The sequence below is a fragment of the Acinetobacter bohemicus ANC 3994 genome, from assembly GCF_000367925.1.
Lineage (GTDB): Bacteria > Pseudomonadota > Gammaproteobacteria > Pseudomonadales > Moraxellaceae > Acinetobacter > Acinetobacter bohemicus.
The window spans coordinates 1-57,671 of record NZ_KB849165.1 but is presented as its reverse complement, the minus strand read 5'-3'; the positions used below and the strand labels follow the sequence as shown (position 1 = coordinate 57,671).

The 57,671-nt window shown below is 38.6% G+C and carries 37 protein-coding genes and 7 pseudogenes (1 of these 44 running past the window's edge); 15 read left to right on the top strand and 29 right to left on the bottom strand.

Annotated elements, in window-relative coordinates:
* The 7 genes from F994_RS05840 to F994_RS05810 all read right to left on the bottom strand — a co-directional run.
* A protein-coding gene (locus tag F994_RS05840) for a sensor domain-containing protein (RefSeq protein WP_004649263.1) crosses the window boundary here: on the bottom strand, positions 1–2,404 show its 5' portion. The gene continues 182 nt to the left of window position 1, outside the view; only the first 2,404 of its 2,586 coding nucleotides appear in the window; its start codon is at positions 2,402–2,404; its stop codon lies off the left edge, out of view.
* Between the two features lie 497 nt (positions 2,405–2,901).
* Positions 2,902–3,237, bottom strand: a complete 336-nt coding sequence (locus F994_RS05835) for a carboxymuconolactone decarboxylase family protein (RefSeq protein ID WP_004649261.1) — start codon at positions 3,235–3,237, stop codon at positions 2,902–2,904.
* A gap of 56 nt (positions 3,238–3,293) precedes the next feature.
* Positions 3,294–3,689: a rhodanese-like domain-containing protein gene (locus F994_RS05830; RefSeq protein ID WP_004649260.1), complete on the bottom strand. Its 396-nt coding sequence runs from the start codon at positions 3,687–3,689 to the stop codon at positions 3,294–3,296.
* Between the two features lie 110 nt (positions 3,690–3,799).
* Positions 3,800–4,582, bottom strand: a complete 783-nt coding sequence (locus tag F994_RS05825) for a sulfite exporter TauE/SafE family protein (protein WP_004649259.1) — start codon at positions 4,580–4,582, stop codon at positions 3,800–3,802.
* A gap of 70 nt (positions 4,583–4,652) precedes the next feature.
* On the bottom strand, positions 4,653–5,525 hold the full coding sequence (locus tag F994_RS05820; RefSeq protein ID WP_004649258.1) for an MBL fold metallo-hydrolase: 873 nt from the start codon (positions 5,523–5,525) through the stop codon (positions 4,653–4,655).
* A 2-nt stretch (positions 5,526–5,527) separates the two neighbouring features.
* The gene (locus tag F994_RS05815) at positions 5,528–5,944 is read right to left on the bottom strand and encodes a DUF6691 family protein (RefSeq protein WP_004649257.1); all 417 of its coding nucleotides are present in this window, start codon (positions 5,942–5,944) and stop codon (positions 5,528–5,530) included.
* On the bottom strand, positions 5,945–6,361 hold the full coding sequence (locus F994_RS05810) for a YeeE/YedE family protein (protein ID WP_004649256.1): 417 nt from the start codon (positions 6,359–6,361) through the stop codon (positions 5,945–5,947).
* A gap of 110 nt (positions 6,362–6,471) precedes the next feature.
* Here F994_RS05810 and F994_RS05805 point away from each other — a divergent pair, with 110 nt between their 5' ends.
* Complete coding sequence (locus F994_RS05805) at positions 6,472–6,786, top strand: ArsR/SmtB family transcription factor (protein ID WP_004649254.1); 315 nt, start codon at positions 6,472–6,474, stop codon at positions 6,784–6,786.
* 153 nt (positions 6,787–6,939) lie between these two features.
* Here the strand turns inward: F994_RS05805 and F994_RS05800 are convergent, their stop codons facing one another.
* The gene (locus F994_RS05800; RefSeq protein WP_004649253.1) at positions 6,940–7,218 is read right to left on the bottom strand and encodes a helix-turn-helix transcriptional regulator; all 279 of its coding nucleotides are present in this window, start codon (positions 7,216–7,218) and stop codon (positions 6,940–6,942) included.
* Positions 7,211–8,503: a type II toxin-antitoxin system HipA family toxin gene (locus tag F994_RS05795; RefSeq protein ID WP_004649252.1), complete on the bottom strand. Its 1,293-nt coding sequence runs from the start codon at positions 8,501–8,503 to the stop codon at positions 7,211–7,213. The genes F994_RS05800 and F994_RS05795 overlap by 8 nt, the downstream gene beginning before the upstream one ends.
* Before the next feature lie 497 nt (positions 8,504–9,000).
* On the opposite strand from F994_RS05795, the gene F994_RS05790 reads away from it, so the two are divergent.
* Positions 9,001–9,261 carry a helix-turn-helix domain-containing protein gene (locus tag F994_RS05790; RefSeq protein WP_004649251.1) on the top strand — a complete coding sequence of 87 codons (261 nt, stop codon included), beginning with the start codon at positions 9,001–9,003 and terminating at the stop codon, positions 9,259–9,261.
* Positions 9,258–10,445 (top strand): type II toxin-antitoxin system HipA family toxin, encoded by a 1,188-nt coding sequence (locus F994_RS05785; protein ID WP_004649250.1) that lies wholly within the window; start codon positions 9,258–9,260, stop codon positions 10,443–10,445. The genes F994_RS05790 and F994_RS05785 overlap by 4 nt, the downstream gene beginning before the upstream one ends.
* Before the next feature lie 502 nt (positions 10,446–10,947).
* On the opposite strand, the gene F994_RS05780 is transcribed toward F994_RS05785, so the two are convergent.
* Positions 10,948–11,169: a helix-turn-helix domain-containing protein gene (locus tag F994_RS05780; RefSeq protein ID WP_034696742.1), complete on the bottom strand. Its 222-nt coding sequence runs from the start codon at positions 11,167–11,169 to the stop codon at positions 10,948–10,950.
* A gap of 195 nt (positions 11,170–11,364) precedes the next feature.
* Here F994_RS05780 and F994_RS05775 point away from each other — a divergent pair, with 195 nt between their 5' ends.
* The gene (locus tag F994_RS05775) at positions 11,365–11,616 is read left to right on the top strand and encodes a hypothetical protein (protein WP_004649248.1); all 252 of its coding nucleotides are present in this window, start codon (positions 11,365–11,367) and stop codon (positions 11,614–11,616) included.
* 204 nt (positions 11,617–11,820) lie between these two features.
* On the opposite strand, the gene tnpA is transcribed toward F994_RS05775, so the two are convergent.
* A complete protein-coding gene (gene tnpA, locus F994_RS05770) occupies positions 11,821–12,216 on the bottom strand; it encodes an IS200/IS605 family transposase (protein WP_228128038.1) in 396 nt (131 codons plus the stop codon).
* A gap of 39 nt (positions 12,217–12,255) precedes the next feature.
* Between tnpA and F994_RS05765 the strand changes: the two genes are divergently transcribed.
* Positions 12,256–13,323: an RNA-guided endonuclease InsQ/TnpB family protein gene (locus F994_RS05765; protein WP_004649246.1), complete on the top strand. Its 1,068-nt coding sequence runs from the start codon at positions 12,256–12,258 to the stop codon at positions 13,321–13,323.
* Positions 13,324–13,346: 23 nt separating this feature from the next.
* Here F994_RS05765 and F994_RS18055 read toward each other — a convergent pair whose 3' ends face one another.
* From F994_RS18055 to F994_RS05755, 3 genes are all read right to left on the bottom strand, one after another.
* Positions 13,347–13,574 (bottom strand): hypothetical protein, encoded by a 228-nt coding sequence (locus F994_RS18055; RefSeq protein WP_456049060.1) that lies wholly within the window; start codon positions 13,572–13,574, stop codon positions 13,347–13,349.
* A gap of 54 nt (positions 13,575–13,628) precedes the next feature.
* Entirely contained in the window at positions 13,629–14,576 is a 948-nt protein-coding gene (locus F994_RS05760; RefSeq protein WP_004649245.1) for a transposase, read from the bottom strand.
* Between the two features lie 140 nt (positions 14,577–14,716).
* Positions 14,717–15,919, bottom strand: a complete 1,203-nt coding sequence (locus tag F994_RS05755; RefSeq protein ID WP_004649244.1) for a tyrosine-type recombinase/integrase — start codon at positions 15,917–15,919, stop codon at positions 14,717–14,719.
* Positions 15,920–16,169: 250 nt separating this feature from the next.
* On the opposite strand from F994_RS05755, the gene F994_RS05750 reads away from it, so the two are divergent.
* On the top strand, positions 16,170–16,520 hold the full coding sequence (locus tag F994_RS05750) for a helix-turn-helix domain-containing protein (RefSeq protein WP_004649243.1): 351 nt from the start codon (positions 16,170–16,172) through the stop codon (positions 16,518–16,520).
* Positions 16,521–16,552: 32 nt separating this feature from the next.
* Positions 16,553–16,800: pseudogene (locus tag F994_RS17140) on the top strand (IS6 family transposase); the annotation flags it as partial.
* A gap of 25 nt (positions 16,801–16,825) precedes the next feature.
* Here F994_RS17140 and F994_RS05745 read toward each other — a convergent pair.
* From F994_RS05745 to F994_RS05735, 4 genes and pseudogenes are all read right to left on the bottom strand, one after another.
* Positions 16,826–17,527 carry an IS1 family transposase gene (locus F994_RS05745; protein WP_004649235.1) on the bottom strand — a complete coding sequence of 234 codons (702 nt, stop codon included), beginning with the start codon at positions 17,525–17,527 and terminating at the stop codon, positions 16,826–16,828.
* The gene (locus F994_RS17790; protein WP_228128037.1) at positions 17,518–17,769 is read right to left on the bottom strand and encodes an HINT domain-containing protein; all 252 of its coding nucleotides are present in this window, start codon (positions 17,767–17,769) and stop codon (positions 17,518–17,520) included. The genes F994_RS05745 and F994_RS17790 overlap by 10 nt, the downstream gene beginning before the upstream one ends.
* Before the next feature lie 1,047 nt (positions 17,770–18,816).
* Positions 18,817–19,761 (bottom strand): annotated as a pseudogene (locus F994_RS05740) (IS481 family transposase); the annotation flags it as partial.
* A gap of 36 nt (positions 19,762–19,797) precedes the next feature.
* Positions 19,798–20,031 (bottom strand): hypothetical protein, encoded by a 234-nt coding sequence (locus F994_RS05735; RefSeq protein WP_004649240.1) that lies wholly within the window; start codon positions 20,029–20,031, stop codon positions 19,798–19,800.
* Between the two features lie 135 nt (positions 20,032–20,166).
* Here F994_RS05735 and F994_RS05730 point away from each other — a divergent pair, with 135 nt between their 5' ends.
* Positions 20,167–20,916, top strand: a complete 750-nt coding sequence (locus tag F994_RS05730) for a metallophosphoesterase family protein (protein WP_004649239.1) — start codon at positions 20,167–20,169, stop codon at positions 20,914–20,916.
* 108 nt (positions 20,917–21,024) lie between these two features.
* The gene (locus F994_RS05725; RefSeq protein WP_004649237.1) at positions 21,025–21,207 is read left to right on the top strand and encodes a hypothetical protein; all 183 of its coding nucleotides are present in this window, start codon (positions 21,025–21,027) and stop codon (positions 21,205–21,207) included.
* A 147-nt stretch (positions 21,208–21,354) separates the two neighbouring features.
* Here the strand turns inward: F994_RS05725 and F994_RS05720 are convergent, their stop codons facing one another.
* A complete protein-coding gene (locus F994_RS05720) occupies positions 21,355–22,641 on the bottom strand; it encodes a hypothetical protein (RefSeq protein WP_004649236.1) in 1,287 nt (428 codons plus the stop codon).
* A gap of 173 nt (positions 22,642–22,814) precedes the next feature.
* On the opposite strand from F994_RS05720, the gene F994_RS05715 reads away from it, so the two are divergent.
* The 3 genes from F994_RS05715 to F994_RS05705 all read left to right on the top strand — a co-directional run bounded on the left by F994_RS05715 (position 22,815) and on the right by F994_RS05705 (position 24,734).
* Entirely contained in the window at positions 22,815–23,516 is a 702-nt protein-coding gene (locus tag F994_RS05715) for an IS1 family transposase (protein ID WP_004649235.1), read from the top strand.
* Between the two features lie 355 nt (positions 23,517–23,871).
* A complete protein-coding gene (locus F994_RS05710) occupies positions 23,872–24,297 on the top strand; it encodes an organic hydroperoxide resistance protein (protein WP_004649234.1) in 426 nt (141 codons plus the stop codon).
* A gap of 5 nt (positions 24,298–24,302) precedes the next feature.
* Positions 24,303–24,734, top strand: coding sequence for a MarR family winged helix-turn-helix transcriptional regulator (locus tag F994_RS05705; protein ID WP_004649233.1), 432 nt, complete (start codon positions 24,303–24,305; stop codon positions 24,732–24,734).
* 621 nt (positions 24,735–25,355) lie between these two features.
* Here F994_RS05705 and F994_RS05700 read toward each other — a convergent pair.
* From F994_RS05700 to F994_RS17940, 8 genes and pseudogenes are all read right to left on the bottom strand, one after another.
* Positions 25,356–30,407, bottom strand: coding sequence for a tyrosine-type recombinase/integrase (locus tag F994_RS05700; RefSeq protein ID WP_004649232.1), 5,052 nt, complete (start codon positions 30,405–30,407; stop codon positions 25,356–25,358).
* The gene (locus F994_RS05695; protein WP_004649231.1) at positions 30,404–31,072 is read right to left on the bottom strand and encodes a hypothetical protein; all 669 of its coding nucleotides are present in this window, start codon (positions 31,070–31,072) and stop codon (positions 30,404–30,406) included. Before F994_RS05695 ends, F994_RS05700 begins: the two co-directional genes overlap by 4 nt.
* Before the next feature lie 148 nt (positions 31,073–31,220).
* Positions 31,221–31,634, bottom strand: a pseudogene (locus tag F994_RS05690) (VENN motif pre-toxin domain-containing protein); the annotation flags it as partial.
* Positions 31,635–31,992: 358 nt separating this feature from the next.
* A complete protein-coding gene (locus F994_RS05685; protein ID WP_004649229.1) occupies positions 31,993–32,367 on the bottom strand; it encodes a hypothetical protein in 375 nt (124 codons plus the stop codon).
* A 21-nt stretch (positions 32,368–32,388) separates the two neighbouring features.
* On the bottom strand, positions 32,389–42,021 hold the full coding sequence (locus F994_RS05680; protein WP_004649228.1) for a hemagglutinin repeat-containing protein: 9,633 nt from the start codon (positions 42,019–42,021) through the stop codon (positions 32,389–32,391).
* A 68-nt stretch (positions 42,022–42,089) separates the two neighbouring features.
* Entirely contained in the window at positions 42,090–43,847 is a 1,758-nt protein-coding gene (locus F994_RS05675) for a ShlB/FhaC/HecB family hemolysin secretion/activation protein (protein WP_004649227.1), read from the bottom strand.
* A gap of 270 nt (positions 43,848–44,117) precedes the next feature.
* Positions 44,118–44,600, bottom strand: a pseudogene (locus F994_RS17945) (recombination directionality factor); the annotation flags it as partial.
* A pseudogene (locus F994_RS17940) lies at positions 44,598–45,005 on the bottom strand (site-specific integrase); the annotation flags it as partial. The pseudogenes F994_RS17940 and F994_RS17945, both read right to left, overlap by 3 nt.
* A 41-nt stretch (positions 45,006–45,046) precedes the next feature.
* Between F994_RS17940 and F994_RS05665 the strand changes: the two are divergent.
* The 3 genes and pseudogenes from F994_RS05665 to F994_RS18050 form a co-directional block, all read left to right on the top strand.
* The gene (locus tag F994_RS05665; protein ID WP_034696737.1) at positions 45,047–45,349 is read left to right on the top strand and encodes a helix-turn-helix domain-containing protein; all 303 of its coding nucleotides are present in this window, start codon (positions 45,047–45,049) and stop codon (positions 45,347–45,349) included.
* A pseudogene (locus tag F994_RS05660) lies at positions 45,349–45,882 on the top strand (HipA N-terminal domain-containing protein); the annotation flags it as partial. The gene F994_RS05665 and the pseudogene F994_RS05660, both read left to right, overlap by 1 nt.
* Before the next feature lie 122 nt (positions 45,883–46,004).
* Positions 46,005–46,165, top strand: a pseudogene (locus F994_RS18050) (IS30 family transposase); the annotation flags it as partial.
* Between the two features lie 20 nt (positions 46,166–46,185).
* Here the strand turns inward: F994_RS18050 and F994_RS05655 are convergent.
* Together F994_RS05655 and F994_RS05650 are read right to left on the bottom strand one after the other, a co-directional pair.
* Positions 46,186–55,155: a two-partner secretion domain-containing protein gene (locus F994_RS05655; protein WP_004649223.1), complete on the bottom strand. Its 8,970-nt coding sequence runs from the start codon at positions 55,153–55,155 to the stop codon at positions 46,186–46,188.
* Between the two features lie 12 nt (positions 55,156–55,167).
* Positions 55,168–56,874, bottom strand: a complete 1,707-nt coding sequence (locus F994_RS05650; protein WP_004649222.1) for a ShlB/FhaC/HecB family hemolysin secretion/activation protein — start codon at positions 56,872–56,874, stop codon at positions 55,168–55,170.
* Positions 56,875–57,671 lie beyond the last annotated feature (797 nt).

Here is a 57,671-nt window from a genome sequence, read left to right as displayed (position 1 = left end):
GATGGATAATAGACTGAACAATAGCTGCATCTTGATGATTTATAGTAAGGTTTTCAATAAAACTACGGTCTAATTTTATTTGATTAATAGGTAAACGGCGTAAGTAGCTGAGACTCGAATAACCAGTTCCAAAATCATCTATTGCGACTTGTACACCTAAAGCGCGTACCGATTCCAAAATTTTTATTGCTCTATCGGTTCCATTAATAATTACTCCTTCCGTAATTTCAATTTTGAGTAATTTCGCAGGTAAATTACTGACTTCAAGTACATATTTAAGCCCTTCTAGAAAGCCCGTTCTACAAAACTGTAAAGGAGAGATATTAACCGACACGGTAAGATCGCTATTATGTTTCCTATTCCATTCAGAAATATCTGTACATGCTTTTTCTAACACCCATTGGCCAATAACTACAATTTGTCCCGTTCTTTCTGCTAAAGGAATAAAAACATCGGGGAAGATGTAGCCCCGCTGTGGATGATACCAGCGAATAAGAGCTTCCACCCCCTTAACCTTTCCAGTTAATGGTTGAATAAGCGGTTGATAAAATAGATTGAACTGTTTCTCTTTCACTGCTTCCATAAGTTCAAGGCGAAGATGCGCATAATCTATTTTTTGGACAACCTTGTTATTATTTTCTTCATACCAGCTCCAAGTATTGCGCCCTTGTCTTTTGGCCTCCTGCATAGCTAAAACAGACTGAGATAAAAGTTCTGAAGAGTGCTGTATGGAATTGTTATTTGTTACGATGCCAATACTAGCACTCAGATGTATAGTGTGACCCTCGACTTGAAAAATTTGTGAAATAAGATCAAGAATTTTTTCAGCAGTTGCGATTACTTTCTTTGGGTCATGGGGATCTGCCATCAACACTACAAACTCATCTTCGGCATAGCGGCTGAGAAGATCATCTGGGTTTAAAAATTCTTGAAGGCGGCTTCCAACATTCTTGAGAACTTTATCACCAATTACATAACCTAAACTGTCATTCATTGATCTAAAGTCATCCAGATCTATGTAAAACAAGACTAAAGGTTGTGGATTGTACTGTTGTTTTTTAAAAGCATCTTCTAAAAAGTTTTCAAAAATTATTTGATTGGGTAAGCCAGTTAAATGATCATGATTATGTAGATATTCCAAATATTCTTCATGAATACGTTGCTGGGTAATATCTTCCTGAATCCCTAAGAAATGAGTGCAATTATCATCTTGATCAAAAACAGGTCCCAGCATTAAGCGACTCCAGAACCAGCTTCCATCTTTACAATAATTTTTTACAGTAACAAAAACCTCTTTTTGTTCTTCTACTGCTTGTTTGAGTAATGTAATCTGATCAAAATCTGTATCTGCACCTTGTAAAAAAGAACAGTCTCGCCCCATGACTTCTTGTTCTGTATAACCGGTTAACTTGAGAAAAGCTGGGTTAACATAGACAATTAACATTTTTTCAGATGCGTCAGTAATAAATATACCATTCGGACTTGCATCTACTCCACGTTTTAAGAGGCGTAAAGTTTCCTTATTTTTGCGGCGTAGGGTAATGTCACGTGCGATTGCAAATATACCAGTAACTTTTTGGTTTTGAATAATAGGTAAATTAGTCAGGTCAAGCCACAAGATCCCACCAGAAGCATGGTAAGCAGGAGTTTCATAGTGTTTAGCCCTGCCTTGTAGCGTTTCTTCAAATGCTGTATCAACTAGATCATGATATTCATCAGGTATAAATGTCAAATAATGTTTGCCTTGAATTTGTTCTTCAGAAAAACCTGTAATTTCACGACAAGCGATATTAGTATTTATTACATAGCCTTCTGTATCAAATTCAAAAATCACATCAGGATGATAAGTATAAAAAGAGCTGTATTTTTCATTGATTGCTAATTTTTGCTGGCGTTCATTATCAAGTTCAATAGCTAAAGCAACTAAGGCCGCGGCTTGCAACAACAGATTAATATTTTGTTCAGTAGGTTCTCTTTTAATGCGGTAGTAGGTTCCAAAAGTTCCGTATAAAATACCTTTTGCACTAATAATCGGTGTAGACCAACAGCTAGAAAGCTTTTCTGTCTGAATTAATGCTCGGTAAGCTTCCCAATTGGGATCTTCCATTAAGTTAGGACTAATCACTAGCTTATGCAGAAATGCAGCCGTGCCACAGGAACCCTGATGCGGACCAATTTTTAAATTATCAATAGCTTTACAATACTGCTTAGAAAAGTGTTGATTGCCACTAATAAGTTTTAAAGTCTGATCCTGTTCTGAATAAACCATAATGGTGACTAAGGCATTTGGAATATGCAATTCAAGCCATTTGGAAATTGTGTTTAAAATAATTTTAAGTTCACTATGCTGCCCAATAAGATTAAAGATCTGATAAGTGTCGTAACTATTAAAATTATTCTTCATTTAAAGCGCTGCCTTCCTTAGCTTTTTTACATTTTAGATTTATTTCTAACTTAATTTTTATAGGAAATCCATATTAACTCCCTATAAAGACTATTTTATTAAAAAAAGTAGAGTTTAGGAAAAAATTCACACTCTATAATAGAACTATGAGTTAAGGGTTCTAGTTATTTAGATCTTAGATTCTCAGATGAAGTGCAACAAAGCCGCATGAAGTTAAACTCGGCATTTGGGGCTTTTTCAGATAGGTACTACAGAACAACTTTTGAGTAATCCCAAACCTTGGCTGAAAATGGATAATGTTGCTGTTTCGCATTTTCAGCCAAATAAAGACTATTCCATCTCTTGCCATCTGCAATAGCCAGTATTTTTCCCTCTATTGGGACCTAATCTGCTATCTCTTGAATAAAATGGTTAGGTGAAATGCTATAAAGATCCTGTGTTTGCGAATAAAGACTGTCCCAATCCTGATTTATATCTATTTCCAATGATTGAGTAAATTAGGCCGTGAATTCTTTAAACGCTTCCAATGCATTGGCTGCATACATTAAAGAAGGACCACCGCCCATATAAACTGCGATTCCAAGCACCTCTTCCAATTCTTGCAATGTCATCCCCATTTTCACCAATGTCCTAACATGAAAACCAATACAACCATCACAACGAGCGGCAACACCAATAGCTAAAGCAATAAGTTCCTTGGTTTTGGGATCAATAACACCATCCCGCATTGCTACCTGTGACAATTGATTAAAACTTTTCATTAAATCAGGAGAATCCTGCGCTAACGTTTTTAAACTTCCTGAAATGTTTTGGGTTAATTCTTTGTACTTCATTATGCTCTCACTTGAATATCTGTAGATTCGAGTTGGATTTGAAATCGAATATCAGGTTATTTCTCCACTGAATAGCCCTGTTCTAACCATGCTTGATATCCTCCTTGAACGGATTTCACCTGAGTAAACCCCATATTCTGCAAAGCATCTGTAGCCAATGCCGAACGGCCACCTGTACCACAAATCAAATAAATTGGCTGATCTTTCAAATACTCAAGGGCTTGGACGGTATCACAGTGATGATTGGCTAACGGATGCTGATGAATGCGCATTTCTAATACCCCACGCGGATAGTTCACAGCACGATCTATGGCTGATGCTTGGAATTCTTCAGGCTCTCGAACATCGATCAGGATCGTTTTATGGTTTTTGATTGCATCAAATAAGTCATGTACACTGACTTCCTGAATTCGGCTTTTCGCTGTTAAAATTAATTGCTCTGCGGTTTTCATCACTATTCACCTCTACTGATTCATAACAATCTGTTGCGTGTTTAAAAATGCGCATCTCTATTTTCATTAAAGTTTCATCTTTTAAATATGTCTCCTGTCAATTCGCAGTATTAAGCTATTACGGCTGTATAGATCAAATATAAGGCTACACCAATCACAGTCGTTGCAAAAATCTTTTGCACTCGATTAGCATCTATCCGATGTATTAAACTGCGCCCAATTAACATCCCTACAATACACGCCATAACGAAAGTCAGCGTGACTGAAACAGGATATTGAAAGCCATCCAGCACGTGGGCAGAAATACTGACACCGCCAATCAGAAAAATAATCATCAAGGAGGTCGCAACGATACTGCGCATATCGAGGTCTGTCACTTTACGTAGTGCTGGAACAATCACAAAACCACCACCCACTCCAAGCAAGCCAGTTAACAAACCTGCCACCATACCAATAATACCGAGAGACAAAGCAGTTTTCATATTCCAGATCAGGCGACCTGTAGTTTGATTAACCTTGCACAGTGCATTTTCATGATCATGGACTTTATTAAAGAATATCCGGTAAGCGACGAGCAGCATCACTAGAGTGAATGCTAGTGTTAGCCATACTGGAGATATAATTCCTGCTAGATGCACACCATAACGTGCTGATGGAATGCTGATGAGAGCAATCCAAAGCGCAGCACGATAACGCACTATACGTTTGAATAAACCTTCAAATGTTCCAACCAAGGCGGATAGAGTGACTGCAAGTAGGCCCACAGGGGCAGCCTGTGCTACAGTCCACCCTTGACTCGCCATGAGTGCCGGCACAGCGAGAATACCTCCACCAGCACCTGTTAACCCTAGCAAGCCACCAATGGCCAAGCCTTCCAGTATCAACATCCACATAGCCCACACCCCTCTTTAAATCAAGCAATTCAACAAAAGACAAACCTTGTTGTTTAATCTTGAAACTTGTTTATCTGAAATAGTTAAGTGGAAGTTTCAAATAAGAAACTCCATTCTCTTCTGGCTCAGGGAACTGTCCGGCTTTCATGTTGATCTGTATCGAAGGTAAAATTAGTTTTGGCATACTCAAACCCGAATCGCGCTTATTACGCATTTCTACAAATTCAGCTTTGGTCGTACCATGATGAATATGAATATTTCGGTTTTTTTGCGTCTGAAGATCCGTCTCACACACATAGCGATCACGGGTTTGTGGTAAATAGTCATGGCATAGAAATACTCGGGTACTCTCTGGCAGTTCAAACAGGCGTTGTACCGAATCAAAAAGTATTGCTGCACTGCCCCTCGGAAAATCACAACGTGCCGTACCATAATCTGGCATAAACAAAGTATCCCCGACAAAGACAGCATCACCGATGACATAACTTAAGCAGGCCGGTGTATGTCCGGGGGTGGGAATGTTATATGCTTCGATTGAACCAATCTGAAATTTCTCATCATCTTCAAATAGGTAATCAAATAACTGCTGGGCATTCCATTGCTTAATATCCAAATGATAGATCGCAGCAAAGATCTCCTGTACCACAGCAATTTTTTGACTCATGGCAATCTTGCCACCCAATTCAGCTTTGAGATACTGCGCTGCGGTCAAGTGATCGGCATGGACATGGGTTTCCAGAATCCATTCGACTGTTAACCCCTGTACTTTGACATATGCAATAATCTGATCGGCATGTGTGGTCGAAGTGGTTGCAGATGCAGCATCATAATCCAACACACTGTCAATAATTGCGCATGCCTGAGTTGAAGGATCACTCACCACATAACTAAAAGTATTGGTATCTTCATGAAAAAAATCTTTTACAACTGGGGAATTTGACATCATTAAGCTCCTGCCCACTTACGGTGAATCAACACGCCTACAAGCATCGCGACAATAAAATACAGGACCTGATAATGTCCAAGGCCAATCAAAGTAAAACTTGGTGCAGGACATACACCAGCAATTCCCCAACCGATACCAAATAGCAGGCTGCCAATGATTAAGCGTGGGTCAAGTTTTTGACTGGTTGGCAATAAAATAGGTTCGTTAAATACGGTTTTCGGTGCTGCAGAACGCATGGCTTTTTGAAAGGGAATAAATGCCACGGCAATTGCACCCATCATCACAAAGGCTAGACTGGCATCCCAGTCACCAAATAAGTCTAAGAAGTCGAGGACTTTTTCCGGATTCGACATACCTGATACCATCAGCCCCACAGAAAACAAACCGCCAAAAAAGAAAGCCAGAAAGTTTTTCATCTAGAAAGCTCCTGTGATATGACGAATCATATAAACAGTGACAAAACCAGCAAACATGAAACTCATGGTGGCCACGATAGAACGTTTAGACAAACGACTTATCCCGCAAATGCCATGACCGCTGGTACAGCCTGAACCTAAGCGTGTACCAAAGCCGACCAAGACACCCGCAACCACCATCATCAGCGGACTCGCATTCAACTCAATTTCTGGCTGAACAAACAGTCCATAGATAAATGGCACCGTGATTAAGCCCAATAGAAACCAAATTGCCGGTGTTTTAAACATCGTTGTAGGGTTCAGCACCTGTCCGATTAAACCACTGATTCCAGCGATACGACCATGTACATATAGGTAACCCACCACGGCTATGCCAAGAAGCAATCCGCCTAGAAATGCAATCAGAAAATCATGCATAGTAATATACCCACTTACAATATATGTTTTAATATTATATAATAATTTTAATTATTCAAGAAAAAGATTTGAATTTTTTGTATCTCATTATTAATTATTAGGACGCATTCATGAACACTACTCAGTTAAAAACGCGAATAGACTTTTCACAAGTCGATCTTGTCAGTGATTGTCTAAAAGTTTTGTCAAACCCAGATCGTCTTAAAATTCTATGTGTTTTAGTAGAAGGTGAACTCAATGTACAGCAAATTGAAATACGCACTAATATCTACCAACCAACCTTGTCACAACAACTGACTGTTTTAAGAAACAATCAGATTGTATCGACACGACGGGAAGGTAAACAAATTTTTTATCAATTAAGCGATATGCGCATGTTAAAAATCATGCAGACGTTATATGATTTATACTGTACAAATGAATAGTGGCTATTCAGAGCTTTATAGATGCTTGCCTAGTTTTTTTTGGGATGTAGCTTTTCTAGACCAACGTTATGCAAGTGAATAAAATGTTATTTGAATAGTCTTCAGATATAGACTTTATTGGAACATTTAAATAATAGACAGGGATTTCCATTTTCATTTTTTTACAATTAAGAGTTTTAACCCAAATGCATTGAGCAGTTTATACATAGTTTCTAATGTAGGGTTTGCATCTGGTTTTTCTAAATTTTGTAAGGTCTGCAATGAAATTTTTGTGATTTTCGCCATATCAGATAAGGTGAGATGTAATTCGGTTCGAATGAATTTTGCGACAACATTGATTGGCCAGTCAGGATTTTGTTGAATCATCTCTAAGACATATTGTCTTTTTTGGATTTGTTCTATTTGCGATAAAGGAGTGAAGCGCTTATCCATGACAAATCTCCTTCAATTGATTGCAAATATTCTGAATACGATGTGCGCTATTATCTATAATTTCAGTATCAATCCCAATCGATAGCATCTTGTCTAATAAACCTTGATATAACGGCAATTGTTCTGAAAATAATGCTTTGACTTGGTCAATAGATAACGTTGTACACTCAGTAATTTGATTGGCGATAGAGGCCCATTGATGATCATCTTTCTTCCATCGCGTACATCTCGCGATTCCATCAGGATGTAACCACATTGGGGCAAAATCAAATAAGGGGGATAAGCATATTTCACCATTCGTCAATCTTTGAAAGGCCGTATTTCGGGTATGATTATCCTTATTACCCAATGCAATATTAGCTAAATCTCGTTTAATGTATTCAATAATCTCCTGCTCTGGATCGGTACAGTATTGCGTGATCACGCTACAGACTTCGTTATGGGTCATCGTAACGCCGAAGCCAACTTTTCCACTAAATGCAGCAAGACTTTCTTGGGCGATTCGTTCAACACCTTGATCCGTCACTTGGCGGTCGAAACGTGGAATGAATAAGGTTCTTCCATGTAACTCAAGTGCTTTGAAAACACGTAAACCTAAATATTCAGCCAATTGCATATATAGGGCTTCTTGATTCAAAATTTTATTCAGCCGCTCATCTGTACCTCGACTAAATTTGACCAGCCAATGTTGTTTGGCCGCAAGATCAGGTAGTGCATGATCTAAATAAAATAAATCATCTTTGCCCTGAGTCATTAATAGTTTTGGCCATTCACCTTGCACACCAGAAGAGCCTGATATAAATAGCCCAAAAGAAGCCAAGGACTCCAGAAATTCATCACTACGCTCAATAATTTCCTGTAATGAAAATCCTTGAACCAATTGATCAGAATATTGCTGTAAAAGCCATTCATGAGCTTCTTTAACTCTTAAATTTCCAATCGGATTACTTGCACCTATTCTCAGTAATGACCAATCAGCAGACTCTTCTTCATATTCTGGGCGCCCTAACCTTCTTAATAGTTCTTTTCGACCATAACCTTGGGGTAAGAGATCAACCAGAAATGCGGGCCAAGTTGGTTCAGTATTACTTTCGAGGTTCACAGGATAATGATTTGAAACTGCATGGCCATCTCGTAACTCCATATATTCAATGGCATGCTCCATTGAATAATACGTACCACTACTGGCCTTCCAACCTTTAGCTTCATCTCCAATCAATTCAATGGTCGCACAATCTATCCATTGATTTTGTAAGAATATTTGAATTGAACAGAATTTATTCATAAATATATTAAAATAGTAAAGTATGGCCAGTTTGACCCATTATACAGCTATTATAATAGTAAACTAGACTTATTATTGTATGTGAAGTTCTAAAGAGTTATAGGTTTTAATTACTACCTATTTTATAGATAGATTTAAGCTAAATCTGAGAAATTATCCTAAAAGCATAGGTTTCGTACCAATACGCCAACATTAAGAAGCCTATTTCACCTCAGACTATTTTAGATGAAAAATGTGATACTTAATGAGGATAATTAAATTCTTATTTTGACATTTTTTCGCAATAAATAATAAAAAGTCCACAATATTCATCAATGTAGATATGGTTCCAATGGTCAACGTTCTCCATTAGATTATGAAAAGGTCCATCAAAAGATGGTTATGTGTATCTAGAATTTTGGTGGCTATTCACTATTAATATATTAGCTATATAGATAACTTTTTACATTTAATATAATATATTAGCTATATAGCTAATATATTATGGTCAAATTGCTATGGCAAGTAGAGTAGAAATTGGCAAAAAAGTTCGGATAGAGCGAAAAGCCCTTGGCTATACACAGCAAAAATTATCTGAATTGATTCGAATCAATAAAACTACAATCTCAGAGATCGAGAATGGGCGATTTACTGGTTCTTTTAATATATTTGAGCGTGTACTTGATGCAGTCGGTCTACAGTTTGATGTATCTCCAAAGCGACATTCACTGCCTCATTGGGATGAGATTGAAAATATGTTTGCTGAGGATGACGAATGAATACACAAACCAACCTTTCTACCAAAATCACGGTGTGTGCTAATCAAGCTGAATTAGGCATATTGACATATGGTTCAGTGCACCACTATCAGCCAACACAAGAAACACAGCATGTATCACTCACCATGACTCAAAGAGGCATGGATGGTTATTCTTCTCGTGCATTACACCCAATATTTGCTCAAAACCTACCTGAAGGGTTTAATCGACGATTAATCGCTGAAAAGCTTTCAAGATATGCCAAGGTCAATGATATGTATTTATTGGCACTGCAAGGTGATCAAGGCATCGGAATGCTCTCATACAAAAGTGAGCTAAATTTGCCCGAAGCTGATTCTTTGAGCTTGGGTGAGATTCTATCCTATCGTAGCAATGAGCCCCTTTTTCCACAGCTATTAGAAAAATACTATCTCAGGACATCATTGGCTGGTATGCAACCCAAAGTAAGCATTCCAAATGCAATTACTGTTCAAACGGATATAACAGTTCAACAGAGGGATTTGATTGTAAAGTCGTTTGATTCTGAATTTCCACTACTCACTGTCAATGAATTTGTCTGTATGCAGGCTGCGCGGCAGTGTGGACTTGAACCACCAAAGGCTTACTTGTCTGAAAATTTAGAAACGTATGTAGTAGAGCGATTTGATAGCTCCAATGATGGTACAAAACTAGGCTATGAAGACTTTACGACGCTCATGAAAAAGTCAAATGACCCAAATGCGAAATATACAGGTAGCTATGAAACACTATTGAAAGCAACCTATATATACACAGGTAGTGCAGCTGAAGTTGAGAAAATGTATAAGTACATCGTATTTAACTGTTTAATCGGTAATGGTGATGCACATCTTAAAAACTTTGCTCTGCAATATTCCGCAGATATGAAGAACATTTTTGTTTCACCACCATTTGATATTACGCATACACTGATCTATCAGTCCATTGATAATAAAATGGCACTCAAACTGGCTGGTAGCAAAGCATTTCCATATCTTTCACATCTCATCAAATTGGCTGAAAGTAGCCAATTTAGAATTAGAAATCCTAAAGAAATCATAGAATCCTTTAGCGAAAATATATTGGACTATCTTCGCACCTCAAATGAGGTTCAGCTATTCGATGGATTGCGGACATCTATAGAACATTCAATCTCAAACATTATTACATCAAGCCCTAATACTTGAAATTTTCAACATGAAAAAATAATATATTCATATAGTTAATTTTAAAAATAACGCAAAAAGATCTTTTACTATCCAATATCATCTTCATTCATATAATTTTGCGATTAATAAAGGCTTATACCTGCGAAATTCACCTCCTATCTTATAATCATCAACTTCCTTAGATCTTTTTGATCAGCTATGAAGCTCTAGATTTCTTTAAGGACTTCTTATAAAGCGCAAAGAGGTAAATTATTGCAGGAAATACAATGACAGCGTAACATGTACTTATAAATTGCAGTGAAGTCATTGGTAATTCCTTATATTGCAATTTGCACTACATGGAACTTACCCTTAATAGTTGGAGCTATTATGGGTAAGCTCTCAATTCTTCTTATGAATAAATTAATCGCTATCTTTAGATTTATCCCATTATAAAAATAATGAGATAAATCTCTGTTTTTGATTTTTTTATAAAAAAAGTATTAGACCTGATAGAAAGACTTCTAAAAATAAGTATTAGTTAATCTTTTACTTCAACCTCTTCTGCATACTCAAACAAGTCATTCATCGTGCAGTTAAAGTATTTACATAACTTATCGGCAACTGGTAATTCAATACGCACAGCACGGTCATAATACATATTTGTGAGCGTATTGCGATTGATTCCAGTTGCATGGACCACGGCACTTAATTTTAAAATTTTTCGATCGCCCATGAGGCTGGATAACTTACAAGTAATCATATTTCAATTAATTTACAAAAAAATAACTTGCTGTGGGTTATTTTAAGTTGTTGGCTGAGTAATACTTTGCTAAAATTAACCTACAGCAGGTTATTACGGCTTATAGAAAGTATATTTGATCTATTTCAATTAAATTATAACTTTTTAAATGTAAGGATTGAATCTACATCAGATTATTTTATGGAGATGAACGCCGTGTTGCCAAATGAATTATTGATCAGCCAGCCAGCTCGTGACTTAGGAAATCAGTTAATTAGAGAAATGAACATCAATAGATGTTATGGTATGGCTAATTTTCTTGGTGTCAATTCTTGCTATGATAATCATCAGGCTGTACTTATTTGGACATTTCAACTGCTTGAAAGGGAACCTACGTTAAATGAATTCGCAGAAATTAAAAAATATTTTCTTTTATTCTTTCCAGATAGTGCTTATCAATTAGCCTAAGCTTTATGTATAATTATTTTATAAATAACTAAAATTTAAAAAATCAATCAGATCTCCTCCCCTCATGTTCTTCATATCAGTCCTAACTAAATTTAAATAAAATATATTTTTATTTAGTTAACAGCTATTGATCTACTTGAAAGTTTGTTTATCAAATGAGTCGTAAAGCACCCTCATTCATGGGGATGATATAAGGCTCTGCTTCTAGTGTTGTGTCTGCTGTTGCTCAATGTATTGCTTAATGATTTCTAATGGCGCACCGCCACAACTTGAAGCAAAGTAGCTTGGCGACCAAAGTGATCCACCCCATAACTTGTTCTTGATCTCAGGAAAGTCTTTCCTTAAATGCCGACTCGATACGCCTTTTAAACTATTAACCAAATTTGAAACAGCAACTTTTGGTGGGTAGTTAATTAATAAGTGAACATGATCATCCTCACCATTAAATTCAGTCAATTTAGCTTCAAAGTCTAAACATACTTTTTTCAACATCCCTTCCATTGCATCAAGCATAGGTTTTGTAAAAACATCTTTACGATATTTCGTCACAAAGACCAAGTGAATATGCATATTAAAAACACAGTGCCGACCTGATCTTATTTGTTAATTTTCCATTATAGACCAATTAACATGTAATGTATGAAAACACTTAAGTTACGCATAAAAGATAAACATTGCAAGGTGTTAGACCAATTAGCATCTGAGGTGAATTTTGTCTGGAATTATGTCAATGATTTGTGTTTCAAACATCTACAACGCAAAGGGCAATTCTTTTCAGCTTACGATGTGGCGAAATATACCAAAGGCACATCAAAGGAATGCAATTTACATAGTCAAACTATTCAGGCTGTGACAGAAGAATTGGTTATTCGAAGAAAACAGTTCAAAAAAGCAAAATTAAAATGGCGTGTGAGTAATAAAAAATCTGCTAGATGTTCCCTTGGTTGGATACCCTTCAAGAAAGTCGCTGTAAAATATGCGAATGGCTATATTCAGTATGGTAAGCACCAATTCAAACTATGGGATAGTTATGGGCTGTCAAAATATACGGTCAAAACAGGCTCATTCGTTGAGGATAGTCGTGGACGTTGGTATGTCTGTTTAGTTGTAGATTCACCGAAGCAAGAGAAGCCAACAGAGACTAAAGCAATCGGTATTGATCTTGGTTTAAAAGATATTGCCGCCTGTTCCGATGGTACTGTGATCTTTAATCCCAAATTCTATCGTCAATATGAGCAGAAATTAGGAATAGCTCAACGCGCAAAGAATAAAAAGCGTGTCCGTGCATTACATGCCAAGATTAAGAACTGTCGTAAAGATCATTTGCACAAGGCAAGCAGTATGCTTGTGAAAAATAATGCACTGATCGTTATTGGAGATTTAAGTGCTCAGAAGCTTGTAAAAACTAAAATGGCGAAATCTGTTTTAGATACAGGTTTTTCAGCATTAAAAACAATGCTCACGTATAAATGCGAGAACGCAGGGGTCTTGTTTGAGGAAGTGAGTGAAAACTTCACGACCCAAGTTTGTTCGAGCTGTGGTGAGATCACTGCAAGCAGTCCGAAAGGTAGAGCAGATTTGCGAATAAGAGAATGGCGTTGTTGCAATGAAAAATGTCTCAGTTTAAATGACAGAGACATTAATGCAGCACTGAACATTCTTGCGCTTGGGCATAAGCGTCTAGCTGTAGGAATCTCCCTCTTTTAAGGCATAGGTATCTACACATTTTTTTATAAATCGAATGCGATTTTAGCAATCGCATTCAGCTCATCAGGCGAATACTCTGACAATAACTGAAGGGTGTTCAATAGTATTGAAAGCCCTGCCAATATGGCAGGTGCACTTTCAAGCTTGCCTCTTTTTTGTTGCCGACCTGAAATTCGGGTGAGAAATGCCCGAATTCTCATATTCTGCTCATCTGTAGCACGTTGCACTCGCCATGTCAGCACACAAGCCATACTGCTGATCAGTAGTCTTCTCAGGATTGCTTGAGGTGTCGTTTGTAGCCATGCTTAAACGTCATGTCCTGCCTGCTTAAGCAATTTGAAATAACATTCAATTGTCCAGCGCCAGTAATACCATGTACTCAATTCTGCTGTATCTATATCCATTGCAACATTACTCAGCAAACACCATCTCGCCACAATTTTGCCGTCACAATCCTTAACCACAGAAACAACCAGCCTTGCATCGACAGCATCTCCCTGCTCAGGAACTACCCGCTTCCCTGAGCTATCTTTCTGCTTGGGTTTTGCTGCACGTGTTATGCGTATATGGGTCTCACCCACATGCAAAGTATGCTGATTGCCTTTGTAGGAAATATTTTTGATCGAATGCGTTTCTATCTTTTCTGCAATCTCGCCAACCTTGTATGTCTGACCCTGATACTCGACTCGATGACCTTCTTTAGCGCGAATCAACCATTTAAATCCTTGATAATTCATCTGTCTAAGGTGGGCAATTGAATCTCCTTCACGGTCGATAATATGGACTAAGGTCTTTTGTACTACAGATTTCTCTATATGCTGTATTTGATGAAGAAGAGAGTTTAGGTGTGTTTCACGCTGACTGTGGTCATCTGTAAACGTTGAATAACATCCTGTTGCATCAGACAAAGTCTGGGCAAGAGGTGCAACAGGAAGTCCAGATGCAGCATCGACAAGTAGGCTGCTTTGTAATTCATAGCCTGTATCGTATTGATGGGTTCTTTGACGACGCTGAGTTTTATTGTTGTGTTTCACATATTGTAATTGAGACCAATCATGAACAATCAGCGCATAAGAGTGAGAGGATTGATCAATCTGTTCAAATGCAAGTTGCTGTATTGGTTCATTCAATTGCTTGAAAGAGATTTTTTCATTATTGAGGAATCGCCAAACGGCCTGAGTAGTTGCAAAGCTAGACTTCTGGGCAGAGGCAATTTCTTTAATTGCAGGGGCAAGTGAAGAAAGAGGATTCATATTAAGTTTTACGAGGGCGTTGTATCGTCTGACGAGACGTGTATCCAGACAGGAGATGTTAAATTGAAGAGCATGCTCTTCAAATTAACCTAAAGCTTGGGATTTGTGTAGATACCTATGCTTTTAAGGGGGAGAGGATGTCAACACTTAGCATTACTCAAATAATCAGCCCACCACTGCATCATTTCAGTTCGTTGAACTAAATATTCAGCATGATTATAGCTTGCACGTGTACGATTCTTATCAATATGTGAAAGTTGTGCCTCAATCCAATTCTCTTGGAACAAACCAGAGTCATTCAAAATCGTACTGAAAGTAGAACGTAGTCCATGAGAGGATAATTGATGTTTACCATAACCCATTTTACGAATAGCCATATTTAATGTATTGAAATGAATCGGTTGATTATATTTTCGTGGGCTGGAAAAAATGTATTTGTCACCAAATGACCATTGCATTACATCTTTTAAAATCTCTAAAGCCTGATCTGAAAGTGGAACTAAAAAATCTGGAATTTCATGCCCTAATATAACTTTCCGTCGAAACTGTTTAATATGTAAGGCTGGAATCCTCCAAATTTTATCATTTAAATCAAAATGATGAGGCTCAGCTAATAACAATTCAGCCCCTCGCACGCCAGTATGTAATTTAAACATAAGTGCTTTTTTAACAATTGGATGGGTATCCAACTTTTGTAATTTATTCATAAAATCGGATATATCCTCCGCTTTTAAATAAGGGTAGTTCTTCTTGATTTTATTGTTGACGGTAATTTTATTTAAACCATGGGCGATATTGTATTCACAATAACCCATCGCTACAGCGTAGTCATAAATTTGGTTCAAATAACTACAAGCTTTCTTGACAGGTTCTTTTACTTGGCGCGCCTCTATTTTTTTAATTACTGAAACTAGGTCATAGCGCTTAATGTTTTGAAAAGGCATATCCTGAAGATCTGGATAAATGTCATGCTGTAAACATATTTCTGCTAGCTGTAAAACACCACAACGCGGTGAATCATTGAATGCATTCTTAAGTTTGAATTGTAACCAATCTTCCCCTACTTTACGAAAAGTGATTAATTTGGAAGAGGTATCTTTTTCAAAACAAAAATTATTGTCTCTAAAATCATCTCTCACTTGTCGTGCCTTTTTCAGAGATAAATCAGGATAAAGCCCTAACTGAATGCGGCGACGTTTTTTTGTTTTTGGATCTGTATAGCGATAGCACCAAGATTTTCTTCCATTAGGCTCAATTTTCAGGCTAAGTCCATCTTCGTCGGATAAAAAACAAGTTTTATCCTTGCAATGAGCTTGGCGGACTTTAATTTCAGTAAGACTCATGAATTTTAAATGAAACCTATCAGAGAATTGGTCAGATCAATTATATCAAAATAGGAGGGAATATATATGATGCGTATGATACGCATCATATAAAAATGTAAAATATTATTTTTATTAGATAAATATTATAAAAATTAGTTTTTGGTAACCAGTATAGTTACCACTACTACATACTTAAGTATCCAATTGATCAAGCTTCATTTATGCAATTTTAAAAAGGGCTAATCTGACCATCGTACAAAATTTGAAGATGACTTCTGTTAAAAATCCCATCTGTCAAATTGTTAAAATTGCGATTGCTATCTGTAGGAGAAGTTTATTACGTGAAGGTTTTTCTAAGCGTCATATTGCACTCAGATTAGAGCGTGCCCCATCTACGATTTGTAGAGAGATCAAACGTAATCGAAACAGAAATGGTTACTTTGCTAAACATGCTCATAAGCTGGCAAAAATACGTCATAGCTCAAATCATAAAACTGTTGATCCTGCTGTATGGAAACAGGTCAAAAATTATCTTGCTCTGCAATGGAGTTCTGAACATATTGCTTCATATATTGCTGCCAGTATGCATGGCACTGTTGCAAATAGCCTGACATGCTAAGCTAAATATCTTGTTTGTCAGAGATACAGTTGATGAATCCATTTCATGGTCGGCATTTTCGTGGCGAAATCATTCTTTGGACTGTACGTTGGTACTGTAAATACGGTATTAGTTATCGTGAACTTTAAGAAATGCTTGCTGAACGAGGTGTGAATGTTGATCACACCACATTTATCGTTGGGTTCAGCATTATGCTCCAGAAATGGAAAAACGGTTACGCTGGTATTGGCGTAATCCTACAGATTTACATTCATGGTATATGGATGAAACTTATATCAGGTGGTGTTTAAAAAAGTATGCTGACATTAAATGAAGCCATTATTGATATAAAAGAAGGTTAAGTCGAAGGCTTTAAAATGGTTTTCAAGCTTTTTCGAAAAATTACAGCTTTTTCTAAAGCCACGCCTAATTCGATGCCTTATTTTACAATTATTGCCTTCAATACCCACAGTAAAAAACTTACCAATACTTTGCTTGCAGTTTTTAAAAGCAGTGATGAAACTGTCCCAATGATCACTTGCAATTCGAGTGTAGTGAACACCTAATTGTTTAAGCTTTGCCTTCAGCAGTTGGACTGTAGCTAAATCTCTTTTACCCCAAACATAAGCAATAATCTCACCTGTTTCTCGATGGTAGGCGTAAATAAGCCATTGTTTATTATTTTTATTTCCTACAAAAGTCCAGAATTCATCCACTTCGATAGATTCGTAATAACTTTGTTTAGGCTGAATTTGATATGTTGATTCACTTAAAGTGCGTAAAACTTTACCGATACTGATACGCTCAACTTCAGCAATATCTCGTATACCGTTGCCTCTGACCATTAACTGTAATATTTTACGAGTAATACCTGAATTACACCCTTGATAGCTGAGTGCATGGTCACCAATAAACTGACGTTTACAGTCTTTGCACTGATAGTTTTGTTTCCCATCTACCTTGATGCCATTTTTCTTTATACTCTCACTGAGGCAGGTTGGACATTTGATTTCTAGAGTTATTCGCATTTCCCTATTTTATCAAAATCTAACCTGCTTTTTTTCAGCATACTTTTTGAAACACCACCAAATTCTGTATCTTGAATTAATTTCTTAGCTGGAACTAATTCATAACCACCACACTCTCCAGTATTATGTACCCATAAACCCTGTTCACCAACAAAATAGCTATGATGGTCTTCGACTTCAAAATTATAAACAGCTCTGCATATTGTTGGAATATTTAATATCTGCCCCCCTACATTGGCCATAACATTCTCATAATTCTCTCTAAAGTCTCTAATTATTAAAGAATGATCTGAATAGTTTGCATGACAATAGTTACCAACAAAATAATCCCTTTTATTTTTTTTACCTCCTTTTATATCACCCCCTACGATATTATAACCTTCTTCATCAAAGTATATTATTGTATCAAATAGCTTATTATCATCCATATTAGCAGCATTAACAAAGCCATAATCACGATTAACATCTTGTACAGGTGCAATACTTACAACTTCATAACCTACTTCATCGCCATTCTTTGGACTAGATACAATCACCTGATCATATATTTTTAAATCTCTTGCAGCTTGCCAACTACCACTTCGAGCATTAATTTGATCAATATCACTTTCACTATCCCACCCCTCAATAAACACACTATTTTCTACATAGATAGGATGTCCTCCTGTTAAATAAATCATTTCATATATATCATGACAAATATCATCCTCATCTTCTGGATAAATACGTTTGCGAATAACTAGCTCATAAATTTCTTCTGATTCAGCCTTAAAGGTACTAATTACTCGTTTATACTCACGAATTGACCCATTTCCTTGCTCAGGGCTAGATAAAACCATATCGCCAACCTGAATATTTTGGATTGGTACAAGCCCCTTATCAGTATGAACTAATGTTCCTGCAACGAAACATCCAACATAAGTTGTTTCTTTCGCAAGTAAGTCTCCATCAAATGCATCATCAATCATTTTTTTATTGAGTGCATCACCACTATAGCCTTGTTGTGCTAATTCCGCTTCTTTGTAACGATAATCCCAAAGTGGTTTATTTAATTCTAAATTGGTAAATACTTTTATATCCCCAATAGACTGACGTGCAGCATTGACAAAAGCATTACGTACATTGACAGCAATATGTGCTAAATCCTCAGAAGATAGTGAAGGATTAGCCTTTTTAATTTTATCTACTATTGCTTTCATTTCTGCAGATTGACTTACTAACCACTGTGTTACATCTTTTGATAGCATCGTTTGTGTTTTAGGAATTTCTATTTCTTTCCCTGAAATTGTGTTTAGTCCCGGCATTTGATGGATCGGATCAATCTTAAAAAGTTCAGGTTCATTTGTCCATTGTTTACAGATGAATTCGTAGGGAGTCAGGCCCCTGAGTGTTTTGAGTCTGCGACCGAAGTTGTATGCAGCAATAAAATCAGCAAGGTGAGTACATAGCTGAGTGTGATCATCGTAATGAAACCGTTTGACAGTAGCTTCTTTAATCGTTCGGTTCATCCGTTCGACTTGTCCATTGGTCCATGGGTGCTTGACCTTGGTAAGACGATGTTCAATGCCACATTCAGTACAAACCCGATCAAAGATGTGCTCAGATGCGTAGCGATCACATGTGCGGTTTGTGAACTGGATGCCGTTATCTGTCAGCACCGTATGGATTCTATAGGGTACAGCCTTAACTAAATTGCGCAGGAACTGCGCGGCTGCCATCTTACCGGCTTTAGTATGCAACTCAGTGAATGCGAACTTGGAAGTTCGATCAATGGCAACGAAGAGATAAAGCTTGCCCTGTGCTGTTTGCATCTCAGCGATGTCGATATGAAAGTAACCGATGGGGTAGCTCTTGAAGCGCTTCCTGACAGGGCGATCACCTTGTACCTCAGGCAGTCGTGAAATACCATGCCGCTGCAAGCAGCGGTGTAAGGACGAGCGTGTCAAATAAGGAATACTTGGCTGTAATGCATAAAGACAATCGTCTAGCGGCAACAAAGTGCGTTTTCGAAAAGCAACAATTGCCGCCTCATCTTCAGGCGATAACACGCTTGAGCAAGGATTCTTTGGCCCGGTTGTAAGATCATCTACTGAAGTGCGTTTCTTCCATTTTGCGACGGTCTTTTGATTGATGCCGTAACGCTTGGCTAGCGCTCTTAAGCTTTCTTGACTATTTTGTATTGCTCGACGCACTGCCTGTGTCGTTGTGGCGCTGCTGTGTAAAACTTGTCCCATAGAGCTTCCTTCCATTTATCTAAGAATATTGCACCATTAAAATCTGGGACTAAACAATCCCGCAGTCTCAATATTTCTTAATGCATTTTGAATTGCCAAATCAAGGCTTTGGGCTTTTCTTGCAAACTCTAAATATAAGTCGTTATTGATTGAACATAATAAAGCATCATCACAACCTGCTTCAAATATACGATCCTCAATACATTTATCTGAAGCTTTTAAATCCTTGATATAAACTGTAAATTCAAAATCCATTATTGTACTATTCATAATTTATCCCTTTATTAGAACAAAAGTCTTTCTCGCCTATTGTAGTGTGCTCAAGTACGCATTGTATTTAGGTCTTTATCTATTTAAAACAAATTCAACTCATGTTATCTTTTTTGATAGACCTTAGGAGGCCATTTGAAACTACAAATTTTATCTGACACACATAATTCAGAATATCAATTATCAACAGATGCAGATCTTATTATTCATGCTGGGGATTTTTCGAATCGTCTGAGTGGTGCCATTGAGTTTGCAGCAACATGTAAAAATCTGAATAAAAACTTTATCTTCGTTTTGGGCAATCATGATTACTACTGCTCCAACTACAATTTAGTCGTAGATTTCTTAAGAGAAAATTATCCTCAAAATACCCTGCTTGATGATAACCACATCAAGATACAAGATAAAATATTTGTTGGTGGCACGTTGTTTACGAACTTTCGTTCCAACTCAACTCTTACAACACCTAGTGAACTTCTACAATTTAAAGAAGATGCTGAACAATCTATTTATGATTTTGATCAAATCATGATTAGCAGCGATAACAGACCTATCACCGCTGACGACTACATAGTATTGTTTCAACGATACCATCAAAATATTATGCAGTTTAAGGGGCAAGATAATGTGATCGTCCTTACTCATTTCCCACCTCATTTAGCTTGTCTTGATCCATATTGGGGCAATCATTCTGTTGCATCAGCCCTTAATCCCTATTTTATTAATGACCTTGATATTAAAGGCTTCAATCTTTGGATTTCAGGACATACGCATACATCTGTTGATACTGTAGTCGATGGATGCAGATTAGTGATCAATCCTTTAGGCTATCCGCAAGAGCAAGGGAAAAATGGTTTTAGAGAAAACTTAATCATCGATGTTTAAACGACCATATTTGTATTAAGCCGTTTTAACACAGCACATTATTCTAGTTTCAAGTTTTCTGAGATACTGATAATGAAACTTCAGTCACACAAAGACCAGGAAAAAATTATGTCAGATGATTTAGCTCAAGAGAATGACCACAGGAACACACTTGCTGACGCAATACTCAATGACTTAATTGAAATTGCTAGACTGCAAGGGGACCCCATTAAAAAAATGAAAGTAGATGAACATGGTGTTTTTTATGTAGAAAGCGAAATACCATTTGATGAATTTATAGAGTCATTCTGAACTTTCCTAATGCCAACGGCGTATCGATAGTTTCATTTCTATTTAAAAACTTAACCAAATTGTATTACCTGTAGATGCGTACATATTTTCATTCATCAGGTATCCCTCCATTTTTTAGTAATCGAATTTTCATACCTGTTAAATTATTTAACGCTGTAATTGATCATTAGCTTGAGTCAAGTTCCAACGGCGATAGACAACTGCTAAATATAAATCACTCAAGATTTTTTGACAGGTATTATCTTTATAATCGGTATTACTAATTTTCAGACTTATCCCTTTTTTACTTTTAGCCATTCTAAGTTCAGTATTAATCTCCTTCCATGAAAGTTCAGATATTTTAATTTTTTCATGAAATACCTGTTTATAGATGGCTTTTAACTCACGACAAAATTTAACAAACTCCTGATGCTCTTGTTTGCTCTGAATATACACTTCCATACGTGCATCTATAAGACGTACACAGCGCTCAAAATAACTCAGTATAGAATCACTATTCAACAAAGCAGTGAAAATTTGATAATTATCTTTGACAAATAGATTACCAGACCGATTTCTATTGATATGCTTTAACAACATGTCTAAAGCATAATTGTGATAAATATCTTTTTTGTGTTGAAAATGACGATTTTTATAAAGATTGGATGCTAAGTCGCTCCCGATATTTTTTAAATTCAGATCTTCATCTTTGCCAGATAGGACATTTATAATATCATTCAAAGTTGACGTCAGTTTGGATCTTTCAATTACATCATCACCTTGCTCTACATCTTCCTGCTTTAAGACCAAAGTATGCCATCGATCAGGATATATCGCGTTCTGAATTAATTTAGAATTTGAAGCTATTTTCCTTAAGATATCTTTTAATTCAAGTTTTTCTTCCTTTTGACAAGTATTCAACTGTTTTTTGAATACTCGGCAAGAGAGTAAAGCTCTTACAATACTTACTGATACTTTACTTTCATCTGGACATAATGCATCCCCTACTAACATTGAACCAAAATGCAAGTAATGGTTAGCTGTCATCTCAATTGATGAATGTCCTATAAAATGTGCCAAAATCTTCCAAACATCCTGACGTCCAGCAGTACTGTCAGTATTACCTAGTAAATAGTTTTTAATTTTAGCAATTTGATCAGGTGAGTAGTCGATCCAACTTCTAATTAACGCTTCACTTCCTTTCAAAATTAAAGCTAACTTATTTGTAGCAGTGTGTCTAAAACTATGAAAGGAATAATCCTGTGGTTCGTTATTAAATAAAGTATTAAAAATTTCCTTTGTCTTAGCACCAATAAAACGAGATGAAAAAAGTTGACCAAATTCATCTTGGAAGATAAAACAATCCTCTCTCCCCAACCTTCTTTGGTCAACTTTCACATTAAGATGTTTTTTGATCAGGCCAATAAATCCATTTAATTCATCCGTAGTTAGCAACTCATCAAGACGTATTCCTCGTTTTGCATTCTTCGTTTTGACCTGACGATGATAGTTATTGTGAATAAAGATTTTAATAAATTGAGGATTACTTGCAGTTAAATAATAATATCGGGTGGTGTTTCAAAAAGTATGCTGAAAAAAAGCAGGTTAGATTTTGATAAAATAGGGAAATGCGAATAACTCTAGAAATCAAATGTCCAACCTGCCTCAGTGAGAGTATAAAGAAAAATGGCATCAAGGTAGATGGGAAACAAAACTATCAGTGCAAAGACTGTAAACGTCAGTTTATTGGTGACCATGCACTCAGCTATCAAGGGTGTAATTCAGGTATTACTCGTAAAATATTACAGTTAATGGTCAGAGGCAACGGTATACGAGATATTGCTGAAGTTGAGCGTATCAGTATCGGTAAAGTTTTACGCACTTTAAGTGAATCAACATATCAAATTCAGCCTAAACAAAGTTATTACGAATCTATCGAAGTGGATGAATTCTGGACTTTTGTAGGAAATAAAAATAATAAACAATGGCTTATTTACGCCTACCATCGAGAAACAGGTGAGATTATTGCTTATGTTTGGGGTAAAAGAGATTTAGCTACAGTCCAACTGCTGAAGGCAAAGCTTAAACAATTAGGTGTTCACTACACTCGAATTGCAAGTGATCATTGGGACAGTTTCATCACTGCTTTTAAAAACTGCAAGCAAAGTATTGGTAAGTTTTTTACTGTGGGTATTGAAGGCAATAATTGTAAAATAAGGCATCGAATTAGGCGTGGCTTTAGAAAAAGCTGTAATTTTTCGAAAAAGCTTGAAAACCATTTTAAAGCCTTCGACTTAACCTTCTTTTATATCAATAATGGCTTCATTTAATGTCAGCATACTTTTTTAAACACCACCCAATATTTATTGGCTTGATGATTAGAGTGATATCAAACCAAAATGCGGTTGTGATGTTTTCATCAACTAAATATACATAAAAATAGACTGGTCGTCTACTTTTTGTGTAAATACCAAAGGTAATCTAAGTTCTACCAATAAGATTGGAAATTCAGTCTGTTTCAAAATAGACCTAACTGTCAGTAAATTTAGCTATTTTCATGCAAAATTTACTGTTTATATCTTAAGAAAGAATTCTACTTTTAAATAAAATACTAAAAAATAATTGACAACAAATATATTGTGAGCAATTATATTTTACACAATACAAATGTTTGGAAAGCAACAAATGAGCACTCTTTATGCAACAAAAGTTAAAGCAATTGGTGGACGTTCAGGGACTATCCTTAGTGAAGATGGTATTTTAGAACTGAACTTAGCTTTACCAAAAGAATTAGGTGGTAAAGGTGGAGCGACCAATCCGGAACAACTATTTGCGGCAGGTTATGCAGCATGCTTCGGTAATGCAATCATCCATATTTCACGTAATAAACAGCATAAAATTCGTGATAATGATGTAGAAGTTCTGGGTACTGTTGGTATGGTATCGAATGGTAATGGTGGATTTGCCTTGACAGTTAATTTAGATGTAACTCTTTCAAATATATCTCAGACTGAAGCAGAAAAAATAGTTGAAGAAACTCACCACGTTTGTCCTTATTCAAATGCTATTCGAGGTAATATACAGGTTTCTACAACTGTTCATACAAAATAGAATATATGTCCAAGAATCAGCTTTATTTAGATGAACAATTATGTTTTCCCATCTATGCGGCATCAAATCTAATAGTTAAAGCTTATAGACCTTTTCTTGAGCCTTTGGGACTCACTTATCCTCAATATTTGGTTATGTTAGTTCTATGGGAAAAAATTTCTATAAGTGTGGGCGATCTTGGACAAATTTTATATTTAGATAGTGGGACATTAACGCCATTACTTAAAAGGATGGAAAAGTCTGAGACTATAAGGCGCTCACGTGATACTGTCGATGAAAGAAGAGTTATTATTTCATTAACAGAAAAAGGAACAAAACTAAAAACGTTAGCTGAAAATATTCCAGATGACTTGTCTCAATCTATTAAGTTTTCAAATGCTCATGAGCTGAGAGATGAATTAAAGTCCTTAATTAAATCTCTATCGAAGAAGATCTGAATAGCCCTTCAGGAATAAGAAAACTTTAATTTTAATATCAATACCTAGGGTGTGTTGACACTTTTAGCTTAAAAAAAATAGCGAAGTAGTAAAATTAAATCACCAAACCCAATTTTACTATTCGCTATGCCTCGTACGAACGTCTCTCATAACCAGCATGTTGATCCTAAATTCGGCTTAATACATGATGATTAGGGGGTATTTCTCCCTAAAAATAACTCTATTATCTTGTAATGAAAATCAGCAGCAGACTAAGTCACTCACTTTAATCATATTCAAATCAAATTCGCGGACTCCCAGGCCTTTGCTTTGTCAAATAGTGATTTGTCCAAGCAAAGGCCTGGGCCCCTTAGACTAAATGATATATGCTTAGGCTATTTGCATAAGGAAGGATACTGTACGGCTTCTAGTAGCGGATCAAATACAAGGCATTAAGCAATAAATGAGCGGCAAAAAGTTTTCCTAGTCAGGTAAATAATATTCATGCATATGTAGCCATCTTGAAAAAATTCACAGAATTTGGCTGCACTTAACCCCAATTTGTCACTTGAATTTGGCTCAATTAAAATAGTACTGTCTTTCAAACCTTGGTGTAACAAAGCATGCGCAAGTCCTATTTACTTAGGCTCTGATATGATCTTTAATCACCAAATATCGTACACTCAACCACGTAAGTATCCATCGCACGGCGCGTAATGATACTTGTTGAGACATAATTCTAAAATAATCATATTTATTATGTTTCATCACCATCGGAAAAAACTGATGTTCTGTAAGGATTGAAAGCATAGGTTCATCCTCTGCCGTAAAATGCATCAATACTTTTGTTACATTACTTTCATACAACCATTTTTTTATTAACCAATTATAAGTTTCTGATTGGTTTTGTTCTAAATAATCAAATCGCTCTAAAATCTCTTGTGCAGAATTAAAATCTACAGCACTTAGTAATTCAGGCAAACGTGCTAACTTTCCTTGTGTCGATAATGGATGTCTTCCTATATTTGAACCACGTTTACCTGACGGAATGTTTGCCATCGTAATTAAAGCTCTCTTCCACGACTCAATATCTAATCGTGGCTGCCCCTGCCCTGAAATAAGATACCGCTCAATATCTTCAAATTTTTGAAATAACTCGTGTTTAATTACTTTTTCAGTTGAATTTCCTCTTTTTTGAGCATAGATTACCCACCTCTGACTTTGTCTTTTTTTGAGTACATATTTTTCGATGGTATCTCGCAACTCATATTTTAGATTACCATCCTGTTGATGAATTACTTGGAAATGTCTGAATAAATTACTCCGACTCATGATTCGCTTAAAAAATGCAGTATGTAAATTGGGTTGCTGTTGTTTCATGCTATAGGCATAAGTAGCCAGAAATAAGATATGAACATAATGCTTTAATGTTGTCGATTCATGCAAATGTCCAAGCACTCGACTAATCGCCTTAATCCCTTGCCCAACCTGTCCTTCATTGCCTACTAGCGTATTAAATTGCTCATTCGATGGCATCCAATTTTGTAGCCATGGCAGTTCTATCGTAAGATCTTTAAAATCCACCACTGTTTGCAAACACTTTAAAGTATATGCACTTGCAAACGTATGTCTTAAATGATGTAAGCTGAGATCAACATCTCCAGTGACTTTCTTTAAAATTTGAGATATTTTATCAAAAAAATGCCTATACTCACTGTTCTCATCAGACATTAATATCGAATTTTTTTTATTCTTATAAATATCGTCTAATCCCTTTTGAATTGTCTGACTTAATAAATTCATCGGAACAGCACGTTCTGATCCAAGTGTTTTTAACTTATGATCGCCATAGGGACGAATTCTGAGCATATCCTCATCAATATCTACGGGCTGTAAATGAAGTATCTCCGAACGGCGTACACCCATCGCTGCAGATAAACGAAAATGACGCTGAATCTCTTGACGTAAAGCAGCATCATTCACCCCAGATTCTACAGATTGTAATATTTGAACGATCTGCTGCACTTCATTTTTTGAAAAAACTTTAGCACTTGCTTGATGCGCTGTACGATTGTGCAACTTTATACGATCATCATTTAACTGAATTAAGAACTCTCTAAAGCGATTCCACGCAGCGAGATGCTTGCGGTGTGGAAAATGCTCTTGCGTCAACTCCATCCATTTTTGAAATACATCTTCATCAATATGACTATCTTTTGTTAAATCTTCTGAAAACCCCAATATACCTGCACTGACGATGGCCAAATATAGATGAATCATATTTCGATTCTGTAGGCTTAACTCTTCTGCATCACAGCGTAAAATCAACCATTGCACAAAGCACGTCAATAAATTGACTGAGCGGTGATTCGTTTTATCATTGGCAAGCTGCTTAAGCCAAATTCTTGATCTAGACTCACCTTTTAGTTGCTTAATCATCGCTAAAATATCAGACAAATGTAATTGCTCATCACCTATTTCTATTTCACTCTCTGGCTCAGTGCTATCTAAACCTGTGGTTAATTTTTCATATTCGGATAAGCGTAATAATTCATTTATTGAAAGATCTTCAGTCAAGACTTGGCCTGATATATAACCTGCAATCAACGGAGTGCTATTTAACATCACATTTTGCTGTAAAGCTTTCAACCATTGAGCTAACGATATAGTTGACTTAAGCCCTATTTGTCTTAAATATGTATTAAAACACTTTTGCCAAGCCGTTCGTTGTTGATTTCTTGACTGTGCTAAAATCTCTTTTAATCGGGGCTGTACATACTGTCGGTCTACTAAAATTAAAGTCGAGACATAAGGACTTAACAGTACTGTACGGCGTATCTTAGTCACAGATCTATCATTATTCACTGTCAGCTCAACGAGCCGACTATTCCCCATAGCGACTATATGCTGATCAGAAGCAATAAACTGCAACATCGCTTGTAAATGGCTCACTCGGCACAGTTGTGAATACATGGAGAGTACAACCAGCAAACGTCCTATTTCGACATCACAATTTTTATGTTCAGGTAAATGTTCTAAATCCTTCTGAATAAGATCAAGTAAGTTTTGTTCAATATAACACCATGTACTAAAACTATTTTCAGATGTCAGCCATGTACGAGTAGCTTTTTGAGGGAGTTGAACGAATAAAGGAATTTTCGTTTTATCGCGAATATAAGCACAATACGTCTTGATCGCTTGTGGCAAATCAATCTTTGTATTTTTAGCTAAATTGAAAGCTAATACATGTCCAAGCTCTAAAGATACTTTTGGCTCAGGATTTTCCTCAAAAATCAACTGACAATAGGGCTCATACTCTGAGTTTTCCAGCCATTCTTTTACATCATTTTCTGAATATTGTATTATCGGCTTCGTCTCTGCTTGAACTGCTTTAGTCTCTTTGGTTAAAACAAATGTTGGAATATTCTGGATTTTAAAAAAATCAAAACCATCAAGACATTTAAAACCTAACTGTTTTTGCAGGTTTTCTTGTACATCAAGCCACTGTTGTTTAAATGTTGATACAGGAAATACTGATAACATATCCCATGGATGACGACCGCGTACCCAGTGCCCAAGTCCAGCATCCTTGAACCGTCCAGGTAACTGATTATTATCAGAGCGAACCAACTTCCGTGCCCAATTTCTAACTAAACCTTCAATCTGATGAGGATCACAAAGTTGCAAAGCATAAGATGATAAATCAACACGTGGTTCAACTTGATTCCCCAGCATTCTCATCAAACCACGTAAAACTTGAATCTGTTTGATAAATGCTGCCGTCAATGGCACATAACGATCGGTTGATTCATCTTGATGATGTTTATCTTGAATCAATGCCCAGCCTTGCTGACTTATCAACTGAGGAAAAGGTTGCTTAACCCCCCGTCCTGCAGTTGCAAGATTCATCCATAATGCTGTATACAACGTTAAGTTATCAAAGAGCGTCTGCCAATCTTTCTGTTCAGCAGCCTGATTTATTCTATTTTTTATTAATGTAATTTCATTTTGTATTTCAACAATCTTTATCCCAATCGGGCTACCCACGCGTTCACTGGAAGTGTGTATATATTCAGGAATATCAATTTTTATCGTTCTTAAACAATCAGCCCATAATTGCTGAAGTTTCCTCTGTTCAAAAGATGCATAATGAATTAAGTTATCATAATTCCGGCCTGATGCATTGGTCACTGCTTTAACGACAGCTAAATCACCTTGGCTATGCTCATATAACAACCGTGGAAGAATATCTCTAATGCTTTTGAGGCTGATTTCTAACTCTTTAGGTACACTGTTAATAAGTCTTCTAACTTCGCGTTCAACTGCCGGTTGACGGGTTTTAATCGCAAGATTTTTGACTTGATTCACCAAATCATTGAGCTCACTTGGTAAAACCAAATGTAATTTCTTGGTCCATGGCACATTAAATTTAGAATCTTCTGGCTTTGTTTTGAGTGTCGGTGTCCCTGCTAAAACACTCAATACGTATGCAGATAAAGTATTATCATACTGAATAGCAATATTATTCTGATCGGTATTTTGACTAAAACACGGCGCTGTTAATTCAGTAACCGAACGTCCAGTGAGTAAACTCAATATTAAAGCTAATTTTGCACGTAAAATTAAGCTGGTATCAGCCTTAGATGGTTGACATAGCTTAAACACTTTTTGAATCGAATTTAATGACAATCGCCATTTGGTCCAAACTAAACCAACATTTGCAGCTTCAACATGCTGAAAAATAGACTTAGATGCATAAAACCCTCGAATTAAATCGGATTGTTCTGCCAAAAAAAATGTAAACAATGGCTCCAATGGTGTTTCATCTTCTTCAATCTCATCATACTCAAATACTTCAGAGACCAGACCACGATGAATTTCATCCATATCCTCCAAAGGTTGGATGGCAATACTTAATGAGCCGTATCGTTGCAAGATAAGTTTTTTTTGCTTTAATCCTATACGGTGTAAAAATTCTCGACGTTTTTTCTTATTTTTTAGTCGATTATTTTTCCAACTTTGTGATAAAAACAGCTTTAATGCATAAAAAACTTCATTTAATCGTTTGTCTTCAGAACCAGCGGACATCAAATTAATCAGTTGTTTCGGTGAGTTTTGAATCAGTAATTCTTTGACTTGTTCTAAAATATCCTCATTACTTGGATCACCCAACAGCCTAATCGATAAAAAGGCGTTATACACGCGAGATCCCTTTTGAGCTTTCAACTTTATGCTTCCATCACCATTTAAATAATTACTATAAAGCTCTAGAGTATGTACGTTTTTTTGAAAGTGAAATATTTGCTTTAAAAACCAAATTATTACAGTATCAAAACTATCATTATTTTGACTTAGTCCTGCTTGAATCAATAGCAAGTCACAAATTCCACTGTCTCCAGTAAATGGGCGCAACGGCGTGAGTTTATGTTTGTTTTTATCCGTTGTTTCTGAGAAAAAATGTGAATATTGATCAGAACCCTGTAATGTACTAATTATCTTTAAAGTATTAAGCTCATTATGAAATATTGATAATTCATCATCACCAATCAATGTGCAGATTCGCTGACAAATGACAACAATACCAGCTAAGCTATAATGTGCACGCAACAAAAATAATGCTTGGATAAGTTGTTGTTCTTCTATATTTTCATTCTGATTAATCCATTCTCGGAGCTGCTTAAAATAAATATTCATGAACTACTCCTAATACGATAGATCCATGCCTTCTTCAAGTCTGTTAAAGCCAAAGCAACTTCTGCCGTTGGTGCCACACGAACAATTTGCTGCTGATGTTTTTGATAAAGTTCCTCCAGTCGAGGTAAAAATACAAAAAAGTCAGCTAAATGAAAATATGGTTGCACAGACTTGCAAAGCTCTTTTACTTTAATTTTTTCTAATGGCAAAAGCTTTTGGGCGATATAACCTGCTAAAACATTTTCGACTAAGAAAGTACCACTCACCACCGGTGGTGCCCAAGCTACCAATTTTTGAACAAAGGAAATAGGCAGCTTTTTTAAAAAATGCTGTGTATTTAAAAATAAAGGCATTTCTTCTAGATCTAAACGCTTTAGTCGAAGTTCGCCTGCAACAACCGTCTTATACTGCACTTTATCCACTTTACCCCAGTGTCTTCTTTTCACACTGTTCTTTAGAGTTTTTACATTACATAAATCCATATCGACAGCAAGCAGTAATTTACGATATGTCGCGAGCAGTAGTGATGCTTGACTTTTAATTTCTTCTGAAAACTTGCTCGTTTCCTCATCGAGTAACATCATTTTCAAAACTAAAACTGGGCATAATTTTTTAACCCTGCCTTCAGATACTGTTAATGCATTAATGAGCAATGGTGTAATCATTTTTTCTGCTTAGTTAAGTTATTTTTAGTGTTGAAATAATAGAATAATAAAGTCCCAAAATAAATAGAATCAAATAAACTAAATTCAAAATTTAATAAAAAAGTATTTGATTTATATAATTTATTTACTAACTTTATTTTTATATCAATATCTGAGTTTTAATATCTTCAGGTAAAAGATTCGGTTGGAATACGCCATTGGCATCTTGGTATTCTTCCTTATCTTTATATTGATTGGTGAAGTAGGTCGCTGCCGCTTCACTGGCAACAGCTGCACTTCCTCCTGCTGTTGGGTCACCACCATTAATATAGGCCAATGTCGCACCCAATATGGCATGTGAAGCCATTTGCGCTGCTGTGTTTTTATCTTCACCATGACCAAACTGTTGTCCAATGACCTGTGCAGCATATGGCGCAAGGGTATTTGCTGCAGCCTGCAGATCTGTTTGACCGCCTAATACTGCGGTCAATGCGGTGGTTACTGCATTCAAGCCTCGGCTGTAATCTCCTCCCATGCCCCATTTCTCGGTCACAGATTTTTCATATGCCAGTGCTGTAGCATATTCAGCGGTGACAGTCTAATTTAAAAAATAACATACTGATTAATAAATATAAAATATTATAAATTTGGTTTTTTACTACCATTTTTACTACAAAATATTTCTACCAATCACTTGCTTAAAATTCACCCACAAAATACTATTCTGTTCAAAATTTTGATGATTGTACATTAGGAATCATCACTAAAGTTTCAATTCTCAGGCAACTCTCCATTAGCATTTTGAAAATGTGGATCATTTTTATATTTTTGTTCTATGTCTGAAAAATGTAAAAACTAAAAGCCCCATCTACTAGGATGAGGCTTACATAAGGAATTTTTATAACGTATATTATGTTAATTTTAGGGAATCTTAAAAAAATTTATAGATTGTACTTTTTGAATATTTTTTCAATTTCTATTTTTCTATTTGGCTGCTCTTTCAAAACATTTTCCAATCCTTCTCTAATATAGAACTTAACTGTTTTTTCATCGTACCACCCTTCATTTGGTTCTATTCCTGTCATTTCCTCATCTACCCACGCGTAATATAATTCCGTTCCATTTTTTTGAAGATCAGAATATAATTGCCACCCTGGATCTCCACCAACAGGTTCCATTGGATCTTTTCCTATGACACCGCGTAAGTAATATTCCAAATCCTCACCACCATGAATTATTTGAGATATACAATATAATAATGGTGCTTGCGAATGCCCATTCTCAAAACTAAAATACCCAATACTAACTATACTCATAAACGTTACCCTTATTTAATTTTATGGTGTTTTAGGGTTAATTGGAAAAGATGTTGGTACTTTAGGAGCTCCGCTACGGGTGTCAATTGGCACTCTAAAAGTAATACCATTTACCACTACATTTTGTTGAGCCTTACCATTCACTCCATAATTTACTATCGCTTTTGCAGCAGCTTGATTAGCCATGCTCGCCATCTGAGCGTCATTATAAACTTTAGGATCATAAATTGTTTTAGGTTGAATCCTTCCATTTGGCAATTGATATTTTACTTCTATAATTCCTTTCGATATTTGTGTTGGTTGTCCTACTAACTTACCACCATTAGCATTCAAAATTTCATAGAAATTATCTGCATTATGTCCCCCAGAGATGATTTTGGATTTTTTATTAACTGCCGCTTCAATTAAATGTTTTCCTAAAGGTGTATCAATCTGTTTTGTTCCTGCATTAATATAACCATCTCTAGGTCTAACAGGTACTCTACCAGCAAAATCTGCCTCAGGTTCCATTACAATCTTCGTAATATCCTTACCATATTTTTTCCCAATATTTTCAATCGCTTCATCGGTTAATTTAATAGGGCCATTTAAAGTCTTTGAAAAACCTAAACTAAGCATTGCAACTTTAGCTTCTTGTATTTCCTTTGGAGTCAGATGCTCCTTAGTTACAGGATCATATTCTGCACCCATTGCAGCTGCTAGCTGCCTTATTGTTAAATCATTAATAACCAATAGAGTTTTTTCACCTAAAGTTTTTTCAGGTATTGGACAAACATATCCTGTCGGACAAGACCATTTTTCTTTAGTATTTTCTTTAACTACCTTTCCATAATTCTCATCAATAATCGAAAATCCATTATTCTCCACAGCATTCTGCCCAATCACTCCTGCCAACTGAGCGTTATAGGTAGAATCTCCTACTGCACCGCCTATCACTGCCCCAATACCTGCTGTTAAATCCCTTATCTGAGTTTTAATATCTTCTGGCAATAGGTTTGGTTGGAATACGCCATTGGCATCTTGGTAATCTTTATTGTCTTTATATTGATTGGTAAAATAAGTTGCCGCCGCTTCACTGGCTACCGCTGCACTGCCTCCTGCTGTCGGGTCACCACCGTTGATATAAGCCAGCGTTGCGCCTAAGATTGCATGAGCAGCTAACTGCGCTGCGGTATTCTTGTCTTTACCATGACCCCATTGCTGACCAATCACTTGAGCTGCATATGGCGCAAGGGTATTGGTGGCTGCTTGCAAATCTGTTTGTCCGCCAAGTACCGCAGTTAAAGCGGTAGTTACAGCATTCAAGCCTCGACTGTAGTCACCGCCCATGCCCCATTCTTTAGTAACCGCTTTCTCATTGGCAAGTGCTGCCGCATATTCAGGATTACCGGCAAACTTATCATCTTTTTCTTTTGAACTTAAATTTTTGAAGTTCGCTTGTTCTTCTGGACTTAACTGCGTTTTAAGTTCTTCTTGTAAGGCTTCTTTTTCCTGAACTGCTTTCTTTATTTGATCTTGAGAATATGTACGTCCTGCTGTAGCAATCGTTGATGTTGCATCCGCAATGATCTTCTGCTTTTCCAAGACTGCATCTAAATCTGGAAGCGCTTCAACTTTTTGGTTCGCTGTATTGATGTCGCTATGTATGCCCAGTTCTTCTACAGTGGTGTCTTTTCCGCCAATATTGATATTGCCTTCACTTAATGTGGCATAAGTGGTGGTGCTATCTTTATCTTTACTTTGTTGTGGCAAACTTGGACTAAAGCTTAAACTGTCTTTCCAGTTAGTATTGCTGGTTGGTTGTGGTGCTGGGCTTTCACCATCTGCTTTACCCAGTTTTGTGCCACCAGACAAGGCGACTGTGGTCGCTTTATAGCCACTTTGATTTTCAAGATTGCTGAAAGTCAGACTATTGGCGGTTAAATCATTATTTTCTTTTGAGGCTGTGGAAGCGATTGCACCACCTTTCAAGTCAACACTGTCAGCTTTTACGTGATAGCCGCCATCACCAGCAAATAGACCAGACTGCTCATTCACACTACTGGATGAACCGCTGGCCTTACTGTTGCTGTAATTGCCTGATGCTTGCCATGCCGTACCAAATGATGCCTGCAAGCGTATACCCGCCCCAGTTTGCTCACTGTCTTGGGCAAGGGTATCTTGCTGGCTGATGATATTAAGCTTTCCACCGACATCTGCATCGATACGGTTGGCTGTGGCTTGTGCACCTTTCAGCGTGGTATCGCCTTTACTCTTGATGCTCAGGCTGTCTGAATTGAGTGTGGTATTTTCATGCACTGTGCCATCAAGATGATTGCTACCTTTGCCATAACCGGCTTCTACAAACACATAAGCGCCCGTTTGCGCACCCACAGAAACACCCACGCCATAACTTGCACCTGCATTGCTGTTTTTACCATCCGCTTTTTGCTGGCTTTGCCCTGACTCTAAAAGGATATCTTTTGCAGAGTCTAAACTGATGGTATCTTTTGCTTTAACCTGTGTGTTTTTAAGATGGATATCACCTTCCTTACTGGTCAGGTTGATATTGCCGCCTGCGTTCAGCAAATTGGATTGTGAAGCTGAATAACTCTTGTCTTGGTTGTTTTTGCTGGTACTAAAACCAATGCCAGTCTCGGCTTTAAATAATGCACCGCCTTGGATATCGCTATAGGTTTGGTAACCTTGAGCTACTGCAGCAACACCTTGTAATGCTTGTGTGCGGTCATCTGCTTTACTCTTTCCTGCTTTATCAACGGCATTGACTAAGTCAATCAGCGGTGAACTCACGCGGCTGAATAATCCTATTTTTAAGTCTTTCGATGACTGACTGTCACTACCGGTATTATGATCATCCAAAATATTAATCGATTTTGCGATGATGTTTAAATCTTTGCCTGCAACGACATCTGCAACTTTTTGGTTATAGTTATTTCCAGCATTGAGGCTGACATTGCCATCAAGGCTGCCCACTTGGCTGCGTTCTTGTGTAACATTCTTGCTATTGGTTTTATTTTGGTTGGCCATGTAGCCATCAAATCGTTCCGTATCCGATATTTGCGCGCTGCCCCAGCCTTTGCTCTTTTGGCTTTCGCTTTGACTCTGGCCACTTTGCGCAGATTGAATATTGATATCTTTGCCCGCAGTCATGCGCAAATCATCTTGTGAGACCACTTTACTGCCGACAATATTGATGTCTCCAGTATCTGCTTGTAGAGTTGTTTTTCCACCAACAGAAAGTTCTGTGCCTACGCTTTGGCTCAGACTTCCGCTGCCTTTACCCTTGTCGTTATAAACCCCGATAGGAGCAAGGTGATCTCGGGTATCGATGCTGAATCCGCTACGCTTCGTATCGGCACTTTGGGTTTCTGTATTTGAGCTTGCGAGCAAATGAATATTATTCTTGGCATTCAGTAATGCATCGCCTTCTGCTGAAATTTTCGCACCTTGACTGCGGATATCACCCTCTGTGGCAATAATATTTAAATTACCGCCTGCTTTGACTTCCGTACCTACAGATTGGGTTGAAGCAACGTGATTGGTATTATTTATTTTCTGATGGCTGGCAGTGAATACAACCGGCGTCGTTGCGGCCATCGTGGCTTTACGCGCAGTCTCAGCACTTGACATGATTTTACCAACCGCACTATCAGAGAAGTCGTTACTCTGTTGGCTCTTTTTCGCAGAAGCGAGTGCCGCAGCCTCAGAACTATAGGTAATACCAACGGATACTCCAGAAGTTTTACTTTCAAATTTAGAGTTTTGGTCTTGGTAAATATCTGCTGCTGCTAAATTAACATTTTTGCCAATCAGATTAATGTCTTTTCCTGCAGCTAAAATAGCAGCTTCTGCTGTTAAATCTTTCCCTGCCACAATATTGACATTACCAGACAGGCTGGATACCACACTTTGCGTCAAATCGGTGGATTGTGTGTCATCTTTGCTGTGCACATTAGATTTCCCATAGCCGACACTTGCGACCCCATCCGATGCGCTAGCTGTAAATCCAGATTTTTTAACCGTACTTTCCGATACCTTTACATACTGGTTTTCAGCAGCCGTAATCGAAATATTTTCTTTTGCCTGAATCTGAGTTAAATCATCTGAAATCAGATTGCTGCCACGAATGCTGACATTATTGCCGTCCAGAATAACTTTATTGCCTTCAATGGTGCTAGCAACTGCCTCATTACGCTGAGTTTTATAATACGAATCTGATGTTTTTTTGCTGAAGGCGCTGCCACCGGTTTCTATATTTCTCGCTTCAACTGTTTGTTCACTTCGGCCTTCTGTTATCTTTAAATCCTGTTGTGCTGAAATTGCGGCAGTGCCTGAAACACTGGATATTTCAGAACCTGTGATCTGAATATTCTGACCGGTGAGATAAACATCTCCCTGTCCTGCAATTTTGCTACCAACATCTGTTCGATAACTACTATGGTTGTAATTGTTTGCATCTGACTGAATATGTGTGGTTCGACCAATACTCACAGCCCCCACATCAACATCCCCAGCCGTCTGAATTACTGTTGAACCATTGCTATTGGCAATTTCAGCGCCTTTCATTTGGGTATTACCACCGACACGAATACTGATGGTGGTTTTTAAATTTTCTGTATCAGTACTTTGGGTCTTCAGTGGACTATTGATATATAAACCTGCGACACGGTCTATACCCGTTTGCTTGAAATAACTGTCACCAATCTGATGTTCTGAACTCAACGTGGTGGTGTTCAATTTAAAGTCGCGACCAACATCGAGCTGCATTGCATGATCCGCAACGATTTGACCGCCTTCAATATTTAAGTCTTTTACGATTTTAACAGTAATATCATTGGCTTGAATTCGACCATTCAACTGATTGACGTTATCTGCATTTAAAACTACAGCATTTCGTCCTGCAATGATTGCTGAGTTTAGAACATCCCCCTGCATATTTATCTTTACAGTTTCAGCAGAAATTAATGTGCCATCACCTTTTAAATCCCCCACCCGTGCTTTGACATACACTTGTGGCACCAAGGCTTTTTGGTTGCTGCCATTCGGCAAGGTCACTTCTTTTTCTTCCAGCCAAACAATGTCACTGGTCAACTGTGCAATCTGCGCTGCGGTTAATGCAATTCCGGGACGTAAACCATACAGTTTGGCAAAGGACAAACTATTGTTCATTAAAGCTTTGAATTGTTCTTCATCCGAACCGTACCCTTCTAAGAAACGATGTCCCGTGAGTAGAGCAATCTGATCCTGTACCATGCGCTGTTCGTAATAGCCATCACCTAAGCGTTTTTGTTGCATGCTTGGATCAAGACCAAGTGCATTTAACATGTAGTCAGAAGACAGCCAGTTTTTATAATTGGCAAAGGCTGGATCGGTTTCAATAAGATATTGGGCATTGCTGTCTTTATTGACCTTATACAGTGCGCTATTGGGTACTTTAAACTGACTGTTGTCCACCGCCCGAATTTCTGTGTCTGTACCTGTAGCTGAACCTAAATCAATCTGGTCTTTTGATGCTCCAGCACTATTGTCAGCTCGATCAATTTGAATATCCAGCGCATCTGCTTGTACCTGATCAATGCCTGCGCTTGATGGCGCTATATTCTGAAATGGCTTCGCAATGCTGACTGCCAACGGTTCGCTGCCTAAGCTTTCCTGCCTCCAGACATAATAATCAATTTCATGATCATGGTCTCCACCATCTAAATAATGCAGTTCTTGCGTTCCGGTATACAGCACTTTGGTGAGTCCATCAACACCAATATTATTCAGAACAGCATTTTGATCCGCACTGATGCCATTCACCTTAAGCTGGTGTCCGGCAAGGATCTGGCTCTTATCGTTCACAATGCTATCCGCATTGTCAAACTTCAGACTGCCTCCCGCCTGAATCAGCCCCGGCGCAGATGTTTTAACCTGAGTCTCAGAATATTCAATATCATAGCGGTAAACTGTCCAGTCTTCAGATGGATTTCCACCAAAATACAGACCGTCAAAAGTTTTCCACCCCCCCTTAAACTCTTTAACTTGACCTTTATTCGTGGATACAAGAACCAGACCAGCATCAAAATTGGCATTGCTGTTATTGACTTGCCGTGCGGAGAAATACAAATCTCCCAGCGCTTCAATTCGTGCGCCGGCATTACTCACCGTTTGCGCAGTTCCAGTCGCTTGATTATTCTGATCTAAAGCGCCGCCCAAATAAAAATCTCCAGCACTGAAGATCAAGGCCTGACTGTCATAATCAGTCGGATTGGCTAAATTATTTAAGCTATTGACACCAATATCCAAGCGTTCACGAGCCGCAATCACTGGGGCTGTACCAGCTGTGTCTGGACGGTTATTCAATGTATCAGCTTGCAGCGCCAGCGCCGAGCCGTAAATACGACCCGTGCCTTCATTATCAATCTGTATTGCTTTTAAAACGGTCAAACCGCCATTGATCAAGCCCGCATTGTAAATACTGTTCCCAGCATTCAATACGGTTTTCTGCGCCTGCAGTGATGCATCGGCTGTTAAATTCCGGATGTTCTTGGCCTGAATATTCAGAGCATCTCCCGCAGTTATTTTACCCAAGTTGTTCAAATCCTGCTGAAGCGTTAAATTCAGCTGGCCATTGGCTTGCAGCATTGCCTCTTTGCTATGCTGATAGGTTTCAGTCAAAGTAATATCCGCATTACCTAGGCTGATCACCTGTCCATCGCCGCTGAGCTGTTTTGCATCAATCTGCAATTGCTGACCGATTAACATTTGCCCTTGCTTGTTATTAATCATCAGCTGCTGTGAATTTGATTGAAGCTGTAGCTGATTCACCGTGCTGATCAAGCCTTGCGCATTATTCAGCTGCTGTTCAACATTCAGAATAGCGCTACTACTGACCCGTATTGCGCCTTGACTGTTATTCAGTGATTGAACGCCTATCTGGATATTTTCCGCATTGACTCCTTGACCAGTTGCGCTCAGCGTATTGCCGTTCAGTAACTGACTGGCAACAATCTGTAGATCTTTTCCGGCGATGATTTGACTACCTGCTGATGAAACTGCTGTATTGTCTACAGTGGTGGCTTGCAGACTGATATTGCCCTGCGCAGTGATTTGACCTTCCTGATTGTTGATCTCACCTAAGACAGCTACATTCACATCTTCTGCACTGCTGATCTGACCTTTTTGATTCTGCAGTTGCTGTGCTGATATCTCAACAGACTCATTAGCGCCAATAAAGCCTTGCTGGCTGTTTAGCTGCTTCACGTTCCGAATGCTTAATCCTTTTTGCGCAATCAATCCGCCAGCCGTACCCGACTGCTGATTGCTTAAATTTTGATTCTGACTGTCAATGTTTAAATTTTTACCCGACTGAATCAAGCCGGCATCATTATTCAAGCCATAGCTATCAATCTGAATATCAGCACCAGCACTGATCTGCCCAGATTGATTCAATAAGCTGGCGGTTTGGCTGGACAAAACCATCTCATCTTGAGCAATCAACAGCCCCTGCTGATTTTGCAGGCTGTCCGACTGTATGCTTAAATTCCCAGCGGACTGTATTTGACCCTGCGTGTTGTCGAGCGCTTTGAGCTGAATAGTGAGGCCATCCGCAATCAGCTGGCCTTTTTGATTAATGAGGCTTGCAGCATGGATACTGCTGCTTTTTGCCGACTGAATAATACCTGAAGTATTATTGATGTGATCTTGCGCTTGGATCTTTATATTATTTTTTTCAGAATATAGCGTACCTTGAGTATTATTTAACTGCCCTGTTTTAAGGTCAATGGATTGCTGTGCTGCAATAAGACCCTGCTGATTATTCAGCTCACCCGTGTTTTGAATGTGGATAGCATCCAGTGCCTGCACCTTACCTTGCTTATTATTGAATATTTGGCTTTGCAGATTCATGCTTTGCTGAGCAAAAATCGAACCTTTTTCATTATTGATATTGTCTGTTTGGATATTGGCTTGGTCAACAATGAGTTGACCAAATTGGTTAGTAAATTGATTACCGCGAACGTCTAGCTTTCCAAGATGTAATTGACCGCTAGTATTATCCAAACCCAACTGCGTTTTTAGATCAATACCGCCATTTGCTTCAATTTTACCACCATCATTATTTAAGCTTTCTGTCGTACGAATAAAACCTTTTTCGAAAGTCTTCACTGGCAAATCAGAAGTATCAATCACCTCTAAACTTCCACCATCTTTCGCTTGATTGGCAGGCGGTTCAGCATTCGGTTGATTTGGGTTTGTTGACCCTGTTCCACCCGTGCCACCTCCAGTTCCAGCAAACTCAATGGCGCCAATTTTACCTGCTTTATTGCTGATATCGGCAGCTTGTAAATCCAGTGCTTGCGATCCTGTTTGCTGAATAGAACCTGTATTGATCAGCTGATTGGCTTCAAGTGCTATTCGTGCAGCATTGATTTTTCCAGCATTTTTCGTTTGACCTGATTGTTTTAAATGCAGCTCATCTGCACTGCTAATTAAACCCAAGTTATCTAAGTTTTGGCTTTGTAAAGTGACTTGAGAGGTTGCACTGCTAATATTGCCTGAGTTTTCTACATTTTGTGCATTAATCTGAACTTGGTCTTTATTGGCAATGATATTGCCTGAATTCATCAAGTCGCCATTCGAACTCAGTGTCAGCTGGCCAGCTGTTGCATTGATTGAACCTGCATTACGCACGCCCAGACCATTTTCAGTACCCACCAAATATATTTTACCTGCATACATACCGCCCATTTGCCCCACATCTAAGGCGAAGTTAGGCGTATTGCTCGTTGTACTTAAATTTGAAGTTGCTGTATTGATCTGAGGCGTTGCTTGGTCTTTGACAGTAATATCATTCTGCCCTAAAGCCACATTTAGGCTGTTGGCATAAAGCCCAGCGTTGACCTTCAGCGCACGTGCATAAATATCAGTATAAGGCGTGAGGCTACCATTTAAGCCCTTGCCTTCAAGGGTCACTTGTCCTTCACGTATACGAAATGATTCAAGATAACCTTGATTCATTACCGCTTGACCCGTAGTTAAAGTGAAACGATCCGCATTGATCACGCCACAACCATCACAGACTAAACCTGAAGGATTGGCAATCACCACTTGTGCAGATTTACCTGCAACTTCTAGATAACCTTTCAACTGGCTTGGATTGCTGCTATTCACCTCATTCAGAATAACTTTGGCTTCACCTTTAGCTAGCCATGGATTGCCCTGCACCCAGCCACCAATTTGCGTCTGAGCACTGTTGCGCGAGTTATTTAGAATCGCACCTTCTTGACCAACATCAAACTGAGTATAGGTATTGCGTGAAACACCGCCTACACTCGGGGTTTGAATATTGACTTGAGTGACACCATTACTACTATTAAGAATAGTCGGCTGCTGGGAATTTGGTGCAGTTTTATCCGCAATAATCTGAGTATTGGCCATACTACTCAGTGGTACTGTATAAATGACAGCACCTAGCACACTCACCACCGCAAAATGGATTGGGTTTAGTTTTTTATAGGTATTTAATACATTTGAAGAAATATGATCACTATCTAAATCAGACATTGCACTTGATTGCCCTGTTGTTTTGGTACGGCTTTTTACAATTTCTGCTACAGCAATAAATAGACCACGTGCCTGACTATAGATAACGCGAAAACGATTCTTATTCATAATGTCTTACCTAAAATTTCTTATATCTTTTAAATTTATTCATGCTGCGGTACAGCCAATACTTTGAATTAGTACATCCAGTTCAAACTAAAACCCGTCGTAACATTGTCTGTTTTAAAGTGTTCTGGTTTTTTCAATGGCGTGCCCACAAAGACATCGTAACTGACCGATTTCAACACCTGTCCGCGTAAGCCTGCGACAGCGCCCATTAAGCTGGTGCCCAGTAATGGATTCGGCTCATACGCTGTCTTTCCACCTACTTCACCGTAATCAATGCCGCTATACCATTGCATTGGAAGCTTAAATACTGATCCGCTGATTTCATTGCGAACCAAAAAGCCATTATCAGCAATTAACGTTTGTTCACCGTCATAGCCGCGCACGGTATAGCGATTGCCGATGGAGAATCGGTCTTGAGGAGTTAATGGCTTTTTACTATGTTGAGTGCGCCATTCAGCCACATATTGTAATGACTGCTGACCCACTTTAAATGGTACTTGCAGACTGGCATTCGCTTGCAAAATTCCGGCATGGGTATAAGCCTCACCGAAATCTTCTTCTGGTGCACGCATGGCATTGAATGCACCTGTACCTCGTTTATAGGTCACATTCCCCGTTAACGTAGCATTCGCTAAATATTCAGTATGATCTAAGCTGGCTTTCCAGCCGCCCGTTTTCCGGCGCTGTACTTCAACTTCAACATCTTCAATGAAGTTTTGTGATTCTCGATACCAACCACCGACACTGGCCGTGGTTTTTCGTTTTGCATCGCGGTAAATGATACGGGACAGATCTGCACTGATCAGTTTACTTTTGCCACTATATTCATAACTTTGATTCGCACCCGCAACAGTTTGGTTATAATCAGATTGACTATAGCTGGTGCTGAACAACCAGTATTGAAAAGGAATGCTGTAACTGAGGTAATAACCATCTGTTCCACGCTCACCTTGATCACCGCCGCCAAGATCATGGTTATAGCTACCGTAAAACAGGTCGTTGGCAGTCAATAAATGATCTAAAGACAATGTCGCTGTGCCTTGATATTTACCCGTAGAATCTGAGCCTGCATCATCAATGCCTAAATGAATACGGTAAGGTTTAGACTGCTGCCATGCCAATTCCAAATCACTATATCCGGGTTCAGTTCGCTGTGCTGAAGGCTGAATTTTAAAATCAGCTTCAACCGTCGGCACACGCTTAAAATTCTCTAATCCCTGCTCAATATCTCGAATATTTAGAATGTCGCCAGATTTCACAGGCAAAGCATTAAATTTATGTGCACGTTTTGAGGTTCCCTCAGCAAAGCTAATTTGGTCTACCTTACCAGCAATCACTTGTAGCTTAATTTCACCTGAAGCAATGTTTTGCTGAGGCAGCAACATCCGTGTTGTGACATAACCATAACTAATCATTTTATTTTGGATTAAATCCAATGCCTGATTTAATCCTTGAACACCGATGCATCGGCCAATCAGATTATATTTTCCCTGAGTGACAGGCCGCATAGCAAAAGTAAATTGTCTCGCGTCATCACCTTGCAATATAAATTTTTTAAGCTCAAAGCAGACATTTTCACTATGCGATTTTAAATACTGAAGCTGTGGCTGAGTTTGCAGTTGTTTTTCTAAATCTGTTTGTACGGATGGTAACGGCTGTAATTGCTTTTGCAAGGCTTGATCACGTTGCTGTTGGCGGATAACAGCATCTGCTTCTAATTCTGGACGTGGCTGAGGTTGTACCTGTGGATCTGCTGCGTAGATGGTGCTGCCCAATAACCCCCAACATAAAGCTAAACTTGTTTTTTTAAATTCTAAACGTGGCATTGTATTTAATGTGTAATAAATTTTGCGGTCATTATTGTCAATACATTTAGCTTTGTAAAGATTTTTATACAGATCTGTCTACCCCCTGTATTCATATAAAAATTTTCACTCCACGAACAAAAAAATCCACAACCCTATATTTTATAATAACTATATTAAACATCACCAAATATAAAGACGTAAACCCGTGGATCGTTAAGCAATGAATTTTCTGAATAAGACAAAAAAAATATCAATTTTTACGAGGAGAATCCTAAGATTCTCCCTCAATCAATTCACCACCCTTACACTCTGCTGCAACCCTTGCTGAATATCCTGAACAAAGCCATCCACTTGTTTAACATTAGATTTTGATACAGCTTGTGTTTGTTCAGATTCAGACTCATCATCCGTATAAAACTCATCCATCACATCCAAGCCCTCCTCAGCATTAATCTCAAATCGTGCATTGGCAAAGCCCTGTCTTGCCACATGATCTAAAGCCTCTTGATAAAACCCTGAGGTCTTACTCTGTTCATCAATCTGTTTGGCTTGAACAATGGCATCATTCAAACTGACACCCTCGCGTAAAGTGAGATCAACGTAATATACAGGCTGACGATAGCTTTGAGTGGTGGACTTACCTCTAAGTGTGAGTTGTAAAGGTAGACATGAAAGTAGGCCATTGGATGCAGCATGGTAATAAGCCAAACGTGCAGCCAAAGTTCGGATACTGTTAAAACCTGTGGTTCTAAAAATAAACGTACCCAGTTCAGATGGCCTTAAGGCTACTGTATTGATCTCTTGCTGTAGCACATTACTCAAAAATATATCTATGCTGAGGTTTGGATTAAATTCGAGTACCATTTGTACATCATTAAATGTACGAAATCCACGGCGTTTAATTTGATATTGCAGATCCCCCAAACTTTTTTTTCGGCCTATTTTACTCAAGCTTTCCAAAATACAATCTTCAACTGATTGTTGCAGACGATATTTTTTCTGAGTAGCTTTCATCTTTTTCAAATACTGCAGTATTAATTGGGCATATGGGTTAAAAAAAACATGTTTCCATTGGTACAACTTTCTATCTTCTACATCATTACCATATTGAGAGTTTTCCACACGGTAGTGTAGTAACAATGGATTAGTAATCTTCTTGTAGTCAGAACGACTTAGATTAGCATTTGAAGTGCAACACCATGTTCTTGCAATAATACCTGACTCGGACTTTTAAACCCAAAGAAATCGTGACACTTTTAGGTGAGCGATTGCGTAAGCAGCGGCTCTTTCTTGAGATGTCTCAAGCTGAGGTTGCAGCCCGTTCAGGAGTAGGTGTGAATACAGTTTCGAATCTAGAAGCGGGTCGAAATGTATCTATTGAAAACTTAGTACGAATTGCAATGGTCTTGGGCAGATTACACGAACTTCAGGAGCTATTCCAACCACAGCTCAACAGTGTAAATGACATTCTTCTCTATGAAAGTCAAAGTAAACGCCACCGTATTAAAAGGAAAGGTTAATGCTCAATAGACTTAATATTTATTACAATGGTTGGGGTGAATCTTGGCTGTGTGGAACTCTGATCAGCTCAATAGCCACGACAAGACGACCCATCATTTCGTTTGAATATAGTTCAAAAGCAATTAGTAGCGGTATTGAGCTATCTTCTTACCTTTTACCGTTAAACGGTCTTCTACTAAGACAAGGCTTTCCTGCTCACCATATGGGACTACCAGGTCCAGTATATGATGCTTTACCGGATGGTTGGGGCATGTTGTTAATGGATCGATATTTTAGAAAAACTGGACTAAATCCTGCTCGAATCGGCCCATTGGAACGTCTTACTTATATTAGTACACATGCAATGGGAGCCTTATCCTTTGAACCTTGTGTAGCAGATATGCAAACTTCAGAAAATATTCCCCTACTGCAATTGGCACAAGAAGTTCAAGAGGTACTCAAAGGTGAAGGTGGCGAATTTTTACAGCATTTGTTGATTATGGGTGGTTCTCCACAGGGTGCAAGACCCAAAGCGCTAGTTTACCGAGATCCTGCTGTATGGAAACAGGTCAAAAGTTATCTTGCTCTACAATGGAGTCCTGAACAAATTGCTTCATATCTTGCTGTCAGTATGCATTCAATTTACCGTTATATTCTTCAAGATAAAATTAAGGGAAGTTAGAATTCTACTTTGCTGATCCTTACAGCGCATGGCAGAGAGGAACGAATGAAAACACGAATGGATGAATCACAGCCCAAGAAAAAGACTCGGATTTAAAATTCCGAGTCAGGTATTATTGCAAAAACATGGTGTTACACTTCAAATGCTAATCTAAGATACCTTTAATACAAAGCTTTAAGGTGTGCGCGTAGATCTTAGACTATCCCTTATTTGCCCAGCCTTATTTCCAATGATATCTGCAACATTTCTATGTGTAGAATTTTGATTTAATTGCTCTGTATCTCTTGTATCATTCTGCGTTAAAGTTTCAGTAGCTTGGCGAACAGTCCCTCGCGTTCTTGTCCCCGAATAAGCATTCCTGTTGTCTTTAATCTGACGCAGGTCACTCGAGTCTGCACTGCCTTCTCCGCCTAATTCAAAGCCAGAGTTCCTGTCTTTCTTAGTCATCGATGTCACTTGAACGGCAGAAGTGTCAGTTTTATTAATTGAATTATCTTCAACCGCTTTACCTTTACTATTCACCGATTTAAATTTGACATTTTCCATGTTTAAAGTCGGTTGAGATGAAGCTAGATCACCGGAAGCCGCTGGCTGAACCGTAACAGGAGCACCAAGAAGTGCTTTGTCATTCGAAGATTCAATAGTAGGTATATTCACTTCAGTTTGCTTGGCAATAATCACAGGTGCACCATTATTGATAATGGCTTTACCGTCCGCATTTCTTGCCAGTTCTGGACGGGAAACCAACTGAGAAGCAGGCGCAAGACTGACGGGACTCGCTGCGTCCGTATTTAATGTCGCTGCTGTATTGGCTACGGGTGCACTGACCTCAAAACGATTAGCCGTAATTTCAGAACCGGTGTACTTAGTTGAATTATTTTTCGCAATGTCGAAGTTAGCAGAAATGCCACCTGATTTATGGGTAGTATCAGTTGTTTGAGTACCACCAGCTTGAGTAACTGTCCGTTGTACATTTTCCCTCGCTGTTGTACTTTTTTGGGCGTTTTCAAAACTTACCCCGACACCAAAACCGGTTGAATTGCTAGTTTTGGTACTCTCGGCCGCAGTAAAGGCTGTACTGCTCGCTTGAACAGATATATTATTACCCGTTAATGCTGTACCTTCAAAATTTGCTTCATTTGCTCTGACCTTAATATTTCTAGCTGCATTTAAACCGCCTACAACTGCCGTAAATGACTTGGCATTACTTTTATTTTGACCATATTCAGCACCAAACTCTACATCCGGCTTACCTTTTAAATCCATACCCACTTTTGCATTGACATCGACATTACGGCTCGTAGAACTAGACTCATGTGTATCATGCACCGCGTTATAAGTCAGCTTAGATGCCTCCAAATTGATGCCGCCGCCAGTCGAATTAAATTGCGTGCCGTTCAGCTGTGTTTCACCGCTGGAAATTGAGGTGATATTCCCGCTTGATGTAAATGAGGAACTTCTTGCCTGCGTATCTTTGCTGTCAACTTTGGAAGACTCCATACTGTATTGCGCAGAAACACCTGCTGCCACTTTAGTACTCTTGGCGCCAGATGAACTTGACTCTCTTGCACCGCTGGATTGCGTGCCCGTGCCAGTAGAAGCTGTAGCACCTAAACTTGCTTGTGCAGATACATTGGCACTAGCGCCAGCTTCTGCATACAAGCCTAGTCGAGCCTCATGGGACTGGCTGTTACTATGGAACGTCTGGCTGTCATGTACAGCTTCATCTTTAATTGTTGCTGCACTTTGATAAATGCTACTGGCATTGACTTGAGTCGCCTGGTCCAAAATTTCATTTTCAGCAATCCGGACAAAACTGCCTGTTGCTTTAAAGTTATTTCCTTTATTGGTCACTGTGTCATAAGATTGCTCATTGTTTTCAATGGCTGTTCTTAAACCCGCACCTACTTCTGCAGATACACCTGCCGATGCAGATGCACCTGCGCTGAGCGGATTGATGTTGGTTGCATCTGCTGAAGCACCGGCTTGTGCGCTGGCTTGAGCAGAGACACTTCCACTGAGATAAACCCCTGCCAATTTGCTTGAACTGGTACTGGTTTCACTATGTGTATCCTGTACAGCCAGGTTTTTAATGTTTTTTGCTTCAATTCTTAAAGCTGCCGGAGCCCCAACAGGTTTACCATCTTTATCCCATTGACCTGCCTGCACATCAGCACCGTGGAAAGTTGCTGTATCTGTCACTTTGATGAGCATATCTGAACCAGATTTCAGGCTTGAATTGGTATGCGTCAAGCTGTTCATAGTTTCATTTTGATGCTCTGTCTTCGCACCAAATGTTACTGTGCCATTGGCTTCCGCGCTTGCACCTGCATTAACGCCCAAGGATGCACCATTGACACCCACCTTGCCGCCAGCTTGTGCTCCTGCTTGAGCGCTAGCATCACCTTCTGCAAAAATACCGACAGAGGTACGCTTTACATCACGCGAAGCATAGCTGGTATTTTTTCCAGCTTCGACCAGCAAATTCTTGGCAGCAATAGCCAATTTACCGTCTACATCAACATTTGAGCCTCTAACATTCACGGTGTTGTCAGACATGATGGCCAAATTACCTGCCGATACAATATTAGATGCGACACTGGTGCTAGAACCGCTTTTTTCTACAGTTTTGGTTGTCTCTGAAATTTTCAGTGCAGCTTCACCTTTGGCAGAAGCCGAAGCTCCGGCTTGCGCTGTCATCGACAATTTTGTTTTTTCTGCTTTGGCGCTGGCATTGACTTTAACATCTGGCTCATCTTCAGTTGAAGCACCATACATATTTTGCGTTGCATTACCGTCAAATTTTCCTTTTTTATCTTTCGATATGCCATCTGCTGCTGCACCATAAATTGGATTGTCGTTGCTTGCACTACCTTTAGTAGACTTCAAATATGTCGAGGTCGTCGTGGTTTTCTCATGACGTTCTTCATCTTTACCATCCAGAATATCTACGCCAGCTTTCCCTCGAATTAAGCTGGTGCTGGCTTTGTCACGTATGCCGATATTTGAACCTTCAATAATCGCCTTGCCTTCCGAGTCGACAATTAAACTGCCCACACTCAGATTGCTGGCTTTATTGGTGCCTTTAAAATCTGTTGTTTCGACAGTTTCTTTACCCCAAACACCACCACCCACGCCTAAGCCAGAACGTGATGTTGAAGTTTTGGTTTCAGTCGTATCCTGATCTGCAAGTAACTTAAAGTCACCGCCAGTTTTCACATACATTAAACCGCCCGCTGTGACATTACTGCCCTTAATGGTCGTATCTTTACCGCTGTCCATGATTACATTGCCGCCCGCTTCTAACACCGAGCCCATATGGGTGACAGAACTGGTAGAGCTGCGGCCGTTTTTAATGCTTTTTGAAGAAGCTTCAGCATCCTGAATAGATAAAATATTAATGTTGTTGCCAGCTTTCAGCGCTAAAGTTTCACCCGCCTTCAGCTTGGCACCGACATTATTAATATCTTTTGCAGCATCCATAACCAATGCACCGTCACTGACAATGCCGGCTACTGCGCCTATTGATGTTTTACGGTCTGAATCGGTTCCAGAAGTATGCACTTCGGTAATATTGTTGATTGAGCCTTCTTTAGAGGTCAGGAAGACATTACCGCCTTTAATCTGCGCACCAATATTGTTGATATCCTTCTTCGCATCCACAACCACAGTGCCGCCGCGAATGGCCGCATTTTTATTGTCTAAAGACTCAACGTCCAAATAGGTCAAATTTTTACCTTCAATTACGGCGCCAGAAGTGCTGATACTGTCTACAGTTGCCTTGCTGAGATAAACCTGCGGTACCAATACTTTTTGACCAGCGACTTCAGTTGCCACCATCCACACCATGTCTTGTTTTAAGTTGCTAATTTGGTCTGACGTTAATGCTTTGCCGTATTTTAGACCTAAGCCAGATGACTGGTCTGATGCCTGATCAAACAGTTTTTGCATTTGGTCGGCCATAGAACTGTTGGCATACAGTACGGCTGTGCCTAATGAGAAAATTAGCTGCTGCTGCACCAGATTCATTTCATAGCCATTATCGCCTAAGCGCTTCATAAGCTTATCTGGATTTATACCCAATTTTTCCTGCAAATAATCCGAACCAATCACATTCGAATTTTCCCCATACAGCGGGTTCGATTCGACTAAATATTTCGAATTCGGATTTTTTGAGGTAATGTATTGACCATAATCAGAAACTGGTAATGATAAATTGACAGCAGGTGCTTGAGAAACCGGATTAACGGCCTGTATACGTACATCGTCTGTATACTTGGTTGTATCTACTTGTTTTTTAGGTGCTTCCGCATCCGCTTCGTCTTGCGGTGCATCAGCATTTTCTTTTTTATCTGTTGCCGCCTTGTCAATTTGGCAAGTTAGCCCCAAGTTAGCACAGAGTTTATTGTCATTTGTTACCTGTTCAAGATTTACCACAGATGTATTAGTTAACTTATCTGATTTAATCTGAACAGTGTTACCCGTAATAGTTGCTTTAGACTGCGCTGTATTACTTTGCCCGCTGTTATCAACTAATGCTTTAAAGCCATCACTTTTAACTTTGCTGCGAATCGCATCAATCACATTTTTTACGTTATAAGTCACTGTATAATTATCCCCTGATCTATCTTTCACAGTGGTGTACTTATCCGTATTAGCATCACGATAATCATAGTAAATACCTGATAAAACTAATGATTTTAATTTATCAATATAATTATTTGAGCGATTGAAATCACCATCATCATCAATATTACTTAATTGAATGGTGCCTGGATTTTTTGAATCTAATGAAACAACTGCTCCAGCCCTGTTGCTATGATCGGTTAATAATAAATATTTTAACTCGAACAGTTTGTCACGGTATAAATCAATGGATTGGTTGGTGAAATTTCCAGGCCCCTGTATATTCACCGTTCCAGCGCCATTACCCGCGGCATAAATTTTAGCGCCTATGTTTTTCGAATCATCTACATAGTTAATCGTAATATTACCGTTATTTGCACCGATTTTGGCTTGGCCTATATCTCCATTTAGGTAGTTTTTGATTGTGTCATAGTTAGTTTCAGTACCGGCCTTCACATCTGTGCTCTTTTTCCAGGTTTCCGTGACTACACTTGCTTGTACACCATCGTCACCACCGCCTTTAATCGCAACTTGAGTGGTATAAATAACTGTATTGCTCGCACTGTCATAAAAAGATTCATCACCCCAGTCATTATCACTGGTTAGGTACATCTGCGGTGTGTTCCAAGTTTCAGTAATATTAATTTTATCGCCATAGTAGGTCCGTTCATTCAAGAACTTTCCGCTCAGGTTTAAATAAATATCGCCTTCGTTAACTAAAACATTATAATTATTTTCAAAATCATGACCGTAAACCTCTATGCCTTTTCCGGCCTGCAAATTGCCGCCAGAAACCTGAGTTTTACTGTTGTTCATTTTATTGTATACATTGGTTTTCTTGCTGATTTCATTACCCAGCACCAGATATTCAGCCGCATAAACATCACCAAAGTTGGTGATTGTATTTGTATCACTGCGTTGAGTATTAATCAGCAAATTATTTAAAGAAATAATGCCTGACTTTGCAGCATTGGTTAAAGCTGCCGCATCAATAAACAAAGTACCGGCAGAATGAATCAGCTTGTTATTTACCAGCTTGGTTTCAGCTGCAATTTTAGATATACCCGAGGTTTTGATCTCATTCTGATTGGTTAAGCTCTTTGCTTTCAAATCGGAATTATACAGATTCACTTCTCCAGTGCTGCTGTTGATAAAATCTGCATTGGCGTTTACAGCTGCGCTATTCATCGCATTCAGCTTACCGGTATGCTGATAATTATTCGAAAAATTCAATGTCGCAGCATCAATACTGAGCGTACCACCGCTATTATCTAATTTTGCAAAGCTGATTGATGTTGCGAGCGGTGCTACACCATTGCTTTGCACATAAATTTCACCGGCATTTTTTGAAACCAAACCTGTCTGGTTAAAGCTTGTGTTATTGCCCAAATATAAATATGCACCTGAACTGTTTGTCAGGTCTGCTGCCGAAATTTCAGAGCGGTTGTCTGAAGCTTTTAAATTCACATAAACATCACCTGAGTTGTTCAAACTACTCAAGTTTTTTGCATTTAGTGAGTCATAGATGTAAATACCGGTATTCGATGATGATTTACCCGTATTGGTCAACGCTGTTTGCAAAGAAGTCTTGCCTTCAATTCCTGCTGCATCCGCAGAAATCTGTCCAGCATTGACAATTTTATCTGTCTTTAACAGCAGATTATTGGTACTGATAATTCCTTTACTGCCATTCAGCAGCTGCTGTGCAGTTAAATTTACAGCGCCGGCATTTTGATTATTTACCGTGTAAATATAGCCAGTATTGTCAATTTGATCTGATGCGGTTAAATCTGCTTGATTCGCTGCATAGATTTCTCCGCTATTGACGATAGCGCTGTCTGCTTTTTTGTCCGCATTAATTTTTACCGTGCTGCCAATAATATTGGCGCTGTTATTCACATCAGACGCGCTGATATTAACAGCTGAAGCATTTAATTTGCCTGCATTGTCCAGCATCTGTGTATCAATATTCAGCTGATTTCCAGCCGAAAGTGAACCATTGTTCACTGTATTGATTTGCGCAGCATCTAATACCAGACTGCCCACAGCAGAAATAACCCCTTGGTTATTAAAATCTGCGCCGTTTATATGCAGGTTCAGGTTGCTGTTTCCAGCAAGAATTGAATTCTGAGCGTTAGTCAGAGCTGCTGTATTTAGCTCTAAATCCTGATTGGAAATGAGTTTGCCACTATTGTTTAGGCTATCCAGCGTACCCAGTTCAAATTTGTCTGAAATCAGACTGCCTTGGTTATTTAACTTTTTCAGTTGTGCCTTGGTCAACTGCTGAGTATTTACCGCACCTGTATTGTTTAAAGTATCAGCTGTAATATTTAAATCGCCTACCGTGGTGACCGAAGCACCAGCAGCGATATTGAGGTTTTTCTGAGCTGAAATCGTCTGAGTTTGCGCATAGGTTTTGCCTTGCAAATCAATATCTGCATTTTTAGACTGTAATGCAATCAAACCATTGCTTTCCAGCTGCGCAGTAGTACCTGCTGTCAGATTATTGGCTGCAATTGCAGTCATTGAATTTTCTGCACCCGCATAGCCATCCAGCTGAATTGCATCTGCTGAAAGCTCAATGCTGTCCGAACTAAATAGCTGTGCTTGACTGTCTACGGTCAGCTGCTGCACTGCATTTACATTCAGTTTATGTCCTGCCTGTACTGCGCCAGTTAAACTCATGGCATTTGCTTGCAATACTAAATTATTTTGCGCATATATAGCACCAGCCTGCTGAAGGGAATTCACAGCTGTTAGCGTTAAATTTCCAGCTTCCCACAAACCTTTTAAACTCAGGTCTTTTGCATTTACCGTATTTAAATTTTGAATAGAAACAAGGGTTTTGTTAGCGCTGTTCAACATCCCACCAATGTTAAAATTGGCTGCTGAACTATACATTTGGCCCCAAACATCGGCATTAGAAGCATTGACGGCAGTATTGTTCAGACTAACAATCAGGCCATTTTCATCTAGAGTGAACTGCTGTGCTTGAATATTGGTTTTTGTAGCTGAGGTCTGTGTACTCAGCGCCAGCTGATTTGCTTTCAGATCTAAAGCATTACCGGCTTTCAGTTTGCCACCAGACAGTTCCATATTGCCACTGACAGAACTTAAAACGACATTATTTTGCACTTCAGCATCTGTATTTTTAAGTTTTAAATCTTGAGCCGTCTGAATAGTTATATTTTGTGCAGATTTCAGCTGTGAATCCTGCGCGGTGAATGCATTGGATTTCACTTGCAAGTCAGCAGCATCTAGCACTGTATTTTGCAAAGCAATATCTGTATTGGCATTTACTTTTAGCGTATCTTTCGCCTGAATTTTGGCATTATTGGCATTGAACGCCTGACTTTGGATATCCAGAGCACTGCCGGCATACAGCGTACCGCCCGCCACATCCACATTTAAATTTTGCGTGTTAGCTGCACCAATTGAAATATTATTTGCCGTTAATCCGCCTTGAATATTCAATTTTTGCTGTTGTGCAGAGCTGTTCTGTATATCTATTGCCTGTTTGGCATTAATTTTATTATTCAATTGAATATCGCCCGCTGCACTCAAGGTGAAGTCTGCGGCGCTGGCAGCTGCATCACCTGCCATACGTACACCTACCCCCTGTTCCGTGGAAATCAGGCTAATACGGTTAGCATAAAGACCGCCCAGCAAGGTGGAATCAATTGCATACTGTGCAGCTGCGCCTGTCCCTGCAATTGCAGTGGCTTTCCCTGTTGTGTAGTCATATGCATTGGCGCCTGTCACCGCTTCCAGCTGCTGTGCATTGACTTGTCCATCAATACTTAGGTTTCTGGACAGCAAACGAAGCAAGCCCGCGCTGTTGGCATTCAAGCCATTGCCCGCAATAGAAATATTGCCTTGTGTAATGTTAAAACCGGTAATGTTTCCGTCAGCGCTAAACTTTGGTGTACCTGTCGTTAATGTCGCTCTGTCTGTATTAATAAAACCACAGCCGGAACAGGTAATACCGTATGGGTTGGCAAGAATAACGTCGGCTTTTGCCCCCGCAACTTCAATGTGACCATTTAATGCAGAACGGTTGGCACCTGTGACTTCGTTTAAAATCACCTTTGCACTGGTATTTAAATTGGCATTGGTCATGATTTTGCCAGCCAGTTCAGTCATAACAAACAACTGAGAGGCTGATTGCGCTGCGTTATTTAAAACCTGGCCGGTTTTATCTACGTTATAGCTGACATAACGGTTGTGAGAAATCCCTGCAGCATTTGCTGTTGCGATATCAATAATTTGCACGCCATTGTTTGCATTGTGAACCTGAGTATTGCTATCACCGACTATGACTTCTGCCAAACTTGACTGTACAAACAACATAGCGGCTAGCGGTGTTAATACCGCAAGAAAATGTGAAACTTGTCCAAAGCCTGTTTCAGCACCAGATTTTCTGCCCGATGTCTTTTTGCCTTTTGAACTTACATTTTCAGCCACAACATCAAATGCATTTTTTGTTTTATTCCAAATTGTTTTATAAATATGGTTCATTTCAACATCCCCTTAAAATGTTACTGTGGTTGAAAAGAAAAAGTCTGTATCTGGTTTTTTCATAAAATTCGGTTTTAAAACTGGCTGGGTCACAATCAGTTCCAGCGCAACATTTTTGAAATTAAACGCAGTACCTGCACTTACACCTGCCAGTTCCCCAACTTGGCTGGAATTTTCTTTGTTATCCACTTTTCCGTAGTCAAAACCAATATAATGCCGCGCAATCAGCGGGCCATTGCTTAAGCTATATACTTTGTTCAAATTAAGATCATTTTTAAACGAATAGCCGCTGTCGCCGCTGAGCGAGCTTTGGTTAAAGCCGCGTACACTGTACAAGCTACCAATAGAGTACTGCTCTGAACCATATAAAGTATCCAGTGCATACTGACCTGCAAAATTGGAAGAAAAACTGAAGTTTTGTCTTAAGGCCTGAAATGGCTTGAAGTAGCTTAAACCGTAAGTCAATTTTTCAAATTGCGCTTTTGGCATCTCAGCAGACAAATTTTCTGCATCTTCTAGCGCATTAAACAGTTTTAAACCACGGCTGTAGCCAGCATTGGCATTGACCACGCCAGCCAAAAGCATATCGCTGTAGCTCAGTCCGATATCCAGTACCGATAACTTTCGGCTACTGACATCCAATTTAATGTCTTCTAAAAATGCAGCCGTATCTTTATGGGTCAGACCAATATTTGCTCGTAACTGGTTGTTGAATCCTCTATAAAGCAGACTGTCCACACGCCCTGTATAAGTATTGGTCTCACCGCTTGAATGCAGCTGGTTAAACTGAGTCTGTAATGTTGAATCATATTCCGAACGCGAAGCATTCAGACTTAAGGTGTGATAACCCAATGGCATTGCATAAAAAATACTGCTCGAAAATGAATCCTGACGATTGGCTTCAAATGGCAATGAACGGTTATAAGAAAGATTCAACAAATCATTCAAGCCAAAAATATTATCAATGCCGACACCCAATACTGCCTGATTGCGTCCGGTTGAATCCTGCCCTTTGTTGTCATAACTGAAATAGCCGTTCCAACGTTTTGAAGGTGCATTGTCAAAAACCACAATACTTTCACCGGTTCTTTCTCCCGGATAAATATTCATGCTGGCATTATTGGATTGAAGTTTATTAATTTGATCCAGCGCCTGTTCTAAATCTCTTAAATTGAGAGGTTTACCTTCAGCGCCAATAATGGCGGTTCTTAATGACATTGTGCCTTTGGCGCGTTCTGTCAGTTGCAGTTGGCTTAATTTTCCTTCCTCAACACGCAGTTTAAGCGTACCTGTTTTCAGGTCCTGTTCCGGCAGATAGAAACGTGCGGCTGCATAACCATTGCTTAAATACAGCGCGGTCAATTTCCCCATAATTTCTTCAATACGTTTGGCATCTATACAGCTATTTTCATATGGCTGTGTGACTTTCTGTATTTCATGCTGCGCAATTACAGCAGTGCCCTCTACATGAATTGCGGTAATATTTAGGCATGGCCCTTTTTCTATGTTTTTAGACTCAGGCGGTGCAATTTCAATACGTGAAGGTGCTTTGGAAGATTGAAGAAGCTGCTCTCGTTCATAGCGCAAGCGGTCTTGTAAATTCTGTTGAATTCGTTCATTTTCCTTATTAGCGAGCTCTATTTCAGGTGTTGCTGCGTAACTGCTTTTTATAATCCCAAGAATAAGTGCACTAAGAAGTAATGGTTTTAAATAATTCATAATTTTCCCTAATTTAAATACTGATGGCTAAAATTTATGCTTTATTTTTTTCCATCAAATGGTAGGAAGTACTTTGAGGGTAAATATTTTATTTTTATATCACTTGAAATCGGTATATTTTATGAAAAACTTATTAACTGACAAAATGATCGGGCGATTCTAATACAAAGTTTGGCTACCTCGACACGGGCAAATTTCATTTCAGCTGACAGTCATTTTCTTGGAACAACATATTTTGTAATAAGGCTATGTGCTAAAAAAACTTGCTTTCAAGCAAACAACTTTCATCAATCCAGATGATCATTGCAAAAATTTTTATTTCTAATGTCCCAAAATGGGCAATCGAAACTTCCCCTTAGCTACGATATTAATTTTTGCGAAGGCTCAGGTGAATATCACCAAATAGATATTATGCGAGGCACTAGATATTTCTCGACAAACTCTTGTCAAATCGGGCACTCAGAAAGCAGATCTTTCTATAAAAAAGCCGATGAAACTATTAACTCGATTTGTGATGTTGCAAACCAATTCAATAAAATTACTCAAGAAATATTACCTGAGCAAATTCGATCAGAAACCCTGCAAACAATTCGAAGCCGAATTGAGCACAATATTCATATACTAAATTGAATATCAATCATCTATATGATTATTAAGAAATATTATATTAAATTACATATTTTTTATTTATAATAAACCCCCTATATCAAAATATAGGTGACTTTTAGAAAACCTAAGACTTAAAATAAAGTGACCAAAACAATATTAAATGATCTAAATTAATCTAAATTTCACCT

Excerpts from the sequence above, each read along its gene's own strand:
- F994_RS18055 (WP_456049060.1), bottom strand. The coding sequence starts at position 13,574 with ATGGCTTGTGTGCTGACATGGCGAGTGCAACGTGCTACAGATGAGCAG.
- F994_RS05800 (WP_004649253.1), bottom strand. The coding sequence starts at position 7,218 with ATGGATAAGCGCTTCACTCCTTTATCGCAAATAGAACAAATCCAAAAA.
- F994_RS05825 (WP_004649259.1), bottom strand. The coding sequence starts at position 4,582 with ATGTGGATGTTGATACTGGAAGGCTTGGCCATTGGTGGCTTGCTAGGG.
- F994_RS05685 (WP_004649229.1), bottom strand. The coding sequence starts at position 32,367 with ATGAGTATAGTTAGTATTGGGTATTTTAGTTTTGAGAATGGGCATTCG.
- F994_RS05715 (WP_004649235.1), top strand. The coding sequence starts at position 22,815 with ATGCGAATAACTCTAGAAATCAAATGTCCAACCTGCCTCAGTGAGAGT.
- F994_RS17790 (WP_228128037.1), bottom strand. The coding sequence starts at position 17,769 with ATGGCCAATGTAGGGGGGCAGATATTAAATATTCCAACAATATGCAGA.
- F994_RS05695 (WP_004649231.1), bottom strand. The coding sequence starts at position 31,072 with ATGATTACACCATTGCTCATTAATGCATTAACAGTATCTGAAGGCAGG.
- F994_RS05680 (WP_004649228.1), bottom strand. The coding sequence starts at position 42,021 with ATGAATAAGAATCGTTTTCGCGTTATCTATAGTCAGGCACGTGGTCTA.
- F994_RS05805 (WP_004649254.1), top strand. The coding sequence starts at position 6,472 with ATGAACACTACTCAGTTAAAAACGCGAATAGACTTTTCACAAGTCGAT.
- F994_RS05705 (WP_004649233.1), top strand. The coding sequence starts at position 24,303 with ATGTCCAAGAATCAGCTTTATTTAGATGAACAATTATGTTTTCCCATC.
- F994_RS05785 (WP_004649250.1), top strand. The coding sequence starts at position 9,258 with ATGAATACACAAACCAACCTTTCTACCAAAATCACGGTGTGTGCTAAT.
- F994_RS05750 (WP_004649243.1), top strand. The coding sequence starts at position 16,170 with ATGACTTCTGTTAAAAATCCCATCTGTCAAATTGTTAAAATTGCGATT.
- F994_RS05820 (WP_004649258.1), bottom strand. The coding sequence starts at position 5,525 with ATGTCAAATTCCCCAGTTGTAAAAGATTTTTTTCATGAAGATACCAAT.
- F994_RS05760 (WP_004649245.1), bottom strand. The coding sequence starts at position 14,576 with ATGAATCCTCTTTCTTCACTTGCCCCTGCAATTAAAGAAATTGCCTCT.
- F994_RS05755 (WP_004649244.1), bottom strand. The coding sequence starts at position 15,919 with ATGAGTCTTACTGAAATTAAAGTCCGCCAAGCTCATTGCAAGGATAAA.
- F994_RS05810 (WP_004649256.1), bottom strand. The coding sequence starts at position 6,361 with ATGCATGATTTTCTGATTGCATTTCTAGGCGGATTGCTTCTTGGCATA.
- F994_RS05655 (WP_004649223.1), bottom strand. The coding sequence starts at position 55,155 with ATGAACCATATTTATAAAACAATTTGGAATAAAACAAAAAATGCATTT.
- F994_RS05790 (WP_004649251.1), top strand. The coding sequence starts at position 9,001 with ATGGCAAGTAGAGTAGAAATTGGCAAAAAAGTTCGGATAGAGCGAAAA.
- F994_RS05765 (WP_004649246.1), top strand. The coding sequence starts at position 12,256 with ATGAAAACACTTAAGTTACGCATAAAAGATAAACATTGCAAGGTGTTA.
- F994_RS05675 (WP_004649227.1), bottom strand. The coding sequence starts at position 43,847 with ATGCCACGTTTAGAATTTAAAAAAACAAGTTTAGCTTTATGTTGGGGG.
- F994_RS05795 (WP_004649252.1), bottom strand. The coding sequence starts at position 8,503 with ATGAATAAATTCTGTTCAATTCAAATATTCTTACAAAATCAATGGATA.
- F994_RS05650 (WP_004649222.1), bottom strand. The coding sequence starts at position 56,874 with ATGAATTATTTAAAACCATTACTTCTTAGTGCACTTATTCTTGGGATT.
- F994_RS05745 (WP_004649235.1), bottom strand. The coding sequence starts at position 17,527 with ATGCGAATAACTCTAGAAATCAAATGTCCAACCTGCCTCAGTGAGAGT.
- F994_RS05725 (WP_004649237.1), top strand. The coding sequence starts at position 21,025 with ATGTCAGATGATTTAGCTCAAGAGAATGACCACAGGAACACACTTGCT.
- F994_RS05735 (WP_004649240.1), bottom strand. The coding sequence starts at position 20,031 with ATGAATAGTACAATAATGGATTTTGAATTTACAGTTTATATCAAGGAT.
- F994_RS05710 (WP_004649234.1), top strand. The coding sequence starts at position 23,872 with ATGAGCACTCTTTATGCAACAAAAGTTAAAGCAATTGGTGGACGTTCA.
- F994_RS05830 (WP_004649260.1), bottom strand. The coding sequence starts at position 3,689 with ATGAAAACCGCAGAGCAATTAATTTTAACAGCGAAAAGCCGAATTCAG.
- F994_RS05780 (WP_034696742.1), bottom strand. The coding sequence starts at position 11,169 with ATGATTACTTGTAAGTTATCCAGCCTCATGGGCGATCGAAAAATTTTA.
- F994_RS05835 (WP_004649261.1), bottom strand. The coding sequence starts at position 3,237 with ATGAAGTACAAAGAATTAACCCAAAACATTTCAGGAAGTTTAAAAACG.
- F994_RS05700 (WP_004649232.1), bottom strand. The coding sequence starts at position 30,407 with ATGAATATTTATTTTAAGCAGCTCCGAGAATGGATTAATCAGAATGAA.
- F994_RS05815 (WP_004649257.1), bottom strand. The coding sequence starts at position 5,944 with ATGAAAAACTTTCTGGCTTTCTTTTTTGGCGGTTTGTTTTCTGTGGGG.